Source organism: Kitasatospora phosalacinea (assembly GCF_030268885.1).
GTDB classification, from domain to species: Bacteria; Actinomycetota; Actinomycetes; order Streptomycetales; family Streptomycetaceae; genus Kitasatospora; species Kitasatospora phosalacinea_C.
Map to the genome: position 1 here is coordinate 1 of NZ_BSSA01000009.1, position 57,671 is coordinate 57,671.

Genomic DNA, 57,671 nt, shown 5'->3' on the forward strand with positions numbered 1-57,671 from the left:
CCTGCGCGTAGCCGGTCGCGGCGTGGCCCGCGCCCTGCTCGTGCCGGACCAGGATGTGACGGACCTTGGTGGAGTCCATCAGCGGGTCGTACGCGGGCAGGATCGCACCGCCCGGGATGCCGAACACGGTGTCCACCCCGAGCGTCTCCAGCGAGCGGACCAGGGCCTCCGCCCCGGTCAGGTGCGCGCCCTCGCAGGACGGGACGGACGGGACGGAGGGGGCGGCCGCGGGGCGGCCGGGAGCCGGGACGGCGGCCACGGCGGGGGAGTCGGTGAGCTGGGTCATCGGGACAACCTCTGAGTTTCGTCGACGGGAGCCCGCGGCGAGCGCGGACGGGCTGTCCCGGCCGGGGCCGGTGGTGGTGCGCGGTGCCCGGAACGGCCGGGGTGTCGTGTCGGCGAAACCGGAACGGCAGGGTCTCTCTCCGTTCCGGCCGTCGGTCGTCGCGCGCTGAGGGGTGTTTCAGCCGGGGGTGCGACGCCGTACCGTCAGGAAGGGGGCCCGGGCGGCCGTGCTGTGCGGGTGGCCGCCGGGACCAGACGCGGCGTCAGCCCTGGTGGGCGGGCGCCGCGGAGCGCTGGGTGAGCAGCAGGAACAGCAGGGCGGCGGCGGCGATCGCCGCGCCCAGCCCGTACACGGCCGCGGCACCGGCCCCGAGGGTGGCGCCCCCGATGACCGTGCCCAGGCCGATGCCGAGGTAGATGGACGAGGAGTTGAGCGACACCACCAGCGGTGCCTCCTGCGGCGCGACCGCGATCAGGCGGTGCTGCTGCGGCGGCGTCTGGCACCAGCTGCTGGCGCCCCAGAGCAGCACCAGCAGGCCGACCAGCGGCTTGACGGAGCTCCCGGTCCAGGCCAGCCAGGCCAGCACGCCCAGCGACAGCACCATCGCCAGGTAACCCACCGTCAGGACCTTCGCGGAGCCCCAGCGGTCGGTGCCGTAGCCCGCGCCGAGGTTGCCGACCACCGCGCCCAGACCGTACAGGAACAGCATCCACAGCACGGCCTTCTCGGGGATCGCCACCGCCTCCAGCGCGGGCACGCTGTAGGCGTACGCGGTGTAGCTGGCGCCCATGCCGAGGATCGTCAGCGGCAGCACGGCGAGCACGGCCGGACGCCGGAGCACCGCCAGCCGGGTGCGCAGCGGCACCCGGACGCTGCCGGGCAGGTGCGGCATGATCAGCCGCAGCACCACCGCCACCAGCAGGCACAGCCCCGCGACGGTGCCCAGCGCGGCGCGCCAGCCCAGCCAGTGGCTGGCGGCGCTGCCCAGCGGCACGCCGAGCGCGGTGGCGACGGTCAGGCCGCCGATCACCACCGCCAGGGCGCGGGCCCGCAGTTCGGGCCGCACCAGCGAGGCGCTGACCGCACCGGCGTTGGGCGTGTAGGCGGCGGCGCCCGCGGCGGCCAGCACCCGGCTGACGATCAGCACCGCCATCGTCGGGGCCAGTGCGGAGAGCAGGTTGGCCAGGCCCAGGGTGAACAGGGCGCCGACCAGCAGGCTGCGCCGGGGCAGCCGGGCCAGCACGGTGGCCAGCACCGGGGAGAGCACGGCGTAGGACGCGGCGAAGACGGTCACCGACTGGCCGGCCGTGGCCGCCGAGACGTGCAGGTCCTCGGCCATGGACGGCAGGAAGCCGGCCACCACGAAGGCGTCCGTTCCGACGGCGAAGGTGCCCAGGGCCAGGATCAGGGTGGAGGACAGGCCGCCCTGGGGCGGTGCGCCGGCCTCGGGCGGGGCCGTACGCCCGGCCTTGATCGAGACATCGGACATCCGGATTCTCCTCGTGGATCGGTGCGGGTGCGGTGCGGTTCCGGGCGGGCGGGGCGGTTCAGCCGGTCATGCGGGCGTAGTGGCGGCGTGCGCGTTCGGCGGCGCCCGGGGGTGCGGAGGCCATCAGGTCGGCCACCGTCTGGTCGGCGAGCTCGCGCCGCCACGCCAGTTCGGCCCGGCGGACCGCGGTGGCCACCCCGCAGGGCCGGGCGAACTCGCGCGGGAGGGCCCCGCCGCCCTCACCGCGCCGACGGATCTCGGTGCAGCGGAAGGCGTCCTCGGGGCCCTCCAGGGCGGCCACCACGTCCATCAGCGTGATCTGCTCGGGGCGGCGGCCCAGCCGGAAGCCGCCCCGCGGGCCGGGGGTGGAGCTGAGCACCCCGGCCCGCACCAGCGCCTGCAGGCGCTTGTTCAGGTACGCCGGGGGCAGGTCGAACCAGGCGGCCAGCCGGGCGGTGGGCACCGGCCGGTCGGCGTCGATCCACGCCAGTGTGAGGCAGCAGTGCAGCCCCCACTCGACTCCTTCTCCCATCCGCATATTCAGGACACTACACATCCAGAATCGATGTGTCGTGCCGAAAGCCCGAGTTGCCGAAAAATATGTCAAGTCCGACCGGACGTCCGGGGCGGGGAACGGACCCGGCACCGGGTCGGACCGGGTCAGACCGGGTCGCCCGGCCGCAGCACCACCCGCCGGCCGTGCAGCTCGCCGCGCTCCATCCGGCCGTGCACCCGCGCCGCCGCGCTCAGCGGCAGCACCTCCACCGCCCGGGGCCGCAGCCGACCGGCCGCCAGCAGGCGGTTCACCGCCGCCGCCGCCTCGGCCAACTCGGCGGTGGTGGCGTGCGAGATGACGAAACCCGCGATCGAGCAGTCCTTCATGTACAGCGGCCCGACCGGCAGCACCGGCCGCGAGGCGGCACCCGCCAGCAGCACGATCCGGCCGCGCGGCGCCAACAGGCCCACGGCGGTGGCCAGGTCGTTCGCACCGGAGGTGTCCAGGTGCAGGTCCACCCCGCCCGGACACGCCTCGGCCAACCGCTCGGCCAGCGCCCGGTCCCGGTAGTCCAACGCCACCTCGGCGCCCGCCTCCCGGCAGTACGCCAGGTCCCGGGCCGCCGCGGTGGCCACCACCCGGGCCCCCGCGTCCACCGCGAGGGCGACCAGCGCGGCCCCCACGTTCCCGGCCGCGCCGCACACCAGCACGGTCTGCCCCGCCCGCAGCCCGCCGTGCGTGAACAGGCCCAGGTAGGCCGTCGCCGCCGGGTGCACCACCGCCACCGCCCGCACCGGGTCGACCCCGGCGGGCAGGTGGTACAGGCGGTCCGCCGGGACGGCCGCCCGCTCGGCCGCCGCGCCCTGGCGCCCCGCGTGGCCCAGGCTGTTGCTCCACACCCGGTCGCCGACCGCGAAACCGCTCACCAGCGGGCCGACCGCGGCGACCGTGCCGACCAGGTCGCGGCCCACCACGAACGGGAACTCCAGCGCGGTGCGGAACACCCCGGAGCGCACGAAGGTGTCGACCGGGTTGACGGTGGTCGCGACCACGTCCACCAGCACGTCCGCCGGGCCGGGCCGGGGCGCCGGGAGGTCGCCGTACCGGATGTCCTCGGGCGCGCCGAGGGTCTCGATGAAGGCTGCTCGCATGCCCGCAGAGTCTTCCACCGGGCCGGGCCCGGGCCGCCGATCGGACCGGTTGTCCGTCAACTCGCGGGCCCGGTCCCCCACCCCCTGATGGTCCTGACACACCCGGGCCCGCCCGCGCCCTCCCGCTCGCCACCTGCGGCCCCGCCGACCCGCCCGCCGCGCCGCGCACCGCCCCGGCGCCCGGTGGTCCCGCCATAGGCGCGTCCGGCAGCCGTGTGACCGGTGCACCTGGGCCGGGCGGCGACCGGCTGCCTAACGTCGGAGCATCCGAACCAGGCACTGCCACGTGGAGGTTGGAGATCTCGATGAGCGACTTCGCCCCGCACCTGAGGGACACGCTCGCGCCCGGTCGTTCTCGGTTGCTCGACAGCTCCCATGACATCATCCTCTCCGAACTGAGTGCGGTGCTCTTCGCGTCCCTGCCCAGAGCGGACCAGCGCCGCAAGGGCACGGAGTACCTGCGCGGCCTGCTCGGCGCGCAGGGCCGCAAGTCGGTCCGCAACATCGCCCGCCTGATCGGCGGGCAGGCCACCGAGCAGAACCTGCACCACTTCATCAGCAGCTCCACCTGGGACTGGGACCCGGTGCGGGCCGCCCTCGCCCACTACCTGCGCACCGTCGCCCCGCCGCTGGCCTGGGTGGTCCAGCAGACCGTCATCCCGAAGGCGGGCGAGCACTCGGTCGGGGTGGACCGCCAGTTCATCTCCTCGGTCGGCCAGGTGCTCAACGCCCAGCAGGCGGTCGGCGTCTGGTCGGCCTCCCCGGACGTCAGCATGCCGGTCAACTGGCGGCTGCACCTCTCCCGGGCCTGGCTGGACGACGTGCCCCGGCGCAGCCAGGCGGCCATCCCGGCCAGCGTCACCAGCCGCACCCTGGAGGACTGCGCGGTCGAAGCGGTGACCGAACTCACCGCGGACTGGCGGCTGCCCACCCTGCCGGTGGTGATGGACGTCCGGGAGCTGGACGGCGCGAAGGCGGTGGACCTGCTGCGCGCGGCCGGGCTGCCGTTCGTGCTGCGGATCGCCAGCACCCTGCCGCTGCGCCCGGCCGAGGGCCTCACAGGCACCTGCGGCGGCGAGGTGGTCCCGGCCCACCGGATCGCCGGGGCCTGGAGCGACCGCCGCCGGGTGGTCGCCTGGCAGGACCCCGACCGGGAGGGCGGCCCGGCCGCCGCACTGGTCGGCGCGGTACGGGTCCGGGCCGTCGGCGACCCCGTCCGCGCCGGGACGGCCCGGCACCTGGCCGGGGGCGGCGGCCTGCTGCTGCTCGGCACCGGCACCCCCGGCCGGCGCTGGCCGCAGGAGCTGTGGCTGACCGACCTGCCGGACCTCCCCCCGGCGCAACTGTTCCGGCTGAGCCAGCTGATCGGCCGGGTGGAGCGCGACTTCGAGGGGATCGCGGACCGCACCGGCATCCGCGACTACGCCGGCCGCTCGTTCAACGGCTGGCACCGCCACGTCACCCTGGCCTCCGCGGCCCACGCGGTGGCGGCGCTCGCCCACACCGACGGGCGGGCCCTGCGGCGGGTGAGCTGACGGCCCGTCGCCCGCCCGCCGGGTGCCGGTGGGCGGGGGCGGTGTCAGAGCGGGACGCCGTCGCGGGTGATGACCTCGCGGACCCGGGCCAGGCGCAGGGCCAGTTGGACCTCCAGGGCCTGGGCCGGGTCCTGCCAGGCGGGGCCGAGGAGTTCGCCGATCCGTTCCAGGCGGCGGGCGACCGTGTTGGGGTGGACGTGCAGCTTCTGGGCGGCCCGGGTCGGACTGCCGCCGGTCTCGAAGTAGGCGTCCAGGGTGCGGACCAGGTCGGTGAAGCGCTGCTTGTCGTAGTCGAGCACCGGCCCGATCACCGACTCGACGAAGGAGGGCACGTCCCGGGTGTCCGCCAGCAGCAGGCCCAGGAAGCCCAGTTCGCCGGGGGAGGCCGAGCGGCCGGTGATGTCCAGGGCGGCCATCGAGTCCAGGCAGCGCAGCGCCTCCTGGTAGCAGTGGTAGACCGAGGGGGCGTCGGAGACCGGGCCCGCCCCGGCGACCGTCACCGGTTCGCCCAGCTGGGGCGTGAGTTCGTCGAGGACGGCGCGGGCGGTCGCCCCGGGTGCGGTGCCGGGCAGCAGCAGGACCACGTCGCCGTTGTGCATCGCCCACAGCCCGCCCCGCCGCTGTGCCAGGCCGGTCACCAGGGCGCGGGCCCGGCCGGCCGCGCGGGCCTCCGGCCGCACCACCACGACCAGGTGGGGGATGGACAGGTCGATGCCCAACCGGCGGGCCCGTTCCTGGAGTTGCTGCGGCGGGCGGTGCGTGCCGGAGAGCAGGTCCTCCAGTAGCTCGTCGTGGGTGCGCCCGCGGGCGGCGACCGGGTCGCCGGTGCGCAGCAGGTGGACGGCGACCGCCTGGGCGGCGATCCGGAGCAGTTCCTCGTCGTGCCCGTCCGCCGCGGCGCCGGGCCGGGCGACCACGCTGCCGAGCACCTCGCCCCCGGCGGTGGCCTGGACCGCCCACAGGCCGTCCGCGGTGCGCACCGGGTGCTTGGCGGCCTGCGCCTCGGCGTCGGCGGCGTCGGCCTCGGGGAGGCGGCCGACCGCCGCCAGCAGGCTGCCGTCCGCGGCGTGGACGCGCAGCGGGCCGTCCAGGTGGTGGCCGAGCAGTTCGGCCAGCTGCTGCAACTCGTCCTCGGCGAGGGCGCGTTCGAGCAGTTCGTGGTGGGCGCGCCGGTGTTCGGCCAGGCCCCGCAGCGCCTCGGTGGTGCGCTGGTGCTCCCGTTCCAGGGCGCGCAGCGCGGCCCGGGAGTCCTCCAGGACCTCGGTCTGTCCGGCGGCCAGGCCGACCAGTTCGCCGAGCAGGCTGGCGGTGGCGATCTCCTCGGGCGTGTAGTGCCGCACGTTGCGGTCGGCGATGTAGAGCGCGCCGAACGGCTGGGCGCCCCGGCTGAGCGGGACGGCCATCACCGAGCGCAGCGTCTCGGCCCGGACCACCTCGTCGATGTCCTCGTCGTGCCGGAACCGGTCGTCGTCCAGGTAGTCGGGGGTCCACACCGGCGCCAGGTTGCTGACGGCCGAGTGGCCGAGCCCGGCGTCGCCGCGCAGCCGCAGGCCGACGTTGAGGGTCGAGGTGTGGCCGTCGGAGGCCCGGATGTGGGCCATGCCGGGCTCGGGGCCGGGGAAGCTGACGTACGCCATGTCGGAGCCGAGGAGCAGGCGCGCGCGCCGGGTGGCGACCTGGAGCACGCCGTCCAACGAGGTGGGCACGAGCAGGTCCTGAGCGGCGCTCAGGAGCGCGGACTGGCGGGCCTCGCGCTGCTGGCGTGCGCCCCGTTGGGCGCAGATGTCGAGCCCGATCCGCACCGCGCGCTCCAGCGCCGCCCGTTCGGACTCCCGCGCGCCCTGGCGCGCGGCCTCGGCGGGCAGTGATTCGATGTGCGCCACCGGTGCTTCGGTCACCAACAGGTTCAGGACAGTCAGTGCGTCCGGCCGAGTCGAGGCACCTTGCTGAGCCATGCGGGACCCCCACCTGTGACGACGCTCTTTCCGGGCACATGCCAGGTATGAACATGTGTTTATCACGTCACTCTGGGTGTGCGGCAGTCCGAACCGCATCCTGGACGGTGGACCAGGCACCGCCGGGACCCCTCCGGTGTGTTGCCGGGTCACCTTCCCGCCGGTCCGGCCGGTTTTGCAGGATGAGAAGGGGCCGCCGCAGCGGTGGTCAGGGCGGCAACGCCCTGCTGGCGAGTGAGGGGTACGGGCGCACGCGATGAAGGCACTGCAGGACTACCGGCGTTCCCTGGAGCGCAGCCGGGAGGCGCTCGACGCCCCGGACCGGCCGGCGACCTTCGCCCTCTGCGGCCGCCAGTGGGACCTGCTGCCAGGGGTTTTCGCACCGGTCTACTCGCCGACCACCGAGATCTCGCTGCGCCTGCTCGGCCTGGACGACCCGCAGGCCGCCGGACGCACCGGCTCCTTCCTGGAGATCGGCTGCGGCACCGGCGTGATCGCGGTGGCCGGAGCACTGGCCGGGCACGAACGAGTGGTGGCCGCCGACATCAACGAGGCCGCGGTCCGCAACGCGGAGCTCAACGCCCGCCGCCACGGCGTCACCCACAAGGTCCGCGCCGTGCACAGCGACCTGTTCGCCGACCTCGACCCCCGGGAACGCTTCGACCTCGTCTACTGGCACTCCAACTACGTGCTCGCACCCGCCGACTACCGCTACCGCACCGTGCACGAACGCGGCTACGTCGACCCCGGCTACGCCGCCCACCGACGCTTCCTGACCGAGTCGGTGCACCGGGTGACCCCCGGCGGCCGGGTGCTGCTGCACTTCAGCGAACGCGGGAACCTGGAGCGGCTCACCAGCACCGCCCGGCAGTGCGGCCGCTCCCTGCGGGTGGTGCGCGCGGGCCGCTTCGCCGAGGGCGAGCAGGAGGTCGAGCACCTGCTGCTCGAAGTGACCGCGACGGCCGACTAGTTCCACCGCGGCGGCCGCCCGGCACGACCGCAGCCACCCGCCCGGCCCCGCCGACGCGCCCGACCAGCACCACCGCGGCCCCCGCCCAGCCGCCACGACCCGCCCCGCCGGGGCGGGCACCACCGCCGGACACGGCTCCTGACGGGAAGAAACGTGCGCACCCTGCTGATCGACAACTACGACTCGTTCACCTACAACCTCTTCCACTACCTCGCCGAGGTGAACGGCCGCGAGCCCGAGGTCATCGTCAACAACGACCCGCGCTGGCAGGCCCGCCACCTCGCCGAGTTCGACAACGTCGTCCTCTCGCCCGGCCCCGGCGACCCCACCCGCCCCGCGGACTTCGGCATCTGCCGCGACGTACTGGCCGACGGTGGCCTGCCCACCCTCGGTGTGTGCCTGGGCCACCAAGGCTTGGCCGCGCTGTACGGAGCCCGGGTCGGCCGGGCGCCCGAGCCCTTCCACGGCCGCACCTCGCCCGTCCGCCACCTCGGCACCGACCTGTTCGAAGGGCTGCCGTCCCCGTTCACGGCCGTCCGCTACCACTCGCTGGCCGCCGACCGGCTCCCCGCCGAGCTGGAGGCCACCGCGTGGACCCCGGACGGCGTCCTGATGGGCCTGCGGCACCGCACCCGCCCGCAGTGGGGCGTCCAGTTCCACCCCGAGTCGATCGGCGGCGAGCACGGCCACGCGCTGCTCGCCAACTTCCGCCGCCTCACCGAACGCCACGGGGCCGGACGCCACGGGCGGCGCCCGGCCGCCGCCCGGCCCGCCGCCCCCGCGGCACCCCCGCGCACCGCGGCCGCCCCCGAACGCCGCCGCCTGCGGGTGCTGACCCGCACCCTGCCGCTGCGCGGCGACGGCGAGGCCGCGTACGCCCGGCTGTTCCGGCACGGCGACCACCCCCACTGGCTCGACTCCACCCGCCCCGACAGCGCCGACGGCCGCTACTCGATCATGGGCGACGCCTCCGGGCCGCTCGGCCGGGTGGTCCGCGCCGACGCCTGGACGGGCACCCTCGAGGTCCGCACCGCCACCGGCACCCGCACCGTCCGCTCCGGTCTGCTCGACTGGCTGGAAACCGACCTCGCCGCGCTCGACGTCCAACTGCCCCCGCTGCCCTTCGACTTCGCCCTCGGCTGGGTCGGCTACCTCGGCTACGAACTGAAGGCCGAGTGCGGCGGCAGCCTGCGGCACCGCTCCGAGGACCCCGACGCCGTCCTCGCCTTCACCACCCGGGCCCTCGTCCTCGACCACGCCACCGGCACCGCCCACCTGCTCGCCCTCGCCGAGGACGGCAGCGAGCACGGCGGCCCGGCGGCCGCCCGCCGCTGGCTGGACAGCGCCGTCCGCGCCCTGGCCACCCTCCCCGAACCGGCCGACCGCGCCGTGGCGCCCCTACCGCCCGCGCCCACCGGCGCCCCCCGGCCCCGGCACGAGCGCACCGACTACCTCGACCTGATCGACGCCTGCACCGAGGAGATCGCGGCCGGCGAAAGTTACGAGATCTGCCTCACCAACGTCCTGCGCGCCGACGGCCCGCGGGACGCCTGGCAGGACTACCGCTTCCTGCGCCGCACCAGCCCCACCCCGCTCGGGGCCCTGCTCGACTTCCCCGGCACCGCCGTCCTCAGCACCTCCCCCGAGCGCTTCCTGCGGATCGACCGGCACCGCACCGCCGAATCCCGCCCGATCAAGGGCACCCGCCCCCGCGGCGACACCCCCGAACAGGACGCCCGGCTCGCCGCCGACCTCGCCACCAGCCCCAAGGACCGGGCCGAGAACCTGATGATCGTCGACCTGGTCCGCAACGACCTCGGCCGCTGCGCCGAGACCGGCACCGTCCGGGCCGACGACCTGTTCCGGGTCGAGACCCACGCCCGCGCCCACCAGCTCGTCAGCACCGTCCGCGCCCGGCTGCGCCCCGACAGCTCCGCCGTGCAGTGCGTGCGCGCCGCCTTCCCGCCCGGCTCGATGACCGGCGCCCCCAAGCTCCGCACCATGGAGATCATCGACCGGCTCGAACAGGGCCCGCGCGGCGTCTACTCCGGCGTCCTCGGCTACTTCTCGCTCTCCGGCGCGGCCGACCTCAGCGTCGCCATCCGCACCACCGTGATCACCCCCGCCGGGATGCGCTACGGCGTCGGCGGCGCCGTCATCGCGCTCTCCGACCCGGCCGCCGAGTGGGAGGAGACCGTGGTCAAGGCCGCCCCCTTCCTCGCCCTCACCGGCGCCGACGGCCTGGACGCCCCCGTCCCCGCCCCCGCCGACCCGACCCTGGGCAGCGACCTGCCCTGACCCCCGGCCCGCCCCCGCTCCACCCCCACCGGCACCGTGCGGCCCCGCCGCCCGGTGCCGGACCCGTCCCCGGGCACCGCCCATCTGACGGAGTCTCCCGTCACCTGATGGAGTATCCGGTTACCTGACGGAGTGCGACGGCGCACGTTGGCCCGGACCGGTACCACCGCACAGGATCGGCACGAGCCCGGCCGGCGGGACCGCCGGACGGCCCGGCCCGGACCCGCCCGCCACCCGTCCGCGCCGTCCGTCCGGGCCGCCCGCCCGCGCCTCCCCGCGCGTCCGAGCCGGACCACCCACGCCCTGGGAGACACCCATGGACACCGCCCCGCCCGCCCTGGCGACCCGGCCCGCCCTCCAGCAGCCCGACTGGGCCGACCACCCGCTGCTGCCCGCCGTCCGCACCGCCCTGGCGGCCCTGCCGCCGCTCGTCCACCCCGCCGACACCGCCCGGCTGCGCAGCGGGCTCGCCGAGGCCGCCGCCGGACGCACCCTCGTCCTGCAGGCCGGCGACTGCGCCGAGGACCCCGCCGAGTGCACCGCCCAGGACGTCGCCCGCAAGACCGCCCTCCTCGACGACCTGGCCGAACTCCTCACCGCCACCAGCGGCCTGCCCGTCCTGCGGGTCGGCCGGCTGGCCGGCCAGTACGCCAAGCCCCGCTCCCGGCCCACCGAGCACGTCGACGGCCGCGAACTCCCGGTCTACCGCGGCCACCTGGTCAACGGCCCCGAACCCGATCCCGAGCGGCGCCGCCCCGACCCCGGACGCGTCCTGCCCTGCCACCTCGCCGCCGCCGAGACGCTCGCCCACCTCGGCCGCCCCGACCCGGCCCGCCGCCCGCCCGTCTGGGTCAGCCACGAGGCCCTGCTGCTCGACTACGAACAGCCGCAGCTCCGGACGGCCGCCGACGGCACCACCCTGCTCGCCTCCACCCACTGGCCGTGGATCGGCGAACGCACCCGCGACCCCGACGGCGCCCACGTCGCGCTGCTCGCCGCCGTCGCCAACCCCGTCGCCTGCAAGATCGGCCCCGGCACCACCCCCGACCAGCTGCGCGCACTCTGCGCCCGGCTCGACCCGCACCGCGAACCCGGCCGGCTCACCCTGATCGCCCGGATGGGCGCCGACCTGGTCGCCGACCGGCTGCCCGCCCTGGTGCGCGCCGCCCTGGACGCCGGCCACCCCGCGGCCTGGCTCACCGACCCGATGCACGGCAACACCTTCACCGCCCCCGGCGGCCTGAAGACCCGGCTGGTCGCCACCGTCGCCCACGAGGTGCGGCGCTTCCAGGACGCCGTCCGCGCGGCCGGCGGCACCGCCGCGGGCCTGCACCTGGAGACCACGCCCGACGACGTCACCGAGTGCGCCGACGACGCCGCGGCCGCGCACGTCGGCGACAAGTACACCAGCCTCTGCGACCCCCGGCTCAACCCCGCCCAGGCCCGCACCGTCGTCGCCGCCTGGCGCGCCTGAGCGACCTGCGCCCGGCACCGGGCACGCGGGCACGCGGGCACGCGGGCGCGCGTGCGCCGCGCCCGCGCCTGCCGGGCCCGGCCGCCCGGTGCGCCGCGCCGGGCGCCCGACCGCCGAGCACGCGAGCGCCCGGCGCACGCCCTCCGTGCCCGCAGCCGCCCGCAGCCGCCCGCAGCCGCCGGGCGCGCACCACCCCACCAGCCCACGAGCGGGCCGGCCCCGGCCGGCCCGGAGGAGGTCCGCCATGACCGACACCATCGCCCTGGTCACCGGCGCCGCCGGCGGCATCGGCGCGGCCGTCGTCCGCGCCCTGGCCGAGCAGGGCACCCCCGTCGCCGCGCTCGACCGCGACGAGGCGGGGCTGCGCCAGGTGGTGGCCGCGCTCACCGCCGAGGGGCTCCCCGTCACCGCCCACCCGACCGACGTCAGCGACCGGAAGGCGGTCGACGGGACCGTCGACCGGGTCGAGCGCGAACTCGGCCCGATCGACCGGCTGGTCAACGCCGCCGGGGTGCTGCGCCTCGGCGAGGTCCGCGACTACTCCGCCGAGGACTGGGCGGCCACCTTCGCCGTCAACGTCAACGGCGTCTTCCACGTCTCCCGCGCCGTCGTCGACCGGATGATCCCGCGCGGGCGCGGCGCCCTGGTCACCGTCGCCTCCAACGCCGCCCGCACCCCGCGCGCCGAGATGGCCGCCTACGCCGCGTCCAAGGCCGCCGCCTCGATGTTCACCAAGAGCCTCGGACTGGAGGTCGCCAAGTACGGCATCCGCTGCAACCTGGTCGCGCCCGGCTCCACCGACACCCCGATGCTCACCTCGATGTGGCACGACGAGACCGGCCCCGAGGGCACCCTGCGCGGCCGCCCCGAGGCGTTCCGGATCGGCATCCCGCTGAACAAGCTCGCCACCCCCGGCGACATCGCCGCCGCCGTCCTCTTCCTGCTCTCCGACGCGGCCGGCCACATCACCCTGCACGACCTCACGGTCGACGGCGGCGCCGGCCTCGGCGCCTGACCCGCCCGTCCCTCCCCCTCCGCACCCACCTGGAGCGTCCACCCATGGCAGGCATTCCGCCCATCGCGCCCTACCCGATGCCGACCGCGGGCGACCTGCCCGCCAACACCGTGTCGTGGACCGTCGACCCGGACCGCGCCGTCCTGCTCGTCCACGACATGCAGCGCTACTTCCTCCGCCCCTTCCCGGCGGACGCCTCGCCCGGCCGCGAACTGCTGGACAACACGGCCCTGTTGCGCCGCCGGGCCGTCGAGCTCGGCGTGCCCGTCGCCTACACCGCCCAGCCCGGCGACATGACGCCCGAACAGCGCGGACTGCTCCTCGACTTCTGGGGCCCCGGGATGCGCACCGACCCCGCCGACCGCGAAGTGGTCGAACCGCTCACCCCCGGTCCCGACGACTGGCGGCTCACCAAGTGGCGCTACAGCGCCTTCTTCCGCTCCGACCTGCTCGACCGGATGCGCGCCGACGGCCGCGACCAGCTGGTGCTGTGCGGCGTCTACGCCCACGTCGGCGTGCTGATGACCGCCGTCGAGGCCTTCACCCACGACATCCGGCCGTTCCTGGTCGCCGACGCCGTCGCCGACTTCGACGCCGCCTCGCACCGCCTCGCCCTCGACTACGCCGCCGCGCGCTGCGCGATGGTGACCACCACCAAGGAGACGCTCGCATGACCGACCGGACGGCCGAGGCGCTGCTCGACCGGGTCCTGGCCGACCAGCCGCCCGCCTACGCCCTCCTGCACCGGCCCGAGACCACCGGCCCCGGCACCCTGGACGTCCTGCTCGGCGAGGTCACCACCCCCGCCACCCTGGCCGACGTCCCGCTCGGCACCGGCAGCGACCCGTCCGACGCCGAGGTCCTCGTCCTGGTCCCGTACCGGCAGCTCGCCGAACGCGGCTACCAGGCCCCCGACGACGGCGCCCCGCTGCTCGCGCTGACCGTCACCGCGCACGCCACCGTCCCGCTCGCCCGGGCCCTCGCCCGCATCCCCGACCGGCCCACCACCCTCACCGGCGCCCGCTTCGACCTCGACGACGAGGCGTACGCCGACCTGGTGCGCCGGATCGTCACCGACGAGATCGGCACCGGCGAGGGCGCCAACTTCGTGCTGCGCCGCACCTTCCTCGCCGAGATCACCGACTACACCCCGCACGCCGCGCTGGCCTTCTTCCGCCGCCTCACCGAGCACGAGGCCGGCGCCTACTGGACCTTCCTGGTCCGCACCGGCGAGCGCACCTTCGTCGGCGCCAGCCCCGAACGGCACCTCAGCCTCCACGGCGGCACCGCGGTCATGAACCCGATCAGCGGCACCTACCGCTACCCCGCGGGCGGCCCCACCCTCGACGGCGTCATGGACTTCCTCGCCGACCGCAAGGAGGCCGACGAGCTGTACATGGTCGTCGACGAGGAACTCAAGATGATGGCCCGGATCTGCCCGGACGGCGGCCGGGTGGTCGGCCCCTACCTCAAGGAGATGGCCCGGCTCGCCCACACCGAGTACCTGATCGAGGGCCGCACCGACCGCGACCCGCGCGACGTCCTGCGCGAGACGCTGTTCGCCCCCACCGTCACCGGCAGCCCGCTGGAGAGCGCCGCCCGGGTCATCCACCGCTACGAACCCGCCGGCCGCCGCTACTACAGCGGCGTCGCCGCGCTGATCGGCCGCGACGGGCACGGCCGACCCGTCATGGACTCCGCGATCCTGATCCGCACCGCCGAGATCGACCCCGCGGGCACCGTCCGGATCGGCGTCGGCGCCACCCTCGTCCGGCACTCCGACCCCGCCTCCGAGGTCGCCGAGACCCGCGCCAAGGCGGCCGGCCTGCTCGCCGCCCTGGAGACCGGCCGCCCCCGCAGCTTCGCCGCCCACCCGCAGGTGCGCGCCGCCCTCGAACAGCGCAACCGCACCCTCTCCGGGTTCTGGCTCGGCCACCACGCCGCCCGCGCCCGCCAGCACGCCGAACTCGCCGGCCGCCGGGTGCTGGTCGTCGACGCCGAGGACACCTTCACCGCCATGGTCGGCCGGCAACTCGGCGCGCTCGGACTGGAGGTGACGATCCGCCGGTACGACGAACCGTACGCCTTCGACGGCCACGACCTGGTCGTGATGGGGCCCGGCCCCGGCGACCCGCGGCGCACCGGCGACCCCAAGATCGCCCACCTGCGCGCCGCCGTCGCCGAACTCCTCGCCCGCCGCCGCCCGTTCCTCGCGGTCTGCCTCAGCCACCAGGTGCTCGCCACCCTGCTCGGCCTGGAACTGCGCCGCCGACCGGTGCCCCACCAGGGCGTCCAGTGCGAGATCGACCTCTTCGGCCGCCCGGAACGGGTCGGCTTCTACAACACCTTCGCCGCCCACAGCCCGTACGACACCGCGCAGGTGGACGGGGTCGGCACGGTCGAGATCAGCCGCGACCCGGCCACCGGCGACGTGCACGCCCTGCGCGGCCCGCACTTCGCCTCCACGCAGTTCCACGCCGAGTCGGTGCTCACCCAGGACGGCCCGCGGATCACCGGCGGCCTGATCGCCGGAGTGCTGCGCGCGGCGCACCGGTCAGCGGTGGCCTGATCGCGACTGCGCCGCGCACGGCCGCGGTTCCGACCCGGCGGGGCAAGGAAGGGGAGGGGAGGGCGGGGCGGACGGACGCCGACTCCGCCCGGCGCAGTTTCCGGTGGGACGGCAGGAGGACGGGTCGGTGGCGGAGCGGGACGACGAGTGGGGGGCCGCGCTGGTGGACCCCGGGGGCTACCTGCGGCGGATCGGGGTGCTCGGGGCGCTGCCGCCCACGCCGGAGACCCTGCGGCGGCTGCACCGGGCGCACCAGCTGGCGCTGCCGTTCGGCAACCTCGACCCGGTGCTCGGGCGGCCCGTGCCGCTCGAACCGGAGCTGGTGCAGGCCAAGCTGGTGGAGCGCGGACGGGAGGGCTACTGCTTCGAGCACAACCTGCTGTTCGCCGCCGTCCTGGAGCGCCTCGGCTTCCGGGTCACCCGGCTCGCCGCCCGGGCCCTGCTCAACACCGACCGGCCGCTGCCCCGCACCCACCTGGTGCTGGTGGTCGCGGCCGGTGCGGCGCACTTCCTCGCCGACGTCGGGTTCGGCGTCAAGGGCCCGCTGGAGCCGCTGCCGCTCGCCGACGGCGCCCTGCTGCGGGACGGCGCCCGCAGCCACCTGCTGCGCCGCACCGGCAGCGCCCCCGACCGGTGGGACCTCGAACTGCGGGACGCCGCGGGCCGGTTGCCGCTGTACCGGTTCGAGGGCGGCCCCGCGCTGCACCAGCCGGACTGCGTGGTGATGAACCACTACACCGCCACCCACCCGCGCTCCCCGTTCACCGGCCGGATCCACCTCACCCGGTTCGCCCCCGGACGCCGCCTCACCCTCGACGGGCGGACCCTCGCCGTCGAGCGGGCCGACGGCCGGATCGAGACCGCCCGGCTGAGCGACCGGCAGTGCGCCGACGCCCTCGCCGGGGACTTCGGCATCCGGCTCGGCCCGGACGAACTGGCCGCGGTGCTGCGCCTGCTGCCCGCCGCCGGCTGAACCGCGGGCACGGCGAGGGCCCCCGGCGCCGCCGGGGGCCCTCGTGCGTCGGGGTCAGGACTCCTCGGCGGCCGCCAGCTCCCGGGCCAGCTCCAGGCGCTTGACCTTGGTGGTGGCGGTGTGCGGCAGCTCGTCCAGGCGGCGCTGCACCGGCGGGGCCAGGTCGGGCAGGCCGCGCACCGCCCGCTGCCAGCGGGCCGGGTCCAGCGGGCGGTCCTCGCGGGTGCAGACCACCGGGACGGGGGCGGAGCCGGAGCCGGGCACGATGATCACCTCCAGCAGTTCGGGCAGCCGGGTGAACAGGGCGTCCTCCAGGGCGAGGGTGCTGCTGATGCCCGGGATCTCGTCCACCTCGCGGTCCAGCAGGTGCACGCAGCCCCACTTGGTGCGGTAGCCGAGGTCGCCCATCCGCCACCAGCCGTCCGCGGAGAACTGCCCCTCGAAGCGCTCCTGCTCGCCCAGGTAGGTGATGATCTGGCCGCCGCTGCGGGCCTCGATGTGGCCCGGCGAGTCCGCGGTCACCGGGCGGCCGTCCCGGCTGACCACCCGGACCTCGCTCATCCCGGGGAAGGTCCGTCCCACGCAGCGCCCGTCGGAGCCGCCGCGCCGCCGCCTGGTCCAGGTGCGGGCGCAGATCGCGCCGGTCTCGCTCTGGCCGTAGGTCTGGGCGAAGAACGGCAGGCGGCGCCGGGAGGCGCGCAGCAGGGTGTCGACGGTGCGGGGGTGGATGGCGTCGAAGGTGTTGCTGAAGCAGCGGACCCGGGCCAGCGGGCGGGCCGGGTGGTCGGCCAGCACCTCCCAGGCGAGCAGGGTGTTCGGGTGGGTCTCGATGACGCCGGGGGGTATCCGGGCGAACAGTTCGGCGGCGTGCTCCGGGGCGTCGTCCCGCATGACGATCATCGGGTGGCCGCGCAGCGCGAACAGCGCGGCGCCGCTGATCATCCGGGAGTGCACGAAGGAGACGTGCACGGCGATCGGCTCGTGCCGGCCGACCGGCGCCAGCAGCACGGACTGCGGGCGGCAGCGGGCCTGGACGGTGATGCCGGTCTGCACGGCCAGCTTGGGCAGGCCGGTGGTGCCCGAGGTGTGGGTGATCAGGGCCGGGCCGTCCTGCGGGGCGGTCACCGGCTTCACCCGCTCGACCCCGGCCAGCGCGGCCAGCGGGGTCGCGCCCGGGTGCTCGCCGACGGCGGTCAGCACCCGCGCGGACAGCTCGAACACCTCGGCGGGCAGCGAGTCGGCGAGCTTGGCCGCGTCGGTGAGCAGCGTCGGCCGCTCCAGCCGGGCCAGCAGCTCGGCCACGGTGGCGCCGTCCAGCTTGGGGGAGAGCAGCACCGGGACGGCGCCGACCCGGGCCGTGCTGTAGGCCAGCAGCGAGATGTCGAAGCCGTCCGACTTGTGGATCACCACCCGGTCGCCGGGCCGGACCCGGGCCGCCCACAGCCGGGAGGCGAAGTCGTCGACCAGGTCGGCCACCTCGGTCAGGGTCAGCCGGCGGCCCAACTGCGGGGCGATGTCCAGGTCGTGGTCCAGGTAGACCGGGTTGGCCGGGTGGCGGGCGGCGGCGCGGTCGAAGACCGTGCCCAGCCGGATGCCCCGGTTGCCGACGCGTTGCAGGAACATGCTTCCGTCTCTCCTTCGGTTGGTCGTCGGGTCGCGCGGTACGGGGCTCACAGCCCGCGCAGGGCCCGGTCGACGAGCGGGCCGGCCAGCCCGGTGTACGCGGTCGGGTCGCACAGCAGCGCCAGCTCCCGCGGCTCGAACACGTCCTTCAGCTCGGGCAGTTCGGCCAGCACCTCGGCCAGCGGGCGGCCGTCCCGCTCGGCCTGCCCGGAGGCGTCGGTGAGCAACTGCTTGGCCGCGGCCTTGCCGAGCCGGGGCGCCAGGACGGCGGAGATCCGCTCGGAGACCACCTGACTGCCGGTCAGGTCGAGGTTGGCGCGCATCCGCCCGGGCCGGACCTCCAGGCCCTCGGCGAGCTCCACCGCGGTGTGCGCGGCCCCGCCGGTCAGCCGCAGCGCCTCGCGCAGCAGCTGCCACTCGGCGTGCCAGGCGCCCGCGGAGCGCTCGTCCTCGGCCAGCAGGCACTGGGTCAGCCCGGCCGCGATCACCGGCACCTGGAGGGCGGCGCTGCGGATCAGGGTGGCCAGCACCGGGTTGCGCTTGTGCGGCATCGCGGAGGAGGAGCCGCGCCCGGCGGCGGTCGGCTCGGCGACCTCGCCGACCTCCGTCCGGGTCAGCGACTGGACGTCCAGCGCGATCTTGCCGAGCGCCCCGGCGGTGAAGGCCAGCGCGGCCGCCAGGTCGGCGACCGGGGTGCGCAGCGCGTGCCAGGGCAGCACCGGGCGGGCCAGGCCGGTCTCGGCGGCGAACGCGTCCAGCAGCCGGTCCAGGTACGCGCCGGGGTCGGTGTCCGGCCCGTCGGGGCCGTCGATCCGGGCGTACTCCAGGTACCCGGCGAGCGTTCCGGCGGCGCCGCCCAGCGAGACCGGCAGGCCGTGCTCGGCGACCTGCGCCAGGCGTCGTTCGGCGTCCAGGACGAGCTGGCGCCAGCCCGCCGCCTTGAGGCCGAAGGTGGTGGGCACCGCCTGCAGGGCGAGGGTGCGCCCGGCCAGCGGGGTGTCCCGGTGGCGTTCGGCGAGGACGGCCAGCGCCCGGGCGGTGCGGGCCAGGTCGGCCCGCACCAGGCGCAGCGCGCGGGCGGCGACCAGCATCGTTCCGGTGTCCAGCACGTCCTGGCTGGTGGAGCCGCGGTGGACGTACTCGGCGGCGGCCGGGTCCTCGGCGGCCACCACCCGGGTCAGCGCCCGGACCAGGCCGACCACCGGATTGGCGGTCTCCCGGGACTCCAGGGCCAGCGCCCGGACGTCCAGCAGCTCGGCCCGGGCCAGCCGGGTGACGGTCGCCGCGGCCGCCGCGGGCACCGTGCCCAGGGCGGCCTGGGCACGGGCCAGGGCGGCCTCGGCGTCCAGCACGGCCTGCAGCCAGGCCGGGTCGGAGACGGCCGCCTCCACCGGGGTGCCCGCCCGCACCGGCGACAGCAGGCCGGTGTCGGGCGCGGCTCCGGGCACCGCGTGCGCGCCGCTCACACCAGCACCCCCGTCAGGTCGGTCACGGTGGCGTCCGGCCGCACGCCCCGGGGCACCCGGGCGGCGGGCGGCAGGGCCAGCACCGCGCGGGCGATGGCGTCCGAGTCGGCGAGGGTGACCGAGTCGACCCCGGGCCGGATGCCCGCGGCGGTCACCCAGTGCACCGCCTCGGTCGGGATGCCGTACGCGTAGCGGCGGGGGTGGGCCCGGCCGCGGGCGTCCAGCAGCCGGTAGGGCCGCTCGGTGACGGCCAGGCCGCCGGTCTGGTAGCCGCCGCAGGCGGCCGCGATCCGGTAGGGCGCGGCCTGTTCGGTGCTGAGCAGGTGCAGCAGCAGCGGGTCGGCGGTGCGGCGCAGGTCCGGTTCGGGCAGCCGGGCCTCGATCAGCACCGTCGAGCGCACCGGCGGCCGCGGCACCGCGCGCGAGGTCAGCACGAAGGCGGGATCCGCGGTGTCGATCCGGATCTCGGTGCGCGGCCCGGTCAGCTCCACCACGTCGGCCTCCAGCAGGGCGATCAGCTCCTCGATCCGGGAGGCGGGCGGGCCGATCGACAGGAAGGCGTTCAGCGGGGTGTACCAGCCCTCCAGGTCGTCGCGGTACGAGTTGCCCTCCAGGCCGCCGTGGTCCACCGCGAGGCGGACCTCGTTGCGCAGGTCGCGCAGCACGTCCAGGGCGGCCTTCAGCGGCCCGCTGACGTTGCCCTCGCGGGCCGCCGCGACGTCCCGGGCCAGGTGGTCGAGCAGCCAGGAGCGGAAGTCCTCGGGGCCGGTGAACTCCCGGTCGCCGTACGGCCGCGAGAGCCGCTCCCAGCTCCAGTGCCGCTCGGCCGGGACGCCGTACTCGGCCAGCAGCGCGGCGTCCTCGCCCTCCCCGCCGCTCTCCAGGTAGCGCCGCACGAACGCCTCGCGCTCGGCGCCCCGGCCCGCGGCCTCCAGCAGCGCGCCGTAGTAGACGCTCTCCACCTCGCGGGAGATCAGCGGCCACAGGTCGGTGCGGAAGTTCACGTCGGACTCGCCGGCGACGATCCGGGCGCGCAGCCCCGCCACGTACTGCGGCGTCAGCAGCCGCGGCAGGTAGCGGCCGTAGGGGCCCTTCTCGTTCTCGCCCCGGGCGTGGTACGGCACGCCGCGGCGCGAACTCGCGTACAGCTTCGGCTCCAGCCCCGAGGGGCGGTACACCAGCCGCCCGTCGACCCGCTCGAACGCGCCGCCGCGGCCGACCGTGAACAGCGCCATGTGGTCGAAGAAGTTCAGGCCCAGGCCGCGCAGCAGCACCGGCTGCCCGGGGGCGACGAGCGCCAGGTCGCGGTCCAGGTCGAGGTCGGCCGGGTTCGCCGGGGTGACGTACGTCAGGTGGTGGATCCGGGCCAGGCTGGCGATGCGCTCCTCGTGCGGCGTCGGCCGAGCCGGGACGTGGCCCTGGGCCATCACGATCGCGTCCAGGCGGTCCAGCCGGGAGCCGTCCTCCAACCGGACGCCCTGCGGGCCGCCGGGCACGCCGTGGGTGTCGGCCATCGCGACCGCCCGCGACCGGTGCACGACCACCCGGACGTGTGCCGGGGCGCCGTCCACCACCCGCTGGAAGCACGCCGCCAGGTAGCGGCCGTAGAACGCCCGGGTCGGGTAGGTGTCCGGGCCCAGCCGCCGGGCCTCCGCGACGCACTCCTCGGCCTGCCCGGACGCCGCGCCCGCGGCCGCGACCCGCACCGCCCACTCGTACAGGCTCGGCCCGGGCTCGATCGGGCCCTCGATCCGGGAGCTCTCGTCGGTGTGCACGGTGATCTGCGAGGCGACGGTGTTCATCAGCAGGTGCCGCGACTGGTCCTGCCGCCACACCGCCCCGGCGCCCGGCGCGGCCGGGTCGACCACGTGCACGGTGACCGCCGACCGGGAGGGGCGGGCGCGCTCGTTGGCGCACAGCCGCTCCAGCACCGACAGGCCGCGCGGACCGGCCCCGATCACGCAGACCTCCAACGCGGGTCCGCTCGCGGCGAGTTGCTTCTCCGTCCCGCTCACGGCTCCACCACCTCCGCCACCTCCGCACCGGCGGCCAGCCGGCGGGCCAGCTCCAGGCGCTTGATCTTGGTGGTCGCGGTGCGCGGCAGCTCCTCCAGCCGCCGGTGCACCGGGTCCGCCATCGGCGGCAGGCCGGAGGCCGCGCTGCGCCAGGCCGCCAGGTCCAGCGGGGCGTCGTCCTTGGTGCACACCACCGGCACCGCCCGGCCGTCCGGGCCCGGGATGATGATCACCTCGGCGAGGCCGGGCATCCGGCCGAACAGGGTGTCCTCGGCGGCCAGCGTGCTGCCGAAGCCCTCGATCAGGTCGACCTCGCGGTCCAGCAGGTGCACGCAGCCCCACCGGGTGCGGTAGCCCACGTCGCCCATCCGCCACCAGCCGTCCTTCGACACCTGCGCGTCGTAGCGCTCCTGCTCGCCCAGGTAGGTGACGATCCGCCCGTCGCTGCGCACCTCGATGTAGCCCGGGTTGTCCGCGGACGGCGGCAGGCCGTTGCGGCTGACCACCCGCACGTCCGTCATCCCCGGGAACGGCACGCCGACGCAGCGGCCGTCGTCGTCCAGGGTCCGGCGCCGGGTGAAGCCGCGGACGATCGCCGGGCCGACCTCGCTCTGCCCGTACAGCTGACCGAAGTACGGGGCGCGGCGCCGGGTCGCCCGCAGCAGGCGGTGCACGGTGCGCGGGTGGATCGCGTCGAAGGTGCTGCTGAACAGCTTCACGTTGCTCAGCGGGCCGCGCGGGTCGTCCGCCAGCTCCTCCCACTCCATGAAGGAGTTGGGGTGCGCCTCCAGGACGCCCGGCTTCAGCCGCGCGAACAGGTCGCCGACGTGCTTCGGGTCCGAGTCGCGCAGCACCACCAGCGGGAAGCCGCGCAGCAGCGAGATCGCCAGCGCGGTGAACAGCCGGGAGTGCACGAAGGAGACGTGGATCGCGACCGTCTCCCGGCCCGGGACGAGCGGGGCGAGCACCGAGGCCTGCGGGCGGTAGCGCGACTGCAGGCTGAACCCGGTGTGCACCGCCAGCTTCGGCGTCCCGGTGGTGCCCGAGGTGTGGGTGATCAGGGTCGGGCGGTCCGGCGCCAGGGTGACCGCGGGCACCCGCGGCGCCCCCGCCAGGGAGCGCAGCTCCAGCGCGTCCCGGTAGCTGCCGGAGGTCAGCAGCACCCGCTCGGCGAGCGCGAAGACCGATCCGGGCAGCGAGCGCTCCAGCTTCTCCTGGTCGGTCACCAGGAACGGGCGGTCGGTGCGGCGCACCAGCTCGGCGACGGTCGCGCCGTCCAGCGCCGGGGACAGCAGCACCGGCACGGCCCCGATCCGGGCCGCCGCGCACGCCAGCAGGGTGATGTCGAAGCCGTCGGCCTTGTGCACCACCACCCGCCGGTTCGGCCGCACCCCGGCCGCCCACAGCCGGGCGGCCAGCGCGTCCACCGCGTCGGCCACCTCCGCGACGGTCGAGCGCCGCTCCAGCTCCGGCAGCGCGTCCAGGTCGTGGTCGAGGACCAGGACGTTGGCACCGTGCCGCGCCGCGGCGCGTTCGAACAGCATTCCGAGCCGGATTCCCCGGTTTCCGATACGTTGAAGAAACACCTGTACGCCTTCCGAAAAGGGGCGGCAGAACGCCGTCGGAACATCGACGTGGAAGAGGAGTGTCGACCGGGCCGGTGAATTCCCCGAAAGAGAACCGGGAACCCGCCCGGCCCGGCCCGGAAATGCTCAGCCCTGCTCGACGACGGCCTTGATCCGGCGCAGGGTGACGGCCAGGTCGGCGGAGATCTTGTCGCCCCACTCGGCGAAGAAGCGCTGCTTCGCGGCCTCGTCCATCTCGGCGGTGATGCCCCGGATGCCCTCGGTGGGCGCGTCCATCCGGAAGTGGTGGGTCAGCAGGCTTCCGCCGTCCCCGGCGGGCTCGACGTCGAAGCCCCAGACGCTCTCCTGCTTGCGGCCCTGCGAGTCGCACATCGCCCAGCGGAAGGTCCGGCCGGGCTCGGCGGCGACCACCTCGGCGTGCGTCTGCCACCGCCCGCGCACCACCGGGGCCCACGCCACGACGTCCTCGGCGCGGACGTTGTCACCGCGGAACACCGACCCGACGGCCGACGGCTCGCCGGACACCCACTCGCCGCCCAGGCATTCCGGGCTCCATTCGAAACTCCGCGGCAGGTCACTGACCACCGCGTAGACCTCCGAAGGGGGAGCGGAAATGCGGATGTCGGCGTCGGTGGAGAATATCGGCCGCTTCTCGTTGATGATTTCACCCATGGCACGAATGCTCCCAGCCCGCCCCCGGCGGGGGTCAAGGCGGAAAACACGGGTCCGTCAACTCCGGGATTCCGTGTCAACTCCGTCCCGCGGCGCGGGGACGCCCCGCACCGCGGGACGCCCCCGCGGGCCGCTACCGGCGCCCGGCGGGCTCCTGCGCCGGGACGGCCGGCTCCTGGTCGGGCAGCCGCAGCGCCGGGCCGTCCAGCGGGCCGGAGCCCTGCAGCAGCCGCAGCAGCGGGGCCGTCATCACCGTGGTGCCGAGCGCCACCAGCGTCAGGATCGCCGTCATCCGGTCGTCCACGATCCCGCTGTCGTGACCGATCTGGATCACGATCAGCTCGGTCAGCCCGCGCGCGTTCAACAGCACCCCCAGCGCCAGCGCCGCCCGCGGGCGCAGCCCCAGCAGCCACCCGCACAGACCGGGCCCGGCCACCTTGCCGACCACCGCCAGCGCCAGCAGCACCAGGAACACCGGGACCGTCGAGCCGCCCCACTCCAGGGCGCCCAGGTCCACCGTCAGGCCGTACTCGAAGAAGAACAGCGGCAGCAGCACGCCGCGCGCCGTCCCCACCACCCGGTCCGCCGCCCGCGCCACCTCGCGCAGGCCCGCCGGTTCGGCCCCCGCCGAGGGTGCCGCCGCCGCGGGCCACACCAGGCCCACCAGCAGCGCCCCGATCAGCTGGTGCACGCCCAGCGCCGCCGTGGCCGCCGCCGTCACCGCCACCGCCAGGGCGATCACGGTCACGTCGGCCGCCGCGGAGCGCCCCCGCGCGGCGCCGCGGGCCAGCAGCGCCCGCAGCGGGCCCAGGTAGAGGCCGACCAGGGCGAGCGCCGCCGCCCCGACCACCAGCAGCCCGGACGGGTCGCCGCCCGCGGCCACCGCCGTGATCGCCGCCAGCACCAGCCAGCCCGCGCCGTCGCCCAGCGCCGCCGCGAACAGGCTCAACTGCCCCACCCCGGTCCGGGTGATGCCCAGGTCGGAGAGTATCCGGGCGAGCACCGGGAACGCGGTGATGCTCAGCGCACAGCCGAGGAACAGCGCGAACACCGGGCCGCTGCCGTGCGGCCCCGCGTAGTGCCGCACCAGCGGCACCGCCGCCACCGCACCCAGCGCGAACGGCACCAGCACCGAGGCCTTGCTGACCAGCAGCGCCCGGGCGGCCGCGCCGCGCAGCCGCATCCCGGCCAGCTCCCGGCCCACCCCGAACATGAACAGCACCAGCCCGAACTGGGCCAGCCCGTCCAGCGGGGCCAGCACCGAGCGCGGGAACAGCCAGTCCACCGCGCCGGGCGCCAGGCGGCCCAGCAGCGAGGGGCCGAGCGCGATGCCCGCGCAGATCTCGCCCACCACCCGGGGCTGGCCCAGCCGTTCGACCAGCGCCCCGGTCAGCCGGGCCGCGGCCAGCAGCACGCCGACGGCCAGCAGGACGTGGCCGGTGGCGCTCAGCGCGAACCAGCTCCGGCGGCCCGAACCGCCCCCCGCCCGCCCGCCCGCGGTGACGGCCACCACCAGCACCACCGCCAGCGGCAGCACCACGGTCAGCAGCACCGCCGCCACCCGCCGCGCCCCGGGCCGCGGCGCCCCGGAGCGCTCCGGCCCCCGGCCCCGTCGGAAAAGCGGTCCGGCCATCTCAGCGCACCTCCGCGATCAGGTCCCGCAGCAGCTCGCTGGCCCCGGCCGCGACCGTGCCCGCCGCCGCGTCCCGGTACAGCCGTTCGGCCACCGAGCCCTCCGACACGCCCTCCGCGCCGTGGAGTTGGGCGCACGCCCGGGCGGCCTCGGCAGCCAGTTCGGTGGCGCGCAGCTTCACCACCGAGGCGGTGCCGACGTCCAGGCGGCCCTGGCCGTGCAGCCAGGCGGCGTGGTGCGCGTAGCGGCGCACCAGGTCGAACTCCGCGTGCAGGTCGGCGAGCCGGTGCCGCACCGCCTGCCGGGCGTCCAGCGGCGCGCCGCCCACCCGGCGGGCGCGCACCCGCGCGTCCAGCACCGCCAGGGTGTGCCGCACCCCGCCGACCGCGAGCAGCCCGGCGACCAGGCGCTCGAAGTCCAGCGCCCGCATCAGCTGGACCAGCGCCCGCCCCGGACGGCCCAGCAGGGCGTCCGCGGGCACCGGCACGTCCGCGAAGGACACCTCGGCGACGTCCGCCGAGCGCCAGGCGGCGGTCGGCTGCGGACGGCGGGTGATCCCGGGGCTCGCGGCGTCGACCAGCAGCAGCCCGGCCCCGGCCAGGCCGTGCGCGGCGGGGCCGGGCCCGGCCGGGGCGCCGTCGCCCAGCCGGGCCAGCACCACCAGCAGGCCGGCCGCGGTGCCGTTGGCGACGTACGCCTTGCGGCCGGTCAGCCGGAAGCCGTCGCCGTCCGGGCGGGCGGTGGTGCGCAGGTCGGCCAGGTCGGAGCCGGCCTGCGGTTCGCTGATCGCCAGCGCGGCGATCCGCTCCCCGGCGTGCAGCGCGGGCAGCCAGGCGGCGCGCTGCTCGGCGGAGCCGAACTGCAGCAGGTAGGAGCGGGCCATGTAGGCGTGCACCCCGACCGAGGCCCGGACGCCCGCGTAGCCGGTCGCGCCCAGCTCCTCCAGCAGCAGCGCGCTGCGCAGGAACTCCACGCCGCCGTGGTCGAGTTCGAGCAGCCCGGCGGCACCGAGCGCCTTCCAGCCCTCGGCGCCGATCCGCCGCCGCTGCTCCCAGCCGTCGGCGGCGGGCAGCACCTGTTCGGCGAGGACGGCCCGCACCTCGTCGCGGAACGCGTCGTGGGCGCGGTAGTAGAACGGGAACTCCCGGGACGGGGACAGTTCGTTCACGGCCGCACCGTCCCCGTCGGAGCGGACCCCGTCGGAGCGGACCCCGTCGGAGCGGACCCCGTCGGAGCGGACCCCGTCGGAGCGGGCCCCGTCGGAGCGGGCCCCGTCGGAGCGGGCCCCGTCGGAGCGGGCCCCGTCGGAGCGGGCCCCGTCGGAGCGGGCCCCGTCGGCGCCGCGGCTCCGCCGGACTCCTCGGCCCGGGCCAGCAGTGCGGCCCGGTCGACCTTCCCGGTCGCGGTCAGCGGCAACTCGGCGCACAGCCGCAGCACGCTCGGCACCAGGTACGCGGGCAGCTCCCGGGCCAGGTCCGCCCGGACCGCCCGGGCGTCGACCTCCGGGCCCTCCGGCACGACGAACGCGACCAGCTCCTGCCCGCCCTGCCGGTGGGGCCGGGTGGTGACGAAGCTCCGCCGCACCGCCGGGTGCGCGTCCAGGTGGTGGGCGACCTCGCCGAGCTCGATCCGGAAGCCGTTGACCTTCACCTGGTGGTCCAGGCGGCCCTGGAAGACCAGGTGGCCGCGCGGCGACAGGTGGGCGCGGTCGCCCGTCCGGTACACCCGCTCCCGCACCCCGTCGATCTCCACCTCCACGAACTGCCGGGCGGTGGCCTCGGGCAGCCCCAGGTAGCCGGGGGACAGGCCGGGCCCGGCGATCAGCACCTCGCCGGTCTCCCCGGGCGCGCACAGCTTGCCCTCCGCCACCACGTACGCCCGGGTGTGCTGGATCGGCCGTCCGATCGGCAGGCTGGTCTCCTCCGGGGGCAGCTCGCGCACCGGGTGGAAGGTGGAGAAGGTGGTGCACTCGGTGGGGCCGTACACGCTGACCACCTTCTCCGTCCCGTAGTGGCGCAGCGCCGCCGCCATGTGGGTCAGCGAGTGCGCCTCGCCGCCGGTCAGGACGGTGCGCAGGCCCGCCAGCACCCGGGGGGCCTCGTCGACCACGGTGTTGAACAGCGCGGTGGTCAGGAACAGCACCGTCACCCCGTGCCGCTCCAGCACCCGGCCCAGCTCGCCCAGCCGGACGAACGCCGACGGGTACAGCACGACGGTGCCGCCGTGCAGCAGCGCGCCCCAGAGCTCGAAGGTCGCCGCGTCGAAGGAGACCGGCGCCAGTTGCAGCAGCACCGCGTCCTCGTCCAGCCGCGCGTAGCGGGCGTCGTGCACCAGGTGCACCACGCCGCGGTGGCGCACCGGCACCCCCTTGGGCGTGCCGGTCGAGCCGGAGGTGAAGTTGACGTACGCGATCTCCTCCGGCGAGCCGCGGTGCGGCGGCGCCGGCGCCGGGTGCGCGGCCAGGTCGGCCCGCTCCACCGGCAGGACGGCCCGGCCGGGCAGCCGGGCGGCGGTGGCCGCGGCGGCGTCGGCGCGCACCAGGACGTGCGCCGAGCCCGCCAGGTCGAGCAGGTCGGCCAGCCGCCGGTCCGGCCAGCCGGGGTCGGCGGGCAGGTACGCGGCGCCGCACTTGACGGCGGCCAGCAGCGCCACCACCAGCTCGACGGAGCGCTCCATCAGCACGGTGACGGTGGCGCCGGGGCGCACCCCGGCCGCCCACAGCCGGGCCGCCAGCGCATCGGCCAGGCCGTCCAGCCGGCGGTAGGTCAGGGCGGTGTCCCGGTGCACCAGGGCGGTGGCGTCGGGGCGCCGGGCGGCCTGCGCCTCGAACAGCTCCTTGAGGCCCTGCTCCGGGTACCCGGGGCCGGTGTCGTGGTCGGCGTTCAGCGCCCGGTGGGCGTCCAGGGCGGCCGGCCCGGCGTCGATGATCCGCACCGGGGGGTCGGGCCGCGTGGTCGTGCTCGTCATGCGGTGCTCACCAGCCTCGCGTTGATGGTCGCCAGCAGGAGGTCGCGGTGGGTGTCCAGGAAGAAGTGGCCGCCCGGCAGCTCCAGCAGTTCGCTGGGCCGCAGGCTGTGCCGCCGCCACCCGGCGGTGGCGGCGCGCCCGTCCACCGGGTCGTCGCGGCCGTACATCGCGGTGATCGGCACGTCCAGGCGGGGCTGCCCGGGCGGGCGCGACCAGATCTCGGCGAGCCGCATCTCGGCCCGCATGGTGGGCAGGAACAGCCGCATCACCGCCGGGTCGTCGAGCACCTCGGCGGGGGTGCCGCCCATCGCCCGCACCGCGTCCAGGTACGCGTCGGGCGCCATCTCGTGCAGCAGCGGCCGGTGCTGCGGGTGCTCGGGGCTGCGGCTGCCCGAGACGAACAGCCGCCGGGTGGCGCCCGGGAACTCCCGGGCGGCCCGGTCGGCGAGCTCGTACGCCAGGCGGGCGCCGAAGCTGTGGCCGAAGAAGGCGTGCGGCTCGGCCGCCACCCCGGCCTCGACCAGGGCGGCGAAGACGTCCTCGACCAGCGGCTCCCAGCTGTCGTACAGCGGCTCGCGCAGCCGCACGCCGCGGCCGGGCAGCCGCAGGGCCAGCAGTTCCACCTCGTGGTCCAGCTGGTCCGCCCAGGGCCGGAACAGGTCCGGGCTGCCGCCCGCGTACGGCAGGCACACCAGCCGCAGCCGCCGGGCCCGCCGGGCCGGGCGCAGGACCGGCAGCCAGCGGTCGACGCCCGCCCGGGGGCCCGACCCGGTCACGACCGGGTGTTGCGGTCGATCGCGGCGGCGATCTCCCGGACGGTGCTGTGCGCGAACAGGTCCTCCGGCGGGAGGGCGTCCTCGCCGAAGACCTCCTCGGCCCGGGAGATCAGCCGGATCGCGGTCAGCGAGGTGCCGCCCGACTCGAAGAAGTCGTTCTCCGGGTCCGGCAGGTCCAGGCCCAGGCCGCGGCAGGCGTCCGAGACCCACTCCTGGAGCGCCTGCGCGTCCGGTCGGTCGGTGCCGGTGGTGGGGTTCGACACGGTGGTGTCCTCCTCTTCTCGCGTGGGTGGGGTGCGACGCCGCGTCAGCGGGTGCGGAACGGGTGGCCGTTGACCGTGCGGTCGGTGAACCGGTTGTGCCCGAAGACGTCCCGGCCGGAGGTCAGCACGTTGCCGAACTTCTCCAGGCTGGCCTCGCCGCCGAACTCCTCCAGCTCCGTCGAGTACGGGTAGACCCGCACCGAGGTCGGCAGGTAGCGGGCCGCGAAGCCGAGCCGCATCTGGTCGGTCAGGCCGCTGTGCGGGTGCGAGGCGTGCATCAGCGTCGACCAGAACACGATGAACTGGCCCTGCCGCATCACCTGGGAGACCGCCTTGGACTCGTCCGGGCTCCAGTTCGGGTCCTTCTGCAGCTGGCGGTAGTCGTAGCCGAAGAAGCCGCGCCGGACGCCGTTCTTCTCGGTGCTGTTGATCGCCGACGCGTCGTACTCCATGGTCTTCGACTCGTCGTAGTTCATGGACTTGTGCGAGCCCGGGATGAACTGCAGGCAGCCGTTCTCCACGGTGGCCTCGGTGAACGCCGTCCAGACCGTGATGGTGCCGCCGAACTCGGCGTCCTCGGGCCAGACGATCTGCGGGTGCTTCGAGCCGGCCACGTTGGAGAAGTTGTCCGCCTGGTGCCAGTCGGTGCCCTCGTCGCCCGGGTACTTCGGGAAGAACTCGGTGCGCCAGCACAGGGTGTCCGGGCCGAGCAGGCTGGAGACCCGGTCGACGATCTCCGGACGGGTGATGTGGTCGGCCAGGAAGTCGACGTCCAGGTGGCGGTCGTAGTTGGCCAGGTTGGTGGTGCCGGAGACGGTCCGGCCGCCGCCGTAGATCGCCTTCTTGGTGTTGAGCAGCTTGGGCCGCAGCTCCTTCAGGTGGCTGGCCATCTCCTCCGGCTCGTACAGGTCGAACGGGCCGATGTAGCCGTCGCGCTGGAACTGCGCGACCTCCTCGGGGCTCAGCGAGAAGTCCTTGGCGGGGCTGGTCAGGTCCATGTCCTGTCTCTCTCTTCGGGATTACCGGTGACGGGTGGGTCGGAAGGTTCGTGGGGCCGGTCAGGCGTTCTCGACCGCGGCCGGGGCCCGGCCGGGGCGTCCGGGCGCCGGGTCCGCGCCCGGGTCCGCCCCGTCCAGGGCGTTGACGTCCTCCAGCGCGCGGCCGGTGGTGGCCGGGCCGAACAGGCCGATGTCCAGGGTGATCAGCAGCAGGGTCGCCGCCACGAAGGCGAACAGCACCCCCGGCCCGAAGTCCCCGAGCATCGGCACCAGCAGGAACGGCATGGCGGCACTGGTCACCCGGGACAGCGAGTACGTCCAGTTGACGGCGGTGCTGCGCAGCCGGGTCGGGAAGATCTCGGCCTGGTAGACGTGGTACGAGTTGGAGAACACGTTGGTGACGGCGGTGTTGCACACCCCGGCCGCCACGATCAGCCACTCGCTGCGGGCGGTGCCGAACACCACCCCGGAGGCGGCCATCCCCAGCGCCGAGACCACGATCAGGTGCTTGCGCTCGAAGCGTTCGATCAGCGGCAGCGAGAGCAGCGAACCGAGCGGGTAGCCGGCGAAGGTCAGCGCGCTGAACAGCAGCGAGTGGACGATCGAGAAGCCCTTCTGGGACAGCACCAGCGGGGCCATCGTGCCGAAGCCGTAGCCGCCGAAGGCCGCGAGCACGTGGAAGACCGCCATCATCACCATCCGGCGCCGCAGCACCGGACGGCCGAGCAGCCGACGGGCGGCCTCCCGGGTGCCGGGCGGGGCGGCGGGGGCGGTCTTCGAGGGGACGACGGGGGCGGTGGCGGGGGCGGGAGCAGGAACGGCGGTGGTGCCGCCGCCCAGGGCGTGCAGAATCGTTTCGGCTTCCTGGACGCGGCCCACCGAGGCCAGCCAGCGCGGCGACTCCACCAGCACCCGGCGCAGCAGCAGGATCACCACCCCGCCGATCGAGCCGAGCAGCAGCAGCCACCGCCAGCCGTCCAGCCCCAGCGGGCTCAGCGGCACCACCCAGCGGGCCAGCAGCCCCACCGCGGGCACCCCGAGGAAGCCCACGGTGTACGCCCAGGCGGTGTACCGGCCGCGGTGCCGGGCGGGCAGCAGGTCGCTCAGGTAGGCGTCGGCGAGCGGCAGCACCGGGCCGATGCCCACGCCCGCCAGCACCCGGGCCCCGGCGACCGCCCAGGCGCCGTCCACCAGCGCGCCCACGGCCGAGAACACCGTGTAGACCGCCACCGAGGCCAGCATGACGCGCCGTCGGCCGAACCGGTCGGCCAGCCGCCCGGTCACCGCCACGCCGATGAACATGCCCACGAACACCGAGGCCAGCACCCCGGAGGTCTGGGTCCGGGTCAGCGCGTAGCGGTCGGTCAGCACCGCTCCCAGCACGCCCGACATGAAGATCTCGAACATGTCGAAGAACAGCGCCAGCCCGATGGTGGCGACGATCAGCCGGTGCCGCCGGGTCGGTTCCAGCACGTTCATCCGCTCGATGACCGAGGCGGCCCGGTCGGCCGGGGTCACCCCTTCAACCGCCATGGTGTCTCGTCTCCTTGGGTCGGGGAGGTGGGGGAGAGTGCCGTGCGGTGTGCGGTGTGCGGTCCTGCGGGGCCGGTCAGCTGCGGGGCGCGGGGCGGCCGGGGGCGTGCACCGTCCAGCCCGCCGCCGTCCAGGCCGCGCGGTCCAGGGCGTTGCGGCCGTCCACCAGCACCGGCGCGGCCACCAGGGCGGCCAGCCGGCGCGGGTCGGCGGTGCGGAACTCGGCCCACTCGGTCAGCAGCAGCACCAGGTCCGCGCCGCGCGCCGCCGCCTCCAGCGAGTCGGCGAACGCCAGCTCGGGACGGGCGGCCGCGCCGGAGCGGCCCGCCGCCGGGTCGTAGACGGTGACGCGGGCCCCGGCCCGGGCGGCGGCCGCCGCGACGTCCAGCGCGGGCGAGTCCCGCACGTCGTCGGTGTCCGGCTTGAACGCGGCCCCGAGGACGGCGATCCGCCGCCCCGCCAGCACGCCCCCGAGGGCGCGCCGGGCCAGGGCGAGGACCCGCTCCCGGGCCCGCAGGTTGATCCGGTCCACCTCGCCGAGCAGCGCCGCCGCCGAGTCGCCGCCGAGCTCCCGGGCCCGGGCCCGGAAGGCCCGGACGTCCTTGGGCAGGCAGCCCCCGCCGAAGCCCACCCCGGCCCGCAGGAACCGGGGCCCGATCCGCTCGTCCAGCCCGATCGCCCGGGCCAGCACCGTCACGTCCGCGCCCGCCGCCTCGCACACCTCGGCCATCGCGTTGACGAACGACACCTTGGTGGCCAGGAAGGAGTTGGCGGCGACCTTCACCAGCTCGGCGGTGGCCAGGTCGGTGGCCAGGAACGGCACGCCCCGCTCCAGCAGGTCGCCGTACACCTCGCGCAGCACCTTCTCGGCGAGCTCCGAGGCGGCGCCCACCACGATCCGGTCCGGCGCCAGGGTGTCGGCCACCGCGTGCCCCTCGCGCAGGAACTCCGGGTTCCAGGCGAGCTCCACGGCCCGCCCGGCCGGGGCGAGTCCGGCCAGCCGCCCGGCCAGCTCGGCGGCGGTGCCCACCGGCACCGTCGACTTGCCGACCACCACGCAGGGACGCTCCAGGTGCGGGGCGAGCGCGTCCACCGCCGCCCGCAGGTGGCTCAGGTCGGCCGCCTCGCCGTCGGCGGACTGCGGGGTGCCGACGGCGAGGAAGTGGACGTCCGCGAAGGCCGCGGCCGCGGCGAAGTCCGTGGTGAAGCGCAGCCGCCCGGAGCGGGTGTGGGTGCGCACCAGCTCGGCCAGCCCCGGCTCGTGGAACGGCACCTCGCCGCGCGCGAGCCGGGCCACCTTGTCCGCGTCGACGTCCAACCCGAGGACGTCGTAACCGAGTTCGGCCATGCCGGCGGCGTGGGTGGTGCCCAGGTAGCCGGTGCCGAGGACGGAGATCCGGAAGCTCATGGTCAGGCCGGCTCGTTCCCGGGCGACCACTTGATCGAGCAGCCCATGCTGGGCCGGTGCGGCTCCGGCACCGGCCGTCCGGCCAGCACCTCGCCCACCGCGGCCCGCAGCAGCGCGCCGGTCACCGGCCGCCCGTTGCCGGGCGTCGAGTCGTCGAAGGCGCCCCGGTAGCGCAGGGTGCGCTCCGGCCCGTACAGGAAGAAGTCCGGCGTGCAGGCCGCCCGGAAGGCCAGCGCCGTCGACTGGTCGGCGTCCACCAGGTACGGGAACGACCAACCGGTGCGCGCCAGTTGGGCGCGCAGACCGGGCAGGTCGTCGTCCGGCGCGATCCCGGTGTCGTTGGCGCACATCGCGACCACCGCCAGGTCGGCGAACTCGGCGGCGAACTCGCCGACGGCCTTCTCCAGGTGGCGGACGAACGGGCAGTGGTTGGAGAGGAAGGCGACCAGCAGCGCGGGCGAGTCCGCGAAGTCGGCCGACGTGCTGCGCCGGCCGTCCGTGCCGGGCAGGTCGAAGTCGGGCGCGGGGGTGCCCAGCGGCACCATGAACGAGGAGACGGGCACCGTCCGACCCCCTCAGCCCTCGTCGCCCAGCAGCAGCGGCGCCGTCGGGTCCAACTCCCGGGCGTCGTGCACCACCTCGACGTACATGCCGTCGGGGTCGATCACGAAGAAGAAGTCGACCAGCGTCCGGCCGCGCTTGATCTCGGTGACCTCGCCGATCCCGGCGGCGATCGCGGCCTCCCGGGCCGCGGCCAGGTCCGGGACGGTGAAGCCGAGGTGCTTCACGCCGATCTCGGGCAGGTTGTTGCCGACCGTGAACACCGGGCGCTCGACGCCCGGGGCGCTGTTCTCGGCGTAGTGGAACAGCTCCAGCACGTACCCGTCGTCCTGGCGCAGGTGCGAGATGGTCAGCGACTTGTCGGCCTTCGCCCACTCGGCGACCAGCCGGAAGCCGAAGTGGGCGTAGAAGGCCTTGGAGGCGTCCAGGTCGGAGACGGTGAAGGCGGTGTGGTGCGGACGGTGCACGATCGGTGCCACGGTCGGCTCTCCTGTCGGGCGGTCGGGGCGGGACGGTCGGGGGCGGGGCGGTCGGGGACGGTCGGGGGTGGGCCGGTGCGCCGGGTCAGCGCGCCGGGTCGGCGGCGACGGCCAGGCCGTTGGCGCTGTACAGCACGTTGAGGAACTCGATCCGCGGCGGGCCCTGCACCAGGCCGGCCGCGCGCCGCCCGAACTCGGCGGTCTGCGCGGTGGCCCGGTGCTCGCGGAACGCCGCCTCGTCGCGGTAGATCTCGTAGAACACCCGCACCAGCGGCTCGCCGTCGACCCGGTGCACGGCGTAGCCGACCAGGCCGGGCTCGTTGGCGGCGGCCTGGCCGATCCGCCAGCCGGCGAGCGCGTCGAACTCCTCGGCGCGCCCGTCGACCAGCTCGAACCGGGCCGCCACCGCGTACTGCCCGGTCACGCCTCGTCCCCGGTGAGGGCCAGCTGCGGGAAGCCGCCCTCGTAGGTGATGCCGCGGGCGATCTCGTCCTCGTTGGCGGTGATGCAGTCGGCCAGCGCGGTCACCCACTCGTCGGTCAGGCCGCGGCGCCGCGCGGTGACCAGGATCTGCCGCAGCGGGTTGACGTGCGCCTCCGACAGGCCGCGCAGGCTCATGATCTGGTCGGGCGTCACGTCCAGCGGGAACGAGGCGGGCAGCGGGCTGCCGCTGACCTTGAAGTTCAAGATGGTGCGGATGCACTTCTCGCACCGGCAGCAGTTGCGGTCCTTGTGCTCGCCCTGCCAGCACACCCGCAGGTTGTCCGCGCCGTTGGGCCACAGCTTCGCCAGCGCCGCGACCTTGTCGCTGCGCTCCACGCCCGCCGCGTCGTGGTGGATCCGCATCCGGCCGCCCGACATCATCCAGTCCGTCATCGGGTTGGAGCCCCACGGCAGCACCAGCGAGCCGTACGGCTCGGAGGAGGCCACGATGCCGTGCTCGAAGCGGCCGCTGAACAGCGTCAGCACCGAGGCCATGCCGGTGGCGAAGGCGTCCTCCCAGTACCGCAGGTCGCTGTGCCACAGCTTGCGGAAGTTGGTGGTCACCGGCAGCAGCTCCACCCCGACGCCCTGCAGCAGCGGGATGCTGCGGGTGTACAGCGTGTCGTACGCCTCCACCTCCTCCAGCGGGATGTCGAAGCCGTGCACCATCACCGCGCCGGTCAGCTCGTACGAGCCGCGCCCGGCCGCCTTCTTGACGTGCCGGATCGTGGTGTACGCGCTGTCCACGCCGCCGGAGAAGGTCTGCAGGGCCGAACGCCCGGCGGAACGGTCGCGGTTGGGCACCTCGCGGTCCGCGGTCAGCCGCACCGCGGTGTACTTCTCCGGGCGCCACTGCACCCAGGCGGCCTGGAACTCCTCCAGGTTCTCCAGCAGTTGGGCCGTCACCGGCCCCTCCACGTGCAGGTCCTCGCCCTTGCGCATCGCCACGAACAGCGCGGCCAGCAGGAACGGGTCCATCACGTCGGTCAGGTACTCCTCGTGCCGGGAGTGCACCCGGTACCAGAGCAGGTCCGGCACCGTGCCGTCCTTGTGGGACACCTCGCAGGAGAGGGTGAGACGGCCGTCGGCCGCGCTGCGCCGGACGGGGGCGATCCTCATGGCGGTAACTCCTTCGCGGGGGTGGTTCTTCGGGTGGGGACGGTTCTCCGGGGGCGGTTCTCCGGGGGTGGTTCTTCGCGGGCGGTTCTCCGGCGGGGCGGGGCGGGCCCTCAGGCCGCGGGCGGCGCCGGGGGTTCGATCAGCTCGACGAGGTTGCCGTCGGGGTCGCGCAGGTACAGGAACTTCACGCCGCGGGCGGCCTCCGGGGCGTCCACCTCCACCGGGCCGCCGACCACCTCGACGCCCCGGGCGCGCAGCTCCTTCTCGGCGGCGGCCAGGTCGGCCACGGCCAGCGCCAGGTGCCGCAGCCCGGCGGTGTTGGACGGCGCCGCCGGGTCGTTCGGCGCCACCCCGCGGTGGTAGTGGGTGAGTTCGACCACCGTCGCGGCGCCGGGCACCCGCAGGTGGACGGTGGTGGCGGTGGCGCCGGGCACGCCCACGCCCGCGCCGAACCACGGCGCGGTCAGCTCCAGCCGCTTGACCTCCTCGGCGCCGAACAGCTCGGTCCAGAACCGGACCAGCCGCTCCAGGTCGGGGGTGACCAGCGCGATGTGCAGCACTCCTGTGACGTCGACGGTCATCCGACCAGCACCTCCGGGGCGGCCCGGCGTCCGGCCCCGGGGCCGGTACCGGTGACGGGGACGGGGACGGGGAACGCGGGGTCGAGCGCGGGCAGCACCCCGGCCAGCCGGGCCCGCTGGCGGCGCTCCAGGTAGGCCAGGAAGGCCTGCCCGGCGCCCGACTCCAGGCCGAGGGCGAAGGACTGGCCGACCCACTCCTGCAGCAGGTCCGTCCGCCCGGCCGCCGCGGCGGGCCGCCGCAGCGGCGCCGAGGCCACCGCGGTGCGGATCAACTCCGAGGCGCGCAGCACCTCCTCGGGGTCGACCCGGGCCGGCTCGGGGTCGCTGAGCCGGGCGTGCGCCGCGGAGACCATCCCGAGCATGTTGTCGTCGGCGGTGAACAGCCGCTTGCCGAGCACGGTGGCGCCGCGGCACAGCATCACCCCGGCCTTGATGTCGGCGAACTCCTCGCAGATCGGCGCGTAGGTCGCGTGGATCGACAGCCCGCCGCGGGTGAACACGTCCAGGCTGCGGACGACCGCCGGGTGGTGCAGGTTCGAGTAGTGGACGAAGGCCGCGCCGCGCACCGAGCGGCCGACCAGGACGCCCTCGCCCAGCCGCAGCGGGGTGCCGTCGGGGGCGCTGGTCGGGTCGCGGTCCTCGGCGTACTCCAGCTCCTCCGGCTCGCCCACCAGGTCCGCCCCGATGTACAGCTGGTGGGGCATCTCCACCTCGTACACGGTCGGCTGGCCGGCGTCGGCGGCGCCGCGGCCGCGCAGGTTGTCGCCGAGCCGGTCCTTGGAGAAGTTGGTCACGCACAGCACCGGGTCGAGGTCGTACAGGCCGATCAGGCCGCGGACCTCGGCGTGCACCTTCGAGTACAGGTAGTTGCGGACCAGGACGGCGCTGGAGTCGGCCAGCGCCCGGCGCACCCCCGCGGCGTGCTCGGGGGCGACGGTGAACGGCTTCTCGATCAGGAAGCGCCGGTAGCCGGCCTCCCACCACTCGATCAGCTGCGGGGCCAGGATGCGGCTCGGCAGGCACAGGTCGACGATCACCGACTCCTTGGCGGCGGGCGGGAGTTCGTCCCGGCTGCCGTGCACCTGCGGATCGAGGCCGTCGCGCCGCAGCAGTTCGGCGAGCTCCGGGCCGGGGCGCCGGGCCGGGTCGACGAAGGCGATCCGGCCGCGGTCCAGCCGGCCCGCCCGGGCCAGCTGGGAGTAGGCGCGGTAGTGCAGCGACCCCGCCTTCCCGGCCCCCACGACGACGATGTCCACCGCGGCTCAGCCCGCCTTCACGTGCTCGACGGCGCCGCCGAAGTCGGCGTCGGCGATGTGGAAGGCCAGGTAGCGCAGCGTCTCGTCACCGGTGTTGGTGATCCGGTGCTTGGTGCCGCGCGGGATGCGCACGCAGGAGGACGGGCCGAGGTCGTGCAGGGCGCCGTCGAACTCCAGCTGCGCGCTGCCGGAGATGATGAAGTAGGTCTCGTCGGTGCGGGGGTGGTGGTGCACCTGGCCGCCCCGGCCGGGTTCGGCGCTGGCCACGGCGACCCGGACCACGTGGCTGCCGGGGTTCTCCGCCGAGGCGTACAGCAGCGCCCGGACGACGTCGCCGCCGTACACGCTCTCGGTCATCGCGTCCACGTCGAGCAGCGGGTTCATGGGTGCGGTCCTTCCTGGAGGGGGGAGTTGACGGGTTGCCGGGTTCCTCGACCGGTCAGAGCAGGCCGCACTCCTTCATGATCGTCTCGAGTTCGCCGACCCGCTCGGACGGCATCGGGGTGAGCGGCAGCCGGGGCCCGCCGACCGGGAAGTGGGCCAGCGCGAAGGCCTCCTTCAGCGCGATCGGGTTGGTGGCGAAGTAGATGCCGCGGTAGAACTCGGCGTACTTCAGGTACAGGTCGCGGGCGGTGACGAAGTCCCCGGCGAGCGCGGCCTCGACGATGGAGCGGCTCTGCCGGGGCATCACGTTGGCCGCCACCGAGATGTGGCCGTGCCCGCCGAGCAGCAGCGCGGGCAGGGCGGTGAAGTCGTTGCCCGCCAGCACCACGAAGTCCGCGTCGCGCACCACGTGCAGCACCCGGCGCAGCCGGACGATGTCCTGGTTGCCCTCCTTCATCCCGATGATGTTCGGGTGGGCGGCCAGCTCGGCGGCCTGCGCGGGGGAGAGGTCCACGGTGGTGCGGCCGGGCAGGTTGTGCATCAGCAGCGGCACCGAGACGGCGTCGGCGACCTTCTGGAAGTACGCGACCATGCCGCGCTCGGTGGGCGGGTCCAGGTAGGGGGTGAAGGAGAGCACGGCGTCCGCGCCGAGCCGCTCGGCCTCCTTGGCCAGCTCCAGGGTGCGGATCAGGTTCTCGGTGCCGATGTCGGGGATCACCAGGGCCCGCCCGGCGGCCTGCTCCACGCAGATCCGGGTGATCCGCAGCTTCTCCTCGTCGGTGAGCGCGGCGGCCTCGCCGGTCACGCCGTTGGGACACAGCCGGGTCACGCCGTTGTCGATCTGGAAGTCGACCAGGCGGCGCAGGGCCTCCTCGTCGAGTGCGCCGGAGGCGTCGAAGGGGGTCAGGAGGGTGGTGTAGGCGCCGACGAATCGGCGGGTGCGGTCGCTCAGCATCGTGGGGCTCCGTGGGGTCGGTACGGCTCCGGGGGACCGCTCGGGGGACCATTCGGTCCGTATGCGGATCACCTGTTCGGAGGAGTGGCGGAGAAACGCTCGGTGCGATCTCGATGCGATCTTGGCGCGATCTTGGCGCGATCCCGGTGCGCCTCGCACAATCCGGTCCGCTTGATCCGGCTCGCGGAATTCCGCAAGGGGATCGGAAATTGTCTGTCAGGTCGCCCCGGGGGCGCCCGGTGCGGTGTGAAATCCGTGTTTCGGAAATCTCATCCGCGCCGGTCGAGTTCGTGGTGCTGCCACAGCCGGGCGGCCGCCGCGGTCGCGGCCCGGCCCGGTTCGGCGGCCAGGCCGCGCTCCAGCAGCAGCAGTTCCAGGGCGGTCAGGACCGGCAGCAGGTCCAGTGCGGTGACCGCCCCGATGTGGCCGACCCGCAGGATCCGCCCCTTCAGGGCGCCCTGCCCGCCGGCCACCCGCAGGCCGAAGCGCTCGTACAGCTCCTCGGTCAGTCCGGCGCCGCGGCCGTCGGCGGGCAGCGAGACGGCGGTGAGCGCGGCGGACGGCCGCCCGGTGGTGAACAGCGGCAGCCCCAGGGCGGCCAGGGCGGCCCGGCAGACCTCGGCCGTCCGGGCGTGGCGGGTCCACACGTTCTCCAGCTTCTCCGCCTCGATCCGGTCCAGGCCCGCGGCCACCGCGAACAGCGCCGCCACCGGCGGGGTGTTGGGCACCGTCAGGTCCCGGGCGGCCTCGCGCAGCAGCGGGAAGCTCCAGTACGAGTAGCCCTGGTCGGTGCGGACGGCCTCCCAGCCGCGCTCGCCGACCGCGACGAAGGCCGCGCCGGGCTGGCTCATCAGGCCCTTGTGCGAGGCGGTGACCGCGAAGTCCACGCCCCAGGCGTCCATGTGGAAGGGCTCGACCCCGATCGAGGTCATGGTGTCGGCGACCACGGTGGCGCCGTACCGGCGGCCCAGCCCGGCCAGCACCTCCACGTCGTGGACGGTCGCGGTGGACGTCTCGCAGTGCGTCAGCAGCAGGTGGCGGGGCCGGTGGGCGGCGAGCTCCCGCTCCACCGCGGCCGGGTCGAAGCTCGCGCCGTCGGGGGCCTCGTGCACCCGGACCTCGGCGCCCCGGGCCCGGGACAGCTCGGCCCAGCGGCGGCCGTACTTGCCCGCCGCGAGGACCAGGACCCGGTCGCCGGGCGAGACGGTGTTGTGGACGACGGCCTCCATCGCCCCGGTGCCCGAGGCGGGGAGCACCAGGATGGTGCCGGTGGTGCGGAAGAGGCCCCGGAGGCCGTCCTGGATGCGCGCGAAGAGCTTCTGGAATTCCGGTGCGCGGTGGTGGGCCAGTCGGGAGATGGAGGCGATTCTGATGTCCAGCGGAACGTGGGTCGGTCCCGGTGTGAACAGAGACAGCTCGGGCATCGGGATTCCCCCGGAAATCTCGGCGTTTTTGGGCGGCGAGTTGTTTAGTGGATGTGCCGAAACATTGGCACGGATCGGCACATCCACTCAAGAGGGGGATTTGACACACTAGGGGGAAATGGGCATTCGTGCAGGTCGGCCGGTGAATGCGATCCCCACCGGTGACCACATGGTGAGATACTGGCGGGTAATCTCACTCCTCGGACAGCAGCCAGCGCACCTTCTGCGCGGTCTCCGTGCCCTCCACCGGGTTGTACAGCACCAGCGTGATCCCCGGCTGCGCGGGCATCCGCAACTGGGTGCTCTCGAACGTCAGCGTCCCCACCACCGGGTGCTCCACCTCGTTCACCACCGCAGCCAGCTCCCGCACCTCCTGCCGCGCCCACAACTGTGCGAACTCCCCGCTCGTCCGCCGCAGTTCCGCCACCACCTCGGCGAACCCCGGATCCCCCGGATGGTCCGCCGCCGCCGCCCGGAACGCCGCCACCACCAACGGCGCCACCCGCTCCCAGGCCGCCAGCGACGCCGCCCCCCGCCGCTGCGCCCGCTGCCGGAAGAACCCCACCAGGCAGTTGCGGTCCGCCCCCTCCAACCCCAGCGACAGCCGCGCCGACTCGTTCCACGCCACGTGGTTCCAGTACCGGTCCAGCACCGTCGCCGGACGCGGCTCCCACGCCTCGATCAGCCGCTGCAGCCCCTCGCAGTACTCCGGCCGCGGCGCCGGGTCCGGCGGCGGCGGGTTCAGCTCCGCCAACGCGTACAGGTGCCGCCGCTCCGCACTGTCCAGCCGCAGCACCCGCGCCACCGCGTCCAGCACCTGCGCCGACACCACGATGTCCCGCCCCTGCTCCAACCACTGGTACCAGGACGCCCCCACCCCCGCCAGCACCGCCACCTCCTCCTGCCGCAACCCCTGCCCGCGCCGCCGCGGCGCAGCGGGCAGCCCCGCCATCTCCGGCGTGATCCGCGCCCGCCGACTGCGCAGGAACTCCCGCAGCTCCGGCCGCCGCGCCCGCGACCCGACCTCCGACACCACCGCACCCATCCGAACCACCACCCTTTCCCCGCACTGGTGGTGCCACCACCAGTGGAAACGGACCCCTTCCGCGCCACGGCGGCACGGCGGAGCCTGAGACAGTGACTGACACCCCGACCACGACGGCACCCCCGCACGCAGGCCCCCCGGCCGCCGACGACCGGCTCCCCGGCCGGGCCCGGCTCGCCCTCTGCGTGCTGTGCGCCGCCCAGTTCATCATCGCGCTGGACTTCTCCATCCTGAACGTGGCCCTGCCCGTCCTCGGCAACGACCTCGGCATGGACGACGGCGACCTGCAGTGGGCCGTCACCGCCTTCGCCCTCCCCTCCGGCGGCTTCCTGCTGCTCTTCGGCCGGGTCGCCGACCTGTACGGGCGCCTGCGGATCTTCACCGCCGGACTGGTCCTGTTCACCCTCGCCTCGGTGCTCGCCACCTTCGCCTGGGACACCGCCCCCTTCCTCGCCGCCCGCGCCCTCCAGGGGCTCGGCGCCGCCGCCGTCGTCCCCACCGGCATGTCGCTGCTCACCACGACCTTCCCCGAAGGGCCGCAGCGCAACAGGGCCCTGGGCATCAACGGCACCCTCCTCTCCCTCGGCTACACCGTCGGCATGCTGCTCAGCGGCGTGATGACCGACCGCCTCGGCTGGCGCTCGACCATGGCCCTGCTCGCCGCCTGCGGACTGCTCGTCACCCTCGCCGTCCCCGTCCTGCGCCCCGCCGCCCGCCCCGAGCAGCGACCCCGCCTCGACCTGCCCGGCGCGGTCACCGTCACCGGCGGCCTGCTCTGCGTCATCTACGCCCTCTCCACCGCCGGCCAGGACGGCTTCGGACAGGCCGACGTGATCGCCACGCTCGCCCTCGGCGTCCTGCTGCTCGCCGCCTTCGTCGCGATCGAACTCCGCGCGCCGCAGCCCCTGGTGTCGCTCGGCATGCTGCGCCGCGCCACCGTCGCCTTCGGCAACCTCGGCGGCCTGGCCACCTTCTCCATGATGAGCTCGCTGATCTTCCTCCTCACCCTCTACTTCCAGGAACAGGCCGGACTGAGCGCGTTCCGGACCAGCCTGGTCTTCGCCGTGCAGGGCGTCGTCCTGGCCGCGACCGGCACGGCCGCGCCCCGGATCGTCGGCGCCCTCGGCGCCCGCACCACGCTCGTCGCCGGACTCGCCGTCCAGGGCGCCTTCACCGCCGGACTGCTGCTGCTCTCCGGCCACGGCGACGTACCGCTCGCGGTCGGCTTCCTGGTGCTCGCCTCGGTCGGCCACATGTGCGCCGTGGTCTCCTACGGCATCAACGCCACCTCCGGTCTCCCCGCCCACGAACAGGGCCTCGCCAGCGGACTCGTCACCAGCGCCCAGCAGCTCGGCATCACCATCGGCATCCCGATCCTCGGTGCCCTCGCCGCGGGCCGCGCCGCCCACCAGGAACGGGCCGGGCACGACCACGCCGCCGCCCAGCTCGACGGCACCCTGCTGGGCGTCGGCACCGACACCACCCTGGTGCTGCTGGCCGCCCTGCTGATCGGCCTCGGCCTGCGCCGCCGCACGAAGACCGGCTGACGGCCCGCCGGGCGCCGCTCCAGGACCACCTGACGGGACGCCGCCGTCCCCCGGCTGCGGGCGGGCAGCCGGGGGACGGCGGCTCAACCGATCCGGCCCGCCACCTCGCGCGCCACCACCTCCAGGTGGTCCAGGTCCGACAGGTCCAGCACCTGGAGGTAGACGCGCGAGGCGCCCGCCGCCCGGTAGCGCTCCAGCCGCTCCAGCAGTTCGGACGGCGTCCCCGCCAGCCCGGACTCCCGCAGCTCCCGCTCCCCGCGGCCGATCGCCGCCGCCCGCCGCGCCACCTCCGCCGCGTCCCGGCCCGCGCACAGCGTCAGCGCCGCCGAGTACACCAGCGCGTCCGGGTCGCGCCCCGCCGCCGCGACCGCCGCCCGCACCCGCCCGTACTGCTCGGCGCACTCCTCGGGCGTCCCGAACGGCAGGTTGAACTCGTCCGCGAACCGCCCCGCCAGCTGCGGGGTGCGGCGCGGGCCGCGGCCGCCCAGGATCAGCGGCACCCGGCCGCGCACCGGCTTGGGCAGCGCCGGGCACTCCACCAGCCGGTACGCCGGGCCCTCGTGGCTGAACGTTTCGCCCACCGGGGTCGCCCACAGGCCGGTCAGCACCTCCAGCTGCTCGGCCAGCCGCTCGAAGCGCCCGCCCGGGAAGGGAATGCCGAACGCCTCGTGCTCGCGCTCGAACCAGCCCGCGCCCAGGCCGAGTTCGACCCGGCCGCCGGACATCGCGTCCACCTGCGCGACCTGCACCGCCAGCACCCCCGGCGGACGGAAGGTGGCCGCCGTCATCAGCGTGCCCAGGGTGATCCGGGACGTCTCCCGGGCCAGGCCCGCCAGCGTCGTCCAGGCGTCGGTCGGGCCGGGCAGCGGCGAGCCCGGCGCGACCCGCAGGAAGTGGTCGGAGCGGAAGAACCCGTCGAAGCCGAGGTCCTCCGCGCACCGCGCCACCGCCAGCAGCGTCGCGTAGTCGGCGCCCCGCTGGGGCTCGGTGAAGATCCGTAGGTCCATCTGCCTCTCCGGAGCTCGCTCGACGGGCCGTGCGTGCGCACGTCGGCGCGGGGCCGCCCCGGGGCGGCCCCGCGCCTGCTGTTGACGGGGGGTCAGTCCTGGTCGCGGCGGCCGCGGTTGACGGCGGAGACCACGGCCTTCAGCGAGGCGGTCACGATGCTGGAGTCGATGCCGACGCCCCAGAACGGCCGCCCGTCCACCGAGCACTCCACGTACGCGGCGGCCCTGGCGTCACCGCCGGTCGCCATCGCGTGCTCCTGGTAGCCCTTGATCCGCACGTCCACGCCCAGGTCGGCCAGCGCCGCGGTGAACGCGTCGATCGGGCCGTTGCCCGAGGCCGTCAGCCGGCGCTCGACCCCGTCGAGGAGCACCTCGACCTCGATCGAGTCCTTCTCGTCGACGACCGCCACCGACCGGTGCGACAGCAGCGACAGCCGCCCCCACGGGCGGGAGGTCACCTCCGGGCCCAGCTCCCGCGCGCTGGCCGCGGGCAGGTACTCCTCGACGAACAGCTGCCACATCTGCTGCGGCGACACCTCGCCGCCCTGCTCGTCGGTGCGGGCCTGGACGATCCGGGAGAACTCGATCTGCAGGCCGCGCGGCAGGTCCAACTGGTGCTCGGTCTTGATCAGGTACGCCACGCCGCCCTTGCCGGACTGCGAGTTGACCCGGATCACCGCCTCGTAGCTGCGGCCCACGTCCTTCGGGTCGATCGGCAGGTAGGGCACCGCCCAGTCGAACTCGCCCACCGGCTTCCCGGCGTCCTCGGCCGCCCGCTCCAGCGCCCGCAGGCCCTTGTTGATCGCGTCCTGGTGCGAACCGGAGAACGCCGTGTAGACCATCTCGCCGCCGTAGGGGTGGCGCGGGTGCACCGGCAGCTGGTTGCAGAATTCCACCGTGCGGCGGATCCCGTCGATGTCCGAGAAGTCGATCATCGGGTCGACGCCCTGCGAGAACAGGTTCATCCCCAGCGTCACCAGGCAGACGTTGCCCGTCCGCTCGCCGTTGCCGAACAGGCAGCCCTCGACCCGGTCCGCCCCCGCCAGCACGCCCAGCTCGGCCGCCGCCACCGCGGTGCCCCGGTCGTTGTGCGGGTGCACCGACAGCACCACCGCGTCGCGCCGGTCCAGGTTGCGGTGCATCCACTCGATCGAGTCGGCGTACACGTTCGGCGTCGCCATCTCCACGGTGGCCGGCAGGTTGACGATCACCTTGCGGTCCGGCGTCGGCTGCCACACCCCGATCACCGCGTTGCAGATCTCCGCCGCGTAGTCCAGCTCCGTGCCGGTGTACGACTCGGGGGAGTACTGCAGGCTGATCCCGGTGTCGCCCATCCGCTCCGCCAGGTCCACGCAGGTGCGCGCCCCGTGCACGGCCAGCGCCGTGATCTCGTGGCGGTCCTTGCCGAACACCACCTGCCGCTGCAGCGTGGACGTCGAGTTGTACAGGTGGATCACCGCGTGCCGGGAGCCGCGCACCGCCTCGAAGGTGCGCTCCAGCAGCTCGGTGCGGCACGGCACCAGCACCTGGATCGCCACGTCGTCGGGGACGAGGTCCTGCTCGATCAGCTGCCGGACGAAGTCGTAGTCGGTCTGGCTGGCCGACGGGAAGCCGACCTCGATCTCCTTGTAGCCCATCGAGACCAGCAGTTGGAACATCCGCAGCTTGCGGTCGGCGCCCATCGGGTCGATCAGCGCCTGGTTGCCGTCCCGCAGGTCCACCGCGCACCACTGCGGGGCCCGGGTCAGCGTCCGGGTCGGCCAGGTGCGGTCCGGCAGGTCGACGCCGCGGAACGGCTGGTAGCGCTGGTGCGGCATGCCCGACGGCAGCTGCTGCGGGAACTCGCGGGGAGCGGGGAACGGGGCGACCGGCTCGGAGCTGCGCCGGGCCGGAGAAGGCGTGGAGGTCATGCGGAGACTTCTTCCTCTGGGTTGTCCTCTGCGTCGGGCCGACGATTTGGCGCATGGCCGGACTCCGCGACGAGGAGGTCGAACCCTTAACGGCCCTCGTCGCGGCGCATAAGGAGGAGGCGAAGCTGCGCGGCGCTCATGACCGCCCACCCTACCCCCACCGCTGCCCGCCCGTTCGCTGACGCCCTGTCAATGTCCTAATCCGGAAGCCCTGTTGACACGATAGGTGGAACCGGCCCGGCCGGTTCCGGACCGCGGGCCGCCCGGTGCGGGTAGCGCACCACCAGGACGGCGTGCACGTCGCCCGCCGGGGCCTCGTACAGGTGCGGCACGTCCGCCGCCCAGCCCAGGCAGCCGCCCGGACCGGCCCGGGCCGGCGCCGCGGCGTCCCCCGCCCGGGCCGTGCCGGAGAGCACCACCAGGTGCTCGGTGGCCCCCGGGGTGTGCGGCGCGGAGCGCTGCACCGCGCCCGCCCGGATCCGGACCCGGTACGTCTCGCAGACCGCCGCCGCGTCCCCGAATCGCTCCAGCAGCACCGCGTCCAGGGCCCGGCCGGAGATGTCCGCCGCGTCCGAGGGTGCCAGCAGGGCGGCGCTCAGCGGCAGCCCCAGGGCGGTGGTCAGCGCGTACAGCGTCTCCAGGGTCGGGTTGCGGCGGCCCGCCTCCAGTTCGGACAGCGTCGCCTTGCCGATGCCCGAGCGGCGGGCCAGCTCCGACAGCGACAGGCCCCGGGAGACGCGCAACTCGCGCGCCCGCAGGCCCACTTGCACCGCCAGGGTGACACCGCCGGGGCCCCGGAGGGCGGCCGGTTGATCCGAAACTCGCACAAGGCCTATCGTTCCACATGCGGAACGTTCCGTATGTGGAACGCCAGGACTTCGTCAACTCCGCGACCTTCGTGGAACGCCAGCACTCCGCCTCCCAAGGAGCACCCATGGAATCGACGACCACCAGCCTCCCGCTGCCCGCCCGCAGCGAGCAGGTCGCCCAGGCCCTCGCCGCCGCCGGGATCCCGGGCACGGTCAGGCAGCTCGCGGACTCGACCCGCACCGCCGCCGAGGCCGCCGCCGCGCTCGGCTGCGAGGTCGGCGCGATCGCCAACAGCCTGGTCTTCCTCTCCGACGGCCAGGCCGTCCTGGTCCTCACCAGCGGCCGCCACAAGGTGGACACCGCCGCGCTGGCTGCCCGCTGGGGCCGCGGCAAGCTCCGGCGGGCCACTCCCGAGCAGGTCCGCGAGGCCACCGGCCAGGCCATCGGCGGCGTCGCCCCCACCGGCCACCCCGCCCCGCTGCCCACCGTGGTCGACCAGGCCCTGACCGACTACCCCCGGGTCTGGGCCGCCGCGGGCACCCCGCACACCGTCTTCCCCACCACCGCGGAGGAGTTGCTCCGCCTCACCGGCGGCACCCTGCTGCCGGTCGGGCCGGACGAGGACTGACCCCTCCCGGAGCACCCACGGGCCCCGCCCGCGTCCTGTACCCCAGGCCGCGGACGGGGCCCGTGCCGTTTCCGCCGCCCGGCCGCGGGCTGGGAGAGCGCTCTCCGCGCATGCTCCAGGGAAATTGAGATGTCGTCGTCAGGGTCTCTACTTTTCTCTCGCCATGAACTAACCTAATGCCGCGGTGTTTCCCCCAGGTGAAGCCGAGGTTTCAAGTCGTCCCCACGTACGGCTTGACGCCTGACGCTTCCTGTCCCGACACTCCGCCGGGAGAGCGCTCTCCAAGGTTCTCCCGCCCCACCCCACCCATCCTCACAGCAGGAGGAGCCATGCGGCTCGCCCCTCCCCCCTCCGGTGCCCCCACGCGCCGGACGCCTGCCGTACTCGCCGCCGCGGCCCTGGTCGCCGGTGCGGTCATGACGATCCCGGGCACCGCGCAGGCCGCGGACTCGCTGATCTCCCAGGGCAAGACGGTCACCGCCTCGTCCACCGAGAACGGCGGCACCCCGGCCACCGCGGCCGTCGACGGCGACCTCGGGACCCGCTGGTCCTCGGCCGCCTCCGACCAGCAGTGGCTGCAGGTCGACCTCGGCTCGGTCTCCACCGTCAGCAAGGTCCAGCTGAACTGGGAGGCCGCGTACGGCAAGGCCTACCAGATCCAGACGTCCACCGACGGCACCACCTGGACGACGATCTACTCCACCACCACCGGCACCGGCGGCACCGAGGTCCTGAACGTCTCCGGCTCCGGCCGCTACGTCCGGATGAACGGCATCACCCGCGGCACCGGGTACGGCTACTCCCTCTGGGAGTTCCAGGTCTACGGCACCCAGGGCGGCACCCCCACCGGCAACCCCTCGGGCTCCACCTGCTCCACCGCCAACGCCGCGCAGGGCAAGACCGCCACCGCCTCCTCCACCGAGAACGGCGGCACCCCCGCCTCCTCCGCCGTGGACGGCAACCTCGGCACCCGCTGGTCCTCGGCCGCCGCCGACCCGCAGTGGCTGCAGGTCGACCTCGGCTCCGTCCAGCAGCTGTGCCAGGTCGACCTCAAGTGGGAGGCCGCGTACGGCAAGGCCTACCAGATCCAGGCCTCCGCCGACGGCAGCACCTGGGCCACGATCTACTCCACCACCACCGGCGCGGGCGGCAACGAGACGCTCAACGTCTCCGGCTCCGGCCGCTACGTCCGGATGTACGGCACCCAGCGCGCCACCGCCTACGGCTACTCGCTGTGGGAGATGGGCGTCCACACCGGCGGCGGCGGCTCCACCACCCCGCCCGTGCAGGGCGGCGGCGACCTCGGCCCGAACGTGCTGGTCTTCGACCCGTCCACGCCGAACATCCAGGCCACCGTCGACTCCGTCTTCGCCAAGCAGGAGTCCAACCAGTTCGGCACCGACCGCTACGCGCTGCTGTTCAAGCCCGGCACGTACAACAACATCAACGCCCAGATCGGCTTCTACACCTCGATCGCGGGCCTGGGCCTGAACCCGGACGACACCACCTTCAACGGCGACGTCACCGTCGACGCGGGCTGGTTCAACGGCAACGCCACCCAGAACTTCTGGCGCTCCGCCGAGAACCTGCACCTCAAGCCGGTCAGCGGCACCGACCGCTGGGCCGTCTCGCAGGCCGCCCCGTTCCGCCGGATGCACGTCGAGGGCGGCCTCAACCTCGCCCCGAGCGGTTACGGCTGGGCCTCCGGCGGCTACATCGCCGACTCGAGGATCGACGGCCAGGTCGGCAACTACTCGCAGCAGCAGTGGTACACCCGCGACAGCTCCATCGGCGGGTTCTCCAACGGCGTGTGGAACCAGACCTTCTCCGGCGTCCAGGGCGCCCCCGCCCAGGGTTTCCCGAACCCGCCGTACACCACGCTCGACACCACGCCCGTCTCGCAGGAGAAGCCGTTCCTCTACCTGGACGGCAACGACTACAAGGTGTTCGTGCCCGCCAAGCGCACCAACGCCCGCGGCACCTCCTGGGGCAGCGGCACCCCGCAGGGCACCTCGCTGCCGCTCAGCCAGTTCTACGTGGTGAAGGCCGGCGCCACCGCCGCCAGCATCAACCAGGCGCTCGCCCAGGGCCTGAACCTGCTCTTCACCCCCGGCGTCTACCACGTCGACCAGACCATCAACGTCACCCGCCCGGACACCGTGGTGCTCGGCCTCGGCCTCGCCACCGTCATCCCGGACAACGGCGTCACCGCGATGAAGGTCGCCGACGTCGACGGCGTCAAGGTCTCCGGCCTGCTGCTGGACGCGGGCACCACCAACTCCCCGGCCCTGCTGCAGGTCGGCAACGACACCCCCGGCGCGAGCCACGCGGCCGACCCGGTCGTCATCCAGGACGTCTTCGTCCGGGTCGGCGGCGTCACCGCGGGCAAGGCCACCAACGGCATGGTGATCAACAGCAACAACACCGTCGTCGACCACACCTGGATCTGGCGCGCCGACCACGGCGCGGGCGTCGGCTGGGACACCAACCGCTCCGACTACGGCTTCGTCGTGGGCGGCAACGACGTCCTCGCCACCGGCCTGTTCGTCGAGCACTTCAACAAGTACGACGTGTGGTGGAAGGGCAACGGCGGCCGGACGATCTTCTTCCAGAACGAGAAGGCCTACGACGCCCCCAACCAGGCCGCCATCCAGAACGGCACCACCAAGGGCTACGCCGCCTACAAGGTCGAGAACAACGTCACCACCCACGAGGGCTGGGGCCTGGGCAGCTACTGCTACTTCAACGTCGACCCGACCATCGTGATGGACCACGGCTTCGAGGTCCCGGACACCGCGGGCGTCAAGCTGCACGACGTCCTGGTCAACTCGCTCGGCGGCAAAGGCCAGTTCCTGCACGTGGTCAACAACACCGGCGCCGGGACCTCCGGCACCGGGACCGTCCCCTCCAACCTGGTCTCCTACCCGTAACCGCGGGCGGACCGGGCACGACCCGACAGCACAGCAGGACCTGACAGCACAGGCGGCCACCGTCCCCGGGCCGGGGGGCGGTGGCCGCCGCCGTCTCACCCCACCGGGCCGCCCAGCGCCAGCTCCCGGCCCCGCCAGCGGCGGCGCAGCCAGCGGTCGTGCCCCGCCACCACCACCGCGCCCGGGCCGCCCGCGCCGATCGCCTCCTCCAACTCGTCGCACAGCAGGGGCGACAGGTGGTTGGTCGGCTCGTCCAGCAGCAGCACCTGCGGCGGGCGCGCCACCAGCAGCGCCAGCGCCAGCCGGCGGCGCTGGCCCACCGACAGGGCGCCCACCGGACGCTCCAGGTCCGCCGCCGCCAGCAGGCCCAGCGCCGACAGCGGCACCCGCTCCGCCCGCTCCGGGCCCACCACCGCCGCGTAGGTGGCGGCGGCGGTGCGGTCCGGACGGGCGAACACCGTGTCCTGCGCCAGCAGGCCCACCGTCAGGCCGGGCCGCCGGTGCACCGTCCCGCCCGCCGCCGCCAGCCGACCGGCCAGCACCGCCAGCAGCGTCGACTTGCCCGTCCCGTTCCCACCGGTCACCAACAGCCGCTCCCCGTCGGCCAGTTCCAGCGAGACCGGGGGCAGCCGACCGGGGACGCCGACCCGCCGCAGGGCGAGCAGCGGGCCGGACCCCTCCTCCGGCGCGTCCGCCTCCCCGCCCGCCACCAGCGCGGGCGGGGCGAACCGCAGCGGGACGGGCGGCGCGGCGACCCGCGCCCGCTCCAGCTCCGCCAACCGCCGCGCCGCGTCGCGCACCCGGCGGGAGACCTGCTGCTGCACCCGGCCCGCCCGGTGCCCGTACCCCATCTTCTCGTTGTCGGTGCGCCCCCGGTCCGGGGCCACCCGGTGCGCGGTCACCCCCGCGGAGTGCCGCAGCCGCTCCACCTCCTGCTGCTCCTCGGCGTACCGGCGCTCCCAGTGCTCCCGGGCGGCCCGCTTCGCGGACAGGTAGGAGAGGTAGCCGCCGCCGAAGCGGACCGGGCCGCCCACCGCCGGGTCCAGGTCGACCAGGTCGGTGCAGACCGCCTCCAGGAACGCCCGGTCGTGGCTGGCCACCACCACCGTGCCCGGCAGCGCCGTCAGCCGGGCCTCCAGGAAGGCGGCCGCCGCGTCGTCCAGGTGGTTGGTCGGCTCGTCCAGCAGCAGCGCCGACGGGCGGCGCACCAGCAGCGCCGCCAGCGCCAGCCGGCCGCGCTGGCCGCCGGAGAGCGAACCGAGGGCGCGCTCCGGCCCGAGGCCGGACAGGCCCAGGCCGTCCAGCACCAGGGCGGCCCGGCGGTCGGCGTCCCAGGAGCCGCGGGCCTCGGCCTGCTCCAGGCGCCGCCCGTACTGCTCCAACAGCCCCGGCAGGGACGGGTGCTGATCCGGCAGCTCCGCCAGCTCGGCTCCCAGGCGCTCCAGTTCGGCCAGGTCGGCGCGGGCCTCGCGCAGCGCTTCCGCCAGCACCGAGGCGATCGTCGCGTCCGCCTCGAACGGCAACTCCTGGTGCAGGAAACCCAGATCGGCGGGCCGGACGACGCTCCCGGCGTCCGGCTCGTCCACCCCGGCCAGCACCCGCAGCAGCGTCGACTTGCCGCAGCCGTTCTCGCCGATCAGACCGATCCGGCGTCCCGGCGCCGCCGTCAGTGACACCCCGTCCAGCACCCGGCGGCCGCCCAGGACGCGCACCACGTCCTGCGCGAGCAGCGCGCTCACCCCGCCACCTCCGTCAACTGCCCGTCCGCCAGCAGCAACCGGCGCTGCACCCCGATGCCCGCCAGGAACCGCTCGTCGTGGCTGACCACCACGAACGCACCCCGGTACGCGTTCAGCGCGCTCTCCAACTGGCCCACGCCCACCAGGTCCAGGTTGTTGGTCGGCTCGTCCAGCAGCAGCAACTGCGGCGCGGGCTCCGCGCACAGCACGCACGCCAGCGTCGCCCGCAGCCGCTCGCCGCCCGACAGCACCCGCACCGGCAGGTGCGCCCCCGCGCCCCGGAACAGGAACCTGGCCAGCAGGTTCATCCGCTCCGCCTCCGGCCGCTCCGGCGCGAAGCGGGCGAAGTTCTCCGCCACCGACCGGTCCTCGTCCAGCAGGTCCAGCCGCTGCGACAGGTACGCCACCCGGCCCTCGCCGCGCCGCAACTCCCCGCCAGTCAACGGCAGATCGCCGCTGACCAGCCGCAGCAGGGTGGACTTCCCGGCGCCGTTCGCCCCCGTCAGCGCGATCCGCTCCGGGCCGCGCACGATCAGGTCCACCCCGCCCGGCCCGAACACCTGCGCACCGCCCAACTCGGCGCGCAGGCCCGTCCCGTGCAGCAGCGTCCGCCCCGCCGGGACGGCGGTGTCCGGCAGCTCCAGGCTCAACCGCTGCTCCTCGCGCACCGCCCGCCCCGCCTCGTCCAGCCGGGCCCGCGCCTCGTCCACCCGCGCCGCGTGCACCTGACCGGAACGGCCCGCGGACTCCTGCGCGCCGCGCTTCATGGTGCCCGCGAAGATCTTCGGCAGCCCGGCGCTCTTCAGGTTCCGCGCCGCGTTGCCCGCCCGCCGCTCGGCCCGCTCCCGGGCCTGCTGCAACTCGCGCTTCTCCCGCTTCAGTTGCTGCTCGGCACTGCGGACGTTGCGCTCGGCGACCTCCCGCTCCGCCCGCACCGCCTCCTGGTACGCGGTGAAGTCGCCCCCGTACAAACGCAGTTCACCGCCGTCCAGCTCGGCGATCCGCTCCATCCGGTCCAGCAGCTCCCGGTCGTGGCTGACCAGCAGCAGCGACCCGCGGAACTCGGCGAGGACGTCGTACAGGCGGTGCCGGGCCGCCGCGTCCAGGTTGTTGGTCGGCTCGTCCAGCAGCAGCACGTCCGGACGGCGCAGCAGTTGGGCCGCCAGGCCGAGCGAGACCACCTGGCCGCCGCTGAGCGTGCCCAGCCGGCGCCCCAGCGCCAGGTCGCCCAGGCCGAGGCGGTCGAGCTGGGCGCGGGTGCGCTCCTCGACGTCCCAGTCGTCGCCGATCACCGCGAAGTGCTCCTCCGCGACGTCACCCGACTCGACGGCGTCCAGCGCCCGGATCACCGCGTCGACGCCCAGCACCTCGGCGACGGTCAGGTCCGCCACCAGCGGCAGCGTCTGCGGCAGGTACCCGAGCGTGCCGGAGACCGCCACCGACCCGGCGGTGGGCTGCAGTTCACCGGCGATCAACCGCAGCAGGGTCGACTTGCCGGAGCCGTTCGGCGCGACCAGGCCGGTCCGGCCCGGCGGCACGCTGAACGACAGGTCGTGGAAGACCGGAGTGTCGTCCGGCCAGCAGAAGGACAGGTGGGAGCAGACGACGGCGACGTCGGACACTGTGAGACCTCGAACGGTACGAGGGCAGCGGGGGAGAAGGTGAACTGCCGCTACCCGGAAGGGAAGTGGAAAAAGGGGACGACGAAACGGACCACTCCCGCGGCGCTCCCGCGCGCCGACCGGTGGCCGTCAGGACCGGGTCTCACCCGGAGATGTCGTCGTCACCCGCCACTGCTGTCCCTCTTCCGCACCTCGCGTGCGCACCTGCTGCGCCGCTCCGGACCCTCCGACTGTAACAGGCCGCCCGGCCGGACCACTGGACGCACCAGCCGGGCGGGTGCGCCGGATCGGCCGGGCAGGCGAAGACGTTCAGCACGCACGGCTCCGGCGGCAGGTCCGGCTCCTGCCCGGTGCACGGCCGCGGAAGGGCCGGGCACCGCGCCCGGTGCAGGGGAAAAGGCGCGGTGCCCGGCAGTGGCCCCGCCGGGCCCGGGTGGGGGCGCCGGGGTAGCGCCCGGACCGGCGGGGACGGAGGCGGACGGGCGGTGGGAGCCACCCGTCCACCAGGCTCAGTCGGGGGAGCGGGCGCGGGAGCGGGCGCGCCGGACGGAGGCCGACCCCGCGCCGGGGCCGCGCTGCTCGCGTGCCATGCTGTGCCTCCTTCCCGGCTCCCCCCGGCGGTGCGTGCGCACGCACCACCGGTGACCACGTATCGGTGACCCCGCCGGACGCGCCCGATAACAGAAATCTCACCGCGGCCCGGAGATTTCTGTTGGCGGCCGCCCCCGCGGACGGTCTCCGAGGACGGAGAACGCCGCCGCCCGCACCCCACCTGGAGGAACGCACCCATGCCGCACACCGGACGCAGTGGACCCGACACCGGGACGGTCGCCGCGGCGCGTGCGGGCGACCGCCGTGCGCTCGAGGAACTGGTGGCCCGGAGCCTGCCGCTGGTCTACAACATCGTCGGCCGGGCGCTGAACGGCCACGCCGACACCGACGACGTCGTGCAGGAGACGCTGCTGCGCGCGGTCCGCGGACTGTCCGACCTGCGGGACCCCGCCGCCTTCCGGTCCTGGCTGGTGGCCATCGCCGTCCGGCAGGTCCGCAACCGCCAGCAGGACCGGGCCGCCGCCCTCGACCGCTCCGCCCGCCTGGAGGACGCCGAGGCGATACCCGACCCCGCACTGGACTTCGCGGGCCTCACCGTCCTGCGCCTCGGCCTCGCCGAACAGCGCCGCGAGACCGCCGAGGCCACCCGCTGGCTCGATCCCGACGACCGCGAACTGCTCGCCCTGTGGTGGCTCAAGGAGACCGGCGAACTCGAACAGGCCGACCTGGTCTCCGCGCTCGGCCTCAGCCCCGGCCACGCCGCCGTCCGGACCGGCCGGATGAAGAAGCAGCTCGAACTCTCCCGCCTGGTGGTGCGCGCCCTCGCCGCCGACCCGCGCTGCCCCGCCCTGGACGCGGCCGCCACCGGCTGGAACGGCACCCCCGCCCCGCTCTGGCGCAAGCGCCTGGCCCGCCACGTGCGCGACTGCGAACGCTGCACCGACACCCGGCACGGGCTGCTCCCCGCCGAACGGCTGCTGTACGGCCTGCCGCTGCTCGCCGTCCCGCCGACCCTCGACCCGTCCCGGATCCTCCACGCCCTCACCACGCACGGCCCGGGGCCGGACGGCCCGGGGTCGGACGGTCCGGGGTCGGACGGTCCGGGGTCGGACGGTACGGGCCCGCGGTCGGAGCAGGGCGGACACCGGCCCCGCAGGCGGTCCGGGCACCGGCGCGCACCCTCCGGCGTCCGCGTCCCCAAGCCGGTGCTCGGCGGCGCGGTCGTGGCGCTGGCGGCGGCCGCCGTCCTGGTCGGGGCCGCGCTCACCCCCGGGCGGCCCGCCGCCGCCCCGACGGCGGCGACCGCGCCGCCCGCGGTCGCCGCCGAGGCCGTCCTGCCCACGGCTGCCACGGCTGCCACGGCTGCTACGGCCGCCGCGCCCCTGCCCGGCACGGCCTCGCCCGCACCGTCGGACCCGGCCCCGCCGTCCCCCGCGCGGTCCGCCCCACCGGCCGCCTCCCCGTCCCCGACCGGTACGCCGCCCCGGACCGTCGCGTCCGCGCGCAAGGGCGTCGGCGTGTGGTCCTTCGACGGGGTGAACCAGGCGCTCGCCGCCTCCGGGGCGGGCTGGTACTACACCTGGGCGCCGCAGCACCCCGGCATCACCACGCCCCCCTCGGCGTCCTTCGTCCCGATGATCTGGGGCGCGTCCTCCGTCACCGACGGCGCCCTCGCCCAGGCCCGCGCCAACGGCCCCTACCTGCTCGGCTTCAACGAGCCCGACATGGCTGCCCAGTCGAACATGACGGTCGACCAGGCCCTGGACCTGTGGCCGAAGCTGATGCAGGCCGGGCAGACGCTGGGCAGCCCGGCCGTCGCGTACGGGGCCGACACGCCCGGCGGTTGGCTGGACCGGTTCATGTCCGGCGCCGCCGCCAAGGGGTACCGGGTCGACTTCGTCGCGCTGCACTGGTACGGCGGCGACTTCCGCTCCCCGCAGGCCGTCCAGCAGCTGACCTCCTACCTGGAGGCCGTCCACCAGCGCTACCACAAGCCGATCTGGCTCACCGAGTACGCCCTGATCGACTTCTCCCGGGGCACCCGCTTCCCCACCGCCGACCAGCAGGCCGCCTTCGTCACCGCCTCCACCGAGGCCCTCGACGCGCTGCCCTACCTCCAGCGCTACGCCTGGTTCGGCCTCGGCGCGGACCCGGCGAAGCCGAGCAGCGGCCTGTTCACGGACGGCACCACCCCCACCGCCGCGGGCCGCGCCTACCAGGCCGCCCGCTGACCCGCCGCGCGCCACCATCGGCGCGCGGCGGCCGAGCAGCCCACGGCCCGACGGGCCGGCAGCTCAGCAGCTCAACAGCTCAACGGCTCAGCGCGGCCGGGGCGCGGAAGCCGCCGAGGCGTTCCTCCAGCAGTTCGGCGAGGCGCAGCGGGGTGCGGTCCTCGTACATCGGGCCGATCAGCTGGACGCCGACCGGGAGGCCGTCGGCGGAGGGCCCGGTGGGGACGGCGGTGGCGGGCAGGCCCGGCATGGTGGCGACGCCCGCCCAGGCGAGCTGGTCGAAGTAGGGGTGGGTGGTGCCGTCGACGGTGATCCGGCGGCCCAGCAGGTCGGGGTCCTGCTGGTGCGGGAAGGCGGCGGTGGGGGTGATCGGGGCGACGACGGCGTCGAACTCGGCGAAGAGCTCCCGCCAGCCGCGGCGGTGCAGTTCGCGGCGCTGGTCGGCGGCCACCCAGTCACGGTGGGAGAGCGAGACGCCGCGCACCCGGGCGGCCGCCAGGCTGTGGTCGTCGGCGTCCAACCCGGCCGCCTGGGCGCGCAGTTGCTCGTACATGGCGGGAGGGAAGGTGGCGCCGAGGGCGGAGAACATCAGCAGCGCGTAGACCTCGGCGGCCTCGGCCAGGTCGGGCAGCAGCGGGCTGCGGTGCTCGACGCGGGCGCCGCCGTCGGCGAGCGCGTCGGCGACCCGGGCGAGGCCCGCGCGGACGTCGGCGCCGACCGGGACCAGCGGGTGCGCGTCCAGGAGCAGGACCCGGAAGTCGCGCAGCCGCTCGTGCCGGGCGGGCGGCAGCACGGTGGTGTGGGCCACGCCGAGGGTCAGCGGGTCGGGGCCGGTCATCACGTCGAACAGCAGGGCCAGGTCGCGGGCCGAGCGGGCCATCGGGCCGACCACGGCGAGGTCGATGTCGGCGGGCAGCGCGGGCACCCGCGGCGGGACCATGCCGCGGGTGGGCAGCAGGTGCAGGGTCGGCTTGTGCGCGTACACGCCGCAGAAGTGGGCGGGGGTGCGCAGCGAGCCCGCGATGTCGGTGCCCAGCGACAGCGGGCCGTACCCGGCGGCCAGCGCGGCCGCCGACCCGCCGGAGGAGCCGCCGGGGGTGCGGGCGTGGTCCCACGGGTTGTTGGTGGTGCCGTGGATCTCGTTGTAGGTCTGGATGTCCCGCAGCCCGAGCGGCACGTTGGTCTTGCCGAGCACCACCGCGCCGGCCGCCCTGACCCGGGCCACCTGCAGCGCGTCCTCGGCCGGGACGTACTCCC

46 protein-coding genes (1 of these 46 running past the window's edge) are annotated in these 57,671 nt (G+C 75.1%); 12 read left to right on the plus strand and 34 right to left on the minus strand.

Features of this window, described 5'->3' with window-relative positions; genetic code table 11:
* The 4 genes from QSK52_RS15135 to QSK52_RS15150 form a co-directional block, all read right to left on the minus strand.
* Positions 1-286, minus strand: a 286-nt coding sequence (locus QSK52_RS15135) for a thiamine pyrophosphate-binding protein (protein ID WP_285736561.1), incomplete at its 3' end; no start/stop codon positions are given.
* 262 nt (positions 287-548) lie between these two features.
* Positions 549-1,775, minus strand: a complete 1,227-nt coding sequence (locus tag QSK52_RS15140) for an MFS transporter (RefSeq protein ID WP_285736562.1) — start codon at positions 1,773-1,775, stop codon at positions 549-551.
* A gap of 58 nt (positions 1,776-1,833) precedes the next feature.
* Entirely contained in the window at positions 1,834-2,313 is a 480-nt protein-coding gene (locus QSK52_RS15145; RefSeq protein ID WP_285736563.1) for an RrF2 family transcriptional regulator, read from the minus strand.
* Between the two features lie 122 nt (positions 2,314-2,435).
* Positions 2,436-3,422 carry an NADPH:quinone reductase gene (locus QSK52_RS15150; protein ID WP_285736564.1) on the minus strand — a complete coding sequence of 329 codons (987 nt, stop codon included), beginning with the start codon at positions 3,420-3,422 and terminating at the stop codon, positions 2,436-2,438.
* Between the two features lie 305 nt (positions 3,423-3,727).
* On the opposite strand from QSK52_RS15150, the gene QSK52_RS15155 reads away from it, so the two are divergent.
* The gene (locus QSK52_RS15155) at positions 3,728-4,957 is read left to right on the plus strand and encodes an IS701 family transposase (RefSeq protein ID WP_285736565.1); all 1,230 of its coding nucleotides are present in this window, start codon (positions 3,728-3,730) and stop codon (positions 4,955-4,957) included.
* Positions 4,958-5,001: 44 nt separating this feature from the next.
* Here QSK52_RS15155 and QSK52_RS15160 read toward each other — a convergent pair whose 3' ends face one another.
* Positions 5,002-6,855, minus strand: a complete 1,854-nt coding sequence (locus QSK52_RS15160; RefSeq protein ID WP_285736566.1) for a helix-turn-helix domain-containing protein — start codon at positions 6,853-6,855, stop codon at positions 5,002-5,004.
* A 313-nt stretch (positions 6,856-7,168) separates the two neighbouring features.
* On the opposite strand from QSK52_RS15160, the gene QSK52_RS15165 reads away from it, so the two are divergent.
* From QSK52_RS15165 to QSK52_RS15195, 7 genes are all read left to right on the plus strand, one after another.
* Complete coding sequence (locus QSK52_RS15165; protein ID WP_285736567.1) at positions 7,169-7,882, plus strand: class I SAM-dependent methyltransferase; 714 nt, start codon at positions 7,169-7,171, stop codon at positions 7,880-7,882.
* A gap of 153 nt (positions 7,883-8,035) precedes the next feature.
* Positions 8,036-10,180: an aminodeoxychorismate synthase component I gene (pabB, locus tag QSK52_RS15170; protein WP_285736568.1), complete on the plus strand. Its 2,145-nt coding sequence runs from the start codon at positions 8,036-8,038 to the stop codon at positions 10,178-10,180.
* A 316-nt stretch (positions 10,181-10,496) separates the two neighbouring features.
* Positions 10,497-11,654: a 3-deoxy-7-phosphoheptulonate synthase gene (locus QSK52_RS15175; protein WP_285736569.1), complete on the plus strand. Its 1,158-nt coding sequence runs from the start codon at positions 10,497-10,499 to the stop codon at positions 11,652-11,654.
* Positions 11,655-11,898: 244 nt separating this feature from the next.
* Entirely contained in the window at positions 11,899-12,669 is a 771-nt protein-coding gene (locus QSK52_RS15180) for a 2,3-dihydro-2,3-dihydroxybenzoate dehydrogenase (RefSeq protein ID WP_285736570.1), read from the plus strand.
* A gap of 44 nt (positions 12,670-12,713) precedes the next feature.
* A complete protein-coding gene (locus QSK52_RS15185; protein ID WP_285736571.1) occupies positions 12,714-13,343 on the plus strand; it encodes an isochorismatase family protein in 630 nt (209 codons plus the stop codon).
* Positions 13,340-15,238: an anthranilate synthase family protein gene (locus QSK52_RS15190; RefSeq protein ID WP_285736572.1), complete on the plus strand. Its 1,899-nt coding sequence runs from the start codon at positions 13,340-13,342 to the stop codon at positions 15,236-15,238. Before QSK52_RS15185 ends, QSK52_RS15190 begins: the two co-directional genes overlap by 4 nt.
* Before the next feature lie 127 nt (positions 15,239-15,365).
* Positions 15,366-16,211 carry an arylamine N-acetyltransferase family protein gene (locus QSK52_RS15195; RefSeq protein WP_285736573.1) on the plus strand — a complete coding sequence of 282 codons (846 nt, stop codon included), beginning with the start codon at positions 15,366-15,368 and terminating at the stop codon, positions 16,209-16,211.
* Positions 16,212-16,265: 54 nt separating this feature from the next.
* Here the strand turns inward: QSK52_RS15195 and QSK52_RS15200 are convergent, their stop codons facing one another.
* From QSK52_RS15200 to QSK52_RS15310, 23 genes are all read right to left on the minus strand, one after another.
* Complete coding sequence (locus tag QSK52_RS15200; RefSeq protein WP_285736574.1) at positions 16,266-17,834, minus strand: class I adenylate-forming enzyme family protein; 1,569 nt, start codon at positions 17,832-17,834, stop codon at positions 16,266-16,268.
* 47 nt (positions 17,835-17,881) lie between these two features.
* A complete protein-coding gene (gene pcaB, locus QSK52_RS15205; protein WP_285736575.1) occupies positions 17,882-19,300 on the minus strand; it encodes a 3-carboxy-cis,cis-muconate cycloisomerase in 1,419 nt (472 codons plus the stop codon).
* Positions 19,297-21,315: an FAD/NAD(P)-binding protein gene (locus QSK52_RS15210; protein ID WP_285736576.1), complete on the minus strand. Its 2,019-nt coding sequence runs from the start codon at positions 21,313-21,315 to the stop codon at positions 19,297-19,299. The genes pcaB and QSK52_RS15210 overlap by 4 nt, the downstream gene beginning before the upstream one ends.
* Positions 21,312-22,859, minus strand: a complete 1,548-nt coding sequence (locus QSK52_RS15215; RefSeq protein ID WP_285736577.1) for a class I adenylate-forming enzyme family protein — start codon at positions 22,857-22,859, stop codon at positions 21,312-21,314. The genes QSK52_RS15210 and QSK52_RS15215 overlap by 4 nt, the downstream gene beginning before the upstream one ends.
* A 168-nt stretch (positions 22,860-23,027) precedes the next feature.
* On the minus strand, positions 23,028-23,573 hold the full coding sequence (locus QSK52_RS15220) for an SRPBCC family protein (protein WP_285736578.1): 546 nt from the start codon (positions 23,571-23,573) through the stop codon (positions 23,028-23,030).
* Between the two features lie 133 nt (positions 23,574-23,706).
* A complete protein-coding gene (locus QSK52_RS15225) occupies positions 23,707-25,206 on the minus strand; it encodes a cation:proton antiporter (RefSeq protein ID WP_285736579.1) in 1,500 nt (499 codons plus the stop codon).
* 1 nt (position 25,207) lies between these two features.
* Complete coding sequence (locus tag QSK52_RS15230; protein ID WP_285736580.1) at positions 25,208-26,374, minus strand: acyl-CoA dehydrogenase family protein; 1,167 nt, start codon at positions 26,372-26,374, stop codon at positions 25,208-25,210.
* Complete coding sequence (locus tag QSK52_RS15235) at positions 26,371-28,173, minus strand: amino acid adenylation domain-containing protein (protein ID WP_285736581.1); 1,803 nt, start codon at positions 28,171-28,173, stop codon at positions 26,371-26,373. Before QSK52_RS15235 ends, QSK52_RS15230 begins: the two co-directional genes overlap by 4 nt.
* Positions 28,170-28,949 (minus strand): thioesterase II family protein, encoded by a 780-nt coding sequence (locus QSK52_RS15240; protein ID WP_285736582.1) that lies wholly within the window; start codon positions 28,947-28,949, stop codon positions 28,170-28,172. The genes QSK52_RS15235 and QSK52_RS15240 overlap by 4 nt, the downstream gene beginning before the upstream one ends.
* Positions 28,946-29,212, minus strand: coding sequence for an acyl carrier protein (locus QSK52_RS15245; protein WP_285736583.1), 267 nt, complete (start codon positions 29,210-29,212; stop codon positions 28,946-28,948). Before QSK52_RS15245 ends, QSK52_RS15240 begins: the two co-directional genes overlap by 4 nt.
* Before the next feature lie 44 nt (positions 29,213-29,256).
* Positions 29,257-30,210, minus strand: a complete 954-nt coding sequence (locus QSK52_RS15250) for a chlorinating enzyme (protein ID WP_285736584.1) — start codon at positions 30,208-30,210, stop codon at positions 29,257-29,259.
* Positions 30,211-30,270: 60 nt separating this feature from the next.
* On the minus strand, positions 30,271-31,743 hold the full coding sequence (locus QSK52_RS15255; RefSeq protein WP_285736585.1) for an MFS transporter: 1,473 nt from the start codon (positions 31,741-31,743) through the stop codon (positions 30,271-30,273).
* Positions 31,744-31,819: 76 nt separating this feature from the next.
* Positions 31,820-33,151 (minus strand): UDP-glucose dehydrogenase family protein, encoded by a 1,332-nt coding sequence (locus QSK52_RS15260; protein ID WP_285736586.1) that lies wholly within the window; start codon positions 33,149-33,151, stop codon positions 31,820-31,822.
* Between the two features lie 2 nt (positions 33,152-33,153).
* Positions 33,154-33,714: a thioredoxin family protein gene (locus QSK52_RS15265; protein ID WP_285736587.1), complete on the minus strand. Its 561-nt coding sequence runs from the start codon at positions 33,712-33,714 to the stop codon at positions 33,154-33,156.
* 12 nt (positions 33,715-33,726) lie between these two features.
* A complete protein-coding gene (locus QSK52_RS15270; RefSeq protein WP_285736588.1) occupies positions 33,727-34,191 on the minus strand; it encodes a VOC family protein in 465 nt (154 codons plus the stop codon).
* 85 nt (positions 34,192-34,276) lie between these two features.
* Positions 34,277-34,615, minus strand: a complete 339-nt coding sequence (locus QSK52_RS15275) for a putative quinol monooxygenase (RefSeq protein ID WP_285736589.1) — start codon at positions 34,613-34,615, stop codon at positions 34,277-34,279.
* Positions 34,612-35,793: a hypothetical protein gene (locus QSK52_RS15280; protein ID WP_285736590.1), complete on the minus strand. Its 1,182-nt coding sequence runs from the start codon at positions 35,791-35,793 to the stop codon at positions 34,612-34,614. Before QSK52_RS15280 ends, QSK52_RS15275 begins: the two co-directional genes overlap by 4 nt.
* A gap of 110 nt (positions 35,794-35,903) precedes the next feature.
* Complete coding sequence (locus QSK52_RS15285; RefSeq protein ID WP_285736591.1) at positions 35,904-36,374, minus strand: VOC family protein; 471 nt, start codon at positions 36,372-36,374, stop codon at positions 35,904-35,906.
* The gene (locus tag QSK52_RS15290; RefSeq protein WP_285736592.1) at positions 36,371-37,630 is read right to left on the minus strand and encodes a hypothetical protein; all 1,260 of its coding nucleotides are present in this window, start codon (positions 37,628-37,630) and stop codon (positions 36,371-36,373) included. The genes QSK52_RS15285 and QSK52_RS15290 overlap by 4 nt, the downstream gene beginning before the upstream one ends.
* A gap of 6 nt (positions 37,631-37,636) precedes the next feature.
* Positions 37,637-38,014: a cupin domain-containing protein gene (locus tag QSK52_RS15295; protein ID WP_285736593.1), complete on the minus strand. Its 378-nt coding sequence runs from the start codon at positions 38,012-38,014 to the stop codon at positions 37,637-37,639.
* 55 nt (positions 38,015-38,069) lie between these two features.
* Entirely contained in the window at positions 38,070-38,969 is a 900-nt protein-coding gene (gene dapA, locus QSK52_RS15300) for a 4-hydroxy-tetrahydrodipicolinate synthase (protein ID WP_285736594.1), read from the minus strand.
* A 269-nt stretch (positions 38,970-39,238) separates the two neighbouring features.
* On the minus strand, positions 39,239-40,393 hold the full coding sequence (locus QSK52_RS15305; protein ID WP_285736595.1) for a pyridoxal-phosphate-dependent aminotransferase family protein: 1,155 nt from the start codon (positions 40,391-40,393) through the stop codon (positions 39,239-39,241).
* A 193-nt stretch (positions 40,394-40,586) separates the two neighbouring features.
* On the minus strand, positions 40,587-41,438 hold the full coding sequence (locus QSK52_RS15310; RefSeq protein WP_285736596.1) for a helix-turn-helix transcriptional regulator: 852 nt from the start codon (positions 41,436-41,438) through the stop codon (positions 40,587-40,589).
* 92 nt (positions 41,439-41,530) lie between these two features.
* Here QSK52_RS15310 and QSK52_RS15315 point away from each other — a divergent pair, with 92 nt between their 5' ends.
* Positions 41,531-42,985, plus strand: coding sequence for an MFS transporter (locus tag QSK52_RS15315; RefSeq protein WP_285736597.1), 1,455 nt, complete (start codon positions 41,531-41,533; stop codon positions 42,983-42,985).
* Positions 42,986-43,068: 83 nt separating this feature from the next.
* On the opposite strand, the gene QSK52_RS15320 is transcribed toward QSK52_RS15315, so the two are convergent.
* The 3 genes from QSK52_RS15320 to QSK52_RS15330 form a co-directional block, all read right to left on the minus strand.
* Positions 43,069-43,992 (minus strand): LLM class F420-dependent oxidoreductase, encoded by a 924-nt coding sequence (locus tag QSK52_RS15320; protein ID WP_285736598.1) that lies wholly within the window; start codon positions 43,990-43,992, stop codon positions 43,069-43,071.
* Positions 43,993-44,084: 92 nt separating this feature from the next.
* A complete protein-coding gene (gene leuA, locus QSK52_RS15325; RefSeq protein ID WP_435053260.1) occupies positions 44,085-45,902 on the minus strand; it encodes a 2-isopropylmalate synthase in 1,818 nt (605 codons plus the stop codon).
* Between the two features lie 197 nt (positions 45,903-46,099).
* Entirely contained in the window at positions 46,100-46,666 is a 567-nt protein-coding gene (locus QSK52_RS15330; RefSeq protein ID WP_285736781.1) for a helix-turn-helix domain-containing protein, read from the minus strand.
* Between the two features lie 170 nt (positions 46,667-46,836).
* Here QSK52_RS15330 and QSK52_RS15335 point away from each other — a divergent pair, with 170 nt between their 5' ends.
* Entirely contained in the window at positions 46,837-47,340 is a 504-nt protein-coding gene (locus QSK52_RS15335) for a YbaK/EbsC family protein (protein WP_285736599.1), read from the plus strand.
* A 416-nt stretch (positions 47,341-47,756) separates the two neighbouring features.
* Complete coding sequence (locus QSK52_RS15340; RefSeq protein WP_285736600.1) at positions 47,757-50,270, plus strand: discoidin domain-containing protein; 2,514 nt, start codon at positions 47,757-47,759, stop codon at positions 50,268-50,270.
* A gap of 95 nt (positions 50,271-50,365) precedes the next feature.
* On the opposite strand, the gene QSK52_RS15345 is transcribed toward QSK52_RS15340, so the two are convergent.
* Together QSK52_RS15345 and QSK52_RS15350 are read right to left on the minus strand one after the other, a co-directional pair.
* Complete coding sequence (locus QSK52_RS15345; protein WP_285736601.1) at positions 50,366-52,009, minus strand: ABC-F family ATP-binding cassette domain-containing protein; 1,644 nt, start codon at positions 52,007-52,009, stop codon at positions 50,366-50,368.
* Positions 52,006-53,631, minus strand: coding sequence for an ABC-F family ATP-binding cassette domain-containing protein (locus QSK52_RS15350; protein WP_285736602.1), 1,626 nt, complete (start codon positions 53,629-53,631; stop codon positions 52,006-52,008). Before QSK52_RS15350 ends, QSK52_RS15345 begins: the two co-directional genes overlap by 4 nt.
* A gap of 788 nt (positions 53,632-54,419) precedes the next feature.
* On the opposite strand from QSK52_RS15350, the gene QSK52_RS15355 reads away from it, so the two are divergent.
* On the plus strand, positions 54,420-56,414 hold the full coding sequence (locus QSK52_RS15355) for a sigma-70 family RNA polymerase sigma factor (protein WP_285736603.1): 1,995 nt from the start codon (positions 54,420-54,422) through the stop codon (positions 56,412-56,414).
* A 79-nt stretch (positions 56,415-56,493) separates the two neighbouring features.
* Here QSK52_RS15355 and QSK52_RS15360 read toward each other — a convergent pair whose 3' ends face one another.
* A protein-coding gene (locus QSK52_RS15360; RefSeq protein ID WP_285736604.1) for an amidase crosses the window boundary here: on the minus strand, positions 56,494-57,671 show its 3' portion. It continues 289 nt past the right edge of the window; the window shows 1,178 of its 1,467 coding nt (coding positions 290-1,467); the start codon falls outside the window, past its right edge — the gene reads right to left on this strand; it ends in the stop codon at positions 56,494-56,496.

What these genes read in the sequence shown, in the direction of transcription:
- QSK52_RS15150 (WP_285736564.1), bottom strand. Translation starts at nt 3,422, where the DNA reads ATGCGAGCAGCCTTCATCGAGACCCTCGGCGCGCCCGAGGACATCCGG.
- QSK52_RS15175 (WP_285736569.1), top strand. Translation starts at nt 10,497, where the DNA reads ATGGACACCGCCCCGCCCGCCCTGGCGACCCGGCCCGCCCTCCAGCAG.
- QSK52_RS15280 (WP_285736590.1), bottom strand. Translation starts at nt 35,793, where the DNA reads ATGAGGATCGCCCCCGTCCGGCGCAGCGCGGCCGACGGCCGTCTCACC.
- QSK52_RS15180 (WP_285736570.1), top strand. Translation starts at nt 11,899, where the DNA reads ATGACCGACACCATCGCCCTGGTCACCGGCGCCGCCGGCGGCATCGGC.
- QSK52_RS15185 (WP_285736571.1), top strand. Translation starts at nt 12,714, where the DNA reads ATGGCAGGCATTCCGCCCATCGCGCCCTACCCGATGCCGACCGCGGGC.
- QSK52_RS15235 (WP_285736581.1), bottom strand. Translation starts at nt 28,173, where the DNA reads ATGACGAGCACGACCACGCGGCCCGACCCCCCGGTGCGGATCATCGAC.
- dapA (WP_285736594.1), bottom strand. Translation starts at nt 38,969, where the DNA reads ATGCTGAGCGACCGCACCCGCCGATTCGTCGGCGCCTACACCACCCTC.
- QSK52_RS15215 (WP_285736577.1), bottom strand. Translation starts at nt 22,859, where the DNA reads ATGCTGTTCGAACGCGCCGCGGCGCGGCACGGTGCCAACGTCCTGGTC.
- QSK52_RS15310 (WP_285736596.1), bottom strand. Translation starts at nt 41,438, where the DNA reads ATGGGTGCGGTGGTGTCGGAGGTCGGGTCGCGGGCGCGGCGGCCGGAG.
- QSK52_RS15340 (WP_285736600.1), top strand. Translation starts at nt 47,757, where the DNA reads ATGACGATCCCGGGCACCGCGCAGGCCGCGGACTCGCTGATCTCCCAG.
- QSK52_RS15145 (WP_285736563.1), bottom strand. Translation starts at nt 2,313, where the DNA reads ATGCGGATGGGAGAAGGAGTCGAGTGGGGGCTGCACTGCTGCCTCACA.
- QSK52_RS15225 (WP_285736579.1), bottom strand. Translation starts at nt 25,206, where the DNA reads ATGGCCGGACCGCTTTTCCGACGGGGCCGGGGGCCGGAGCGCTCCGGG.
- QSK52_RS15200 (WP_285736574.1), bottom strand. Translation starts at nt 17,834, where the DNA reads ATGTTCCTGCAACGCGTCGGCAACCGGGGCATCCGGCTGGGCACGGTC.
- QSK52_RS15260 (WP_285736586.1), bottom strand. Translation starts at nt 33,151, where the DNA reads ATGAGCTTCCGGATCTCCGTCCTCGGCACCGGCTACCTGGGCACCACC.
- QSK52_RS15295 (WP_285736593.1), bottom strand. Translation starts at nt 38,014, where the DNA reads ATGAACCCGCTGCTCGACGTGGACGCGATGACCGAGAGCGTGTACGGC.
- QSK52_RS15250 (WP_285736584.1), bottom strand. Translation starts at nt 30,210, where the DNA reads ATGGACCTGACCAGCCCCGCCAAGGACTTCTCGCTGAGCCCCGAGGAG.
- QSK52_RS15320 (WP_285736598.1), bottom strand. Translation starts at nt 43,992, where the DNA reads ATGGACCTACGGATCTTCACCGAGCCCCAGCGGGGCGCCGACTACGCG.
- QSK52_RS15140 (WP_285736562.1), bottom strand. Translation starts at nt 1,775, where the DNA reads ATGTCCGATGTCTCGATCAAGGCCGGGCGTACGGCCCCGCCCGAGGCC.
- QSK52_RS15285 (WP_285736591.1), bottom strand. Translation starts at nt 36,374, where the DNA reads ATGACCGTCGACGTCACAGGAGTGCTGCACATCGCGCTGGTCACCCCC.
- QSK52_RS15155 (WP_285736565.1), top strand. Translation starts at nt 3,728, where the DNA reads ATGAGCGACTTCGCCCCGCACCTGAGGGACACGCTCGCGCCCGGTCGT.
- QSK52_RS15220 (WP_285736578.1), bottom strand. Translation starts at nt 23,573, where the DNA reads ATGGGTGAAATCATCAACGAGAAGCGGCCGATATTCTCCACCGACGCC.
- QSK52_RS15165 (WP_285736567.1), top strand. Translation starts at nt 7,169, where the DNA reads ATGAAGGCACTGCAGGACTACCGGCGTTCCCTGGAGCGCAGCCGGGAG.
- QSK52_RS15355 (WP_285736603.1), top strand. Translation starts at nt 54,420, where the DNA reads ATGCCGCACACCGGACGCAGTGGACCCGACACCGGGACGGTCGCCGCG.
- leuA (WP_435053260.1), bottom strand. Translation starts at nt 45,902, where the DNA reads ATGACCTCCACGCCTTCTCCGGCCCGGCGCAGCTCCGAGCCGGTCGCC.
- QSK52_RS15335 (WP_285736599.1), top strand. Translation starts at nt 46,837, where the DNA reads ATGGAATCGACGACCACCAGCCTCCCGCTGCCCGCCCGCAGCGAGCAG.
- QSK52_RS15305 (WP_285736595.1), bottom strand. Translation starts at nt 40,393, where the DNA reads ATGCCCGAGCTGTCTCTGTTCACACCGGGACCGACCCACGTTCCGCTG.
- QSK52_RS15255 (WP_285736585.1), bottom strand. Translation starts at nt 31,743, where the DNA reads ATGGCGGTTGAAGGGGTGACCCCGGCCGACCGGGCCGCCTCGGTCATC.
- QSK52_RS15190 (WP_285736572.1), top strand. Translation starts at nt 13,340, where the DNA reads ATGACCGACCGGACGGCCGAGGCGCTGCTCGACCGGGTCCTGGCCGAC.